57 protein-coding genes and 1 other RNA gene (1 of these 58 cut by a window edge) are annotated in these 56,332 nt (G+C 58.5%); 36 read left to right on the top strand and 22 right to left on the bottom strand.

Annotation, left to right across the window (positions count from 1 at the left end; all coding sequences use genetic code 11):
• The first annotated feature begins 149 nt into the window (after window positions 1–149).
• Window positions 150–596, top strand: a complete 447-nt coding sequence (locus AACZ19_RS02140) for a DUF1465 family protein (protein ID WP_339630682.1) — start codon at window positions 150–152, stop codon at window positions 594–596.
• 77 nt (window positions 597–673) lie between these two features.
• Here AACZ19_RS02140 and rpmE read toward each other — a convergent pair whose 3' ends face one another.
• On the bottom strand, window positions 674–901 hold the full coding sequence (gene rpmE / locus AACZ19_RS02135) for a 50S ribosomal protein L31 (protein ID WP_293962009.1): 228 nt from the start codon (window positions 899–901) through the stop codon (window positions 674–676).
• Window positions 902–1,065: 164 nt separating this feature from the next.
• On the opposite strand from rpmE, the gene AACZ19_RS02130 reads away from it, so the two are divergent.
• A complete protein-coding gene (locus AACZ19_RS02130; protein WP_339630679.1) occupies window positions 1,066–2,874 on the top strand; it encodes an ABC transporter transmembrane domain-containing protein in 1,809 nt (602 codons plus the stop codon).
• On the opposite strand, the gene AACZ19_RS02125 is transcribed toward AACZ19_RS02130, so the two are convergent.
• From AACZ19_RS02125 to AACZ19_RS02105, 5 genes are read right to left on the bottom strand one after another with little or no spacing between them, the layout of a single operon-like run.
• Entirely contained in the window at window positions 2,863–3,924 is a 1,062-nt protein-coding gene (locus AACZ19_RS02125; protein ID WP_339630677.1) for a glycosyltransferase, read from the bottom strand. The two genes, AACZ19_RS02130 and AACZ19_RS02125, sit on opposite strands and share 12 nt — an antisense overlap.
• Window positions 3,921–4,856 (bottom strand): glycosyltransferase family 9 protein, encoded by a 936-nt coding sequence (locus AACZ19_RS02120; protein WP_339630675.1) that lies wholly within the window; start codon window positions 4,854–4,856, stop codon window positions 3,921–3,923. The genes AACZ19_RS02125 and AACZ19_RS02120 overlap by 4 nt, the downstream gene beginning before the upstream one ends.
• On the bottom strand, window positions 4,857–6,239 hold the full coding sequence (locus tag AACZ19_RS02115) for a peptidoglycan -binding protein (protein WP_339630673.1): 1,383 nt from the start codon (window positions 6,237–6,239) through the stop codon (window positions 4,857–4,859).
• Window positions 6,240–6,271: 32 nt separating this feature from the next.
• Window positions 6,272–7,471 (bottom strand): hypothetical protein, encoded by a 1,200-nt coding sequence (locus tag AACZ19_RS02110; protein ID WP_339630671.1) that lies wholly within the window; start codon window positions 7,469–7,471, stop codon window positions 6,272–6,274.
• 2 nt (window positions 7,472–7,473) lie between these two features.
• Window positions 7,474–8,478, bottom strand: a complete 1,005-nt coding sequence (locus AACZ19_RS02105; protein ID WP_339630669.1) for an OmpA family protein — start codon at window positions 8,476–8,478, stop codon at window positions 7,474–7,476.
• A gap of 247 nt (window positions 8,479–8,725) precedes the next feature.
• Between AACZ19_RS02105 and AACZ19_RS02100 the strand changes: the two genes are divergently transcribed.
• Window positions 8,726–8,938, top strand: a complete 213-nt coding sequence (locus AACZ19_RS02100) for a hypothetical protein (protein ID WP_339630667.1) — start codon at window positions 8,726–8,728, stop codon at window positions 8,936–8,938.
• Window positions 8,935–9,270 (top strand): heavy metal-binding domain-containing protein, encoded by a 336-nt coding sequence (locus AACZ19_RS02095; RefSeq protein ID WP_339630666.1) that lies wholly within the window; start codon window positions 8,935–8,937, stop codon window positions 9,268–9,270. The genes AACZ19_RS02100 and AACZ19_RS02095 overlap by 4 nt, the downstream gene beginning before the upstream one ends.
• 10 nt (window positions 9,271–9,280) lie before the next feature.
• On the opposite strand, the gene AACZ19_RS02090 is transcribed toward AACZ19_RS02095, so the two are convergent.
• The 8 genes from AACZ19_RS02090 to tkt all read right to left on the bottom strand — a co-directional run bounded on the left by AACZ19_RS02090 (window position 9,281) and on the right by tkt (window position 17,845).
• Window positions 9,281–10,297, bottom strand: a complete 1,017-nt coding sequence (locus AACZ19_RS02090) for an NADPH:quinone oxidoreductase family protein (protein WP_339630665.1) — start codon at window positions 10,295–10,297, stop codon at window positions 9,281–9,283.
• Window positions 10,298–10,386: 89 nt separating this feature from the next.
• The gene (locus tag AACZ19_RS02085) at window positions 10,387–11,190 is read right to left on the bottom strand and encodes an inositol monophosphatase family protein (protein ID WP_339630664.1); all 804 of its coding nucleotides are present in this window, start codon (window positions 11,188–11,190) and stop codon (window positions 10,387–10,389) included.
• 47 nt (window positions 11,191–11,237) lie between these two features.
• On the bottom strand, window positions 11,238–11,801 hold the full coding sequence (gene efp / locus AACZ19_RS02080) for an elongation factor P (protein WP_339630662.1): 564 nt from the start codon (window positions 11,799–11,801) through the stop codon (window positions 11,238–11,240).
• 42 nt (window positions 11,802–11,843) lie between these two features.
• Window positions 11,844–12,503: a thiamine phosphate synthase gene (thiE, locus tag AACZ19_RS02075; protein ID WP_339630660.1), complete on the bottom strand. Its 660-nt coding sequence runs from the start codon at window positions 12,501–12,503 to the stop codon at window positions 11,844–11,846.
• A 7-nt stretch (window positions 12,504–12,510) separates the two neighbouring features.
• Entirely contained in the window at window positions 12,511–13,521 is a 1,011-nt protein-coding gene (locus AACZ19_RS02070) for a class I fructose-bisphosphate aldolase (RefSeq protein WP_339630658.1), read from the bottom strand.
• Between the two features lie 28 nt (window positions 13,522–13,549).
• Complete coding sequence (locus tag AACZ19_RS02065) at window positions 13,550–14,743, bottom strand: phosphoglycerate kinase (protein ID WP_339630656.1); 1,194 nt, start codon at window positions 14,741–14,743, stop codon at window positions 13,550–13,552.
• A gap of 35 nt (window positions 14,744–14,778) precedes the next feature.
• Complete coding sequence (gene gap / locus AACZ19_RS02060; RefSeq protein ID WP_339630654.1) at window positions 14,779–15,786, bottom strand: type I glyceraldehyde-3-phosphate dehydrogenase; 1,008 nt, start codon at window positions 15,784–15,786, stop codon at window positions 14,779–14,781.
• A 55-nt stretch (window positions 15,787–15,841) separates the two neighbouring features.
• Window positions 15,842–17,845, bottom strand: coding sequence for a transketolase (gene tkt / locus AACZ19_RS02055; RefSeq protein WP_339631407.1), 2,004 nt, complete (start codon window positions 17,843–17,845; stop codon window positions 15,842–15,844).
• 401 nt (window positions 17,846–18,246) lie between these two features.
• On the opposite strand from tkt, the gene AACZ19_RS02050 reads away from it, so the two are divergent.
• From AACZ19_RS02050 to thiD, 21 genes are all read left to right on the top strand, one after another.
• On the top strand, window positions 18,247–18,507 hold the full coding sequence (locus AACZ19_RS02050) for a hypothetical protein (RefSeq protein WP_339630652.1): 261 nt from the start codon (window positions 18,247–18,249) through the stop codon (window positions 18,505–18,507).
• Window positions 18,508–18,509: 2 nt separating this feature from the next.
• The gene (locus tag AACZ19_RS02045; RefSeq protein ID WP_339630650.1) at window positions 18,510–18,821 is read left to right on the top strand and encodes a cell division protein ZapA; all 312 of its coding nucleotides are present in this window, start codon (window positions 18,510–18,512) and stop codon (window positions 18,819–18,821) included.
• Window positions 18,822–18,830: 9 nt separating this feature from the next.
• Window positions 18,831–18,989, top strand: a non-coding RNA gene (gene ssrS, locus AACZ19_RS02040) — 6S RNA.
• Between the two features lie 38 nt (window positions 18,990–19,027).
• Complete coding sequence (locus AACZ19_RS02035) at window positions 19,028–19,600, top strand: 5-formyltetrahydrofolate cyclo-ligase (protein ID WP_339630648.1); 573 nt, start codon at window positions 19,028–19,030, stop codon at window positions 19,598–19,600.
• A complete protein-coding gene (locus AACZ19_RS02030; protein WP_339630646.1) occupies window positions 19,597–20,415 on the top strand; it encodes a TIGR00282 family metallophosphoesterase in 819 nt (272 codons plus the stop codon). Before AACZ19_RS02035 ends, AACZ19_RS02030 begins: the two co-directional genes overlap by 4 nt.
• Window positions 20,416–20,522: 107 nt before the next feature.
• Window positions 20,523–21,275 (top strand): YebC/PmpR family DNA-binding transcriptional regulator, encoded by a 753-nt coding sequence (locus AACZ19_RS02025; protein WP_339630644.1) that lies wholly within the window; start codon window positions 20,523–20,525, stop codon window positions 21,273–21,275.
• A 25-nt stretch (window positions 21,276–21,300) separates the two neighbouring features.
• Complete coding sequence (gene ruvC / locus AACZ19_RS02020; protein WP_339630643.1) at window positions 21,301–21,816, top strand: crossover junction endodeoxyribonuclease RuvC; 516 nt, start codon at window positions 21,301–21,303, stop codon at window positions 21,814–21,816.
• A complete protein-coding gene (gene ruvA / locus AACZ19_RS02015; RefSeq protein WP_339630641.1) occupies window positions 21,813–22,430 on the top strand; it encodes a Holliday junction branch migration protein RuvA in 618 nt (205 codons plus the stop codon). The genes ruvC and ruvA overlap by 4 nt, the downstream gene beginning before the upstream one ends.
• Entirely contained in the window at window positions 22,427–23,473 is a 1,047-nt protein-coding gene (gene ruvB, locus AACZ19_RS02010) for a Holliday junction branch migration DNA helicase RuvB (RefSeq protein ID WP_339630639.1), read from the top strand. The genes ruvA and ruvB overlap by 4 nt, the downstream gene beginning before the upstream one ends.
• Entirely contained in the window at window positions 23,466–23,954 is a 489-nt protein-coding gene (ybgC, locus tag AACZ19_RS02005; RefSeq protein WP_339630637.1) for a tol-pal system-associated acyl-CoA thioesterase, read from the top strand. The genes ruvB and ybgC overlap by 8 nt, the downstream gene beginning before the upstream one ends.
• Window positions 23,955–24,674, top strand: coding sequence for a protein TolQ (tolQ, locus tag AACZ19_RS02000; RefSeq protein ID WP_339630635.1), 720 nt, complete (start codon window positions 23,955–23,957; stop codon window positions 24,672–24,674).
• Window position 24,675: 1 nt separating this feature from the next.
• Complete coding sequence (gene tolR, locus AACZ19_RS01995) at window positions 24,676–25,146, top strand: protein TolR (RefSeq protein WP_339630633.1); 471 nt, start codon at window positions 24,676–24,678, stop codon at window positions 25,144–25,146.
• A gap of 15 nt (window positions 25,147–25,161) precedes the next feature.
• A complete protein-coding gene (locus AACZ19_RS01990) occupies window positions 25,162–26,106 on the top strand; it encodes a cell envelope integrity protein TolA (RefSeq protein WP_339630631.1) in 945 nt (314 codons plus the stop codon).
• Window positions 26,103–27,461 carry a Tol-Pal system beta propeller repeat protein TolB gene (gene tolB, locus AACZ19_RS01985; protein WP_339630629.1) on the top strand — a complete coding sequence of 453 codons (1,359 nt, stop codon included), beginning with the start codon at window positions 26,103–26,105 and terminating at the stop codon, window positions 27,459–27,461. Before AACZ19_RS01990 ends, tolB begins: the two co-directional genes overlap by 4 nt.
• Before the next feature lie 136 nt (window positions 27,462–27,597).
• Window positions 27,598–28,134, top strand: a complete 537-nt coding sequence (pal, locus tag AACZ19_RS01980) for a peptidoglycan-associated lipoprotein Pal (protein ID WP_293960012.1) — start codon at window positions 27,598–27,600, stop codon at window positions 28,132–28,134.
• Window positions 28,135–28,323: 189 nt separating this feature from the next.
• Entirely contained in the window at window positions 28,324–29,493 is a 1,170-nt protein-coding gene (gene ybgF, locus AACZ19_RS01975; RefSeq protein ID WP_339630623.1) for a tol-pal system protein YbgF, read from the top strand.
• A gap of 21 nt (window positions 29,494–29,514) precedes the next feature.
• Entirely contained in the window at window positions 29,515–30,846 is a 1,332-nt protein-coding gene (gene tilS / locus AACZ19_RS01970; protein WP_339630621.1) for a tRNA lysidine(34) synthetase TilS, read from the top strand.
• A gap of 132 nt (window positions 30,847–30,978) precedes the next feature.
• Window positions 30,979–32,907 (top strand): ATP-dependent zinc metalloprotease FtsH, encoded by a 1,929-nt coding sequence (gene ftsH / locus AACZ19_RS01965; protein ID WP_339630619.1) that lies wholly within the window; start codon window positions 30,979–30,981, stop codon window positions 32,905–32,907.
• Window positions 32,846–33,805 carry a dihydropteroate synthase gene (gene folP / locus AACZ19_RS01960; protein WP_339630618.1) on the top strand — a complete coding sequence of 320 codons (960 nt, stop codon included), beginning with the start codon at window positions 32,846–32,848 and terminating at the stop codon, window positions 33,803–33,805. Before ftsH ends, folP begins: the two co-directional genes overlap by 62 nt.
• 60 nt (window positions 33,806–33,865) lie before the next feature.
• Window positions 33,866–35,215, top strand: a complete 1,350-nt coding sequence (glmM, locus tag AACZ19_RS01955; RefSeq protein ID WP_339630617.1) for a phosphoglucosamine mutase — start codon at window positions 33,866–33,868, stop codon at window positions 35,213–35,215.
• Between the two features lie 29 nt (window positions 35,216–35,244).
• Window positions 35,245–36,048, top strand: a complete 804-nt coding sequence (gene thiD, locus AACZ19_RS01950) for a bifunctional hydroxymethylpyrimidine kinase/phosphomethylpyrimidine kinase (RefSeq protein ID WP_339630616.1) — start codon at window positions 35,245–35,247, stop codon at window positions 36,046–36,048.
• Window positions 36,049–36,052: 4 nt separating this feature from the next.
• Here the strand turns inward: thiD and AACZ19_RS01945 are convergent, their stop codons facing one another.
• Genes AACZ19_RS01945 through AACZ19_RS01935 form a run of 3 tightly spaced genes read right to left on the bottom strand, consistent with a single transcriptional unit; the run spans window position 36,053 to window position 39,368 of the window.
• Window positions 36,053–37,225: an aminotransferase class V-fold PLP-dependent enzyme gene (locus tag AACZ19_RS01945; protein WP_339630614.1), complete on the bottom strand. Its 1,173-nt coding sequence runs from the start codon at window positions 37,223–37,225 to the stop codon at window positions 36,053–36,055.
• Between the two features lie 14 nt (window positions 37,226–37,239).
• On the bottom strand, window positions 37,240–38,223 hold the full coding sequence (locus tag AACZ19_RS01940; protein ID WP_339630612.1) for an aldo/keto reductase: 984 nt from the start codon (window positions 38,221–38,223) through the stop codon (window positions 37,240–37,242).
• A gap of 11 nt (window positions 38,224–38,234) precedes the next feature.
• On the bottom strand, window positions 38,235–39,368 hold the full coding sequence (locus AACZ19_RS01935) for an aminotransferase class V-fold PLP-dependent enzyme (RefSeq protein WP_339630610.1): 1,134 nt from the start codon (window positions 39,366–39,368) through the stop codon (window positions 38,235–38,237).
• A 214-nt stretch (window positions 39,369–39,582) separates the two neighbouring features.
• On the opposite strand from AACZ19_RS01935, the gene AACZ19_RS01930 reads away from it, so the two are divergent.
• From AACZ19_RS01930 to AACZ19_RS01900, 7 genes are all read left to right on the top strand, one after another.
• Window positions 39,583–40,752 carry a phosphoserine transaminase gene (locus AACZ19_RS01930; RefSeq protein ID WP_339630609.1) on the top strand — a complete coding sequence of 390 codons (1,170 nt, stop codon included), beginning with the start codon at window positions 39,583–39,585 and terminating at the stop codon, window positions 40,750–40,752.
• Window positions 40,753–40,774: 22 nt separating this feature from the next.
• Window positions 40,775–42,352 carry a phosphoglycerate dehydrogenase gene (gene serA, locus AACZ19_RS01925; RefSeq protein WP_339630608.1) on the top strand — a complete coding sequence of 526 codons (1,578 nt, stop codon included), beginning with the start codon at window positions 40,775–40,777 and terminating at the stop codon, window positions 42,350–42,352.
• 119 nt (window positions 42,353–42,471) lie between these two features.
• Complete coding sequence (locus AACZ19_RS01920; protein WP_339630606.1) at window positions 42,472–43,611, top strand: ATP phosphoribosyltransferase regulatory subunit; 1,140 nt, start codon at window positions 42,472–42,474, stop codon at window positions 43,609–43,611.
• 29 nt (window positions 43,612–43,640) lie between these two features.
• Complete coding sequence (locus AACZ19_RS01915) at window positions 43,641–44,939, top strand: adenylosuccinate synthase (RefSeq protein ID WP_339630604.1); 1,299 nt, start codon at window positions 43,641–43,643, stop codon at window positions 44,937–44,939.
• A gap of 106 nt (window positions 44,940–45,045) precedes the next feature.
• Window positions 45,046–47,094: a hypothetical protein gene (locus AACZ19_RS01910; protein ID WP_339630603.1), complete on the top strand. Its 2,049-nt coding sequence runs from the start codon at window positions 45,046–45,048 to the stop codon at window positions 47,092–47,094.
• Between the two features lie 4 nt (window positions 47,095–47,098).
• Complete coding sequence (locus AACZ19_RS01905) at window positions 47,099–47,596, top strand: hypothetical protein (RefSeq protein ID WP_339630601.1); 498 nt, start codon at window positions 47,099–47,101, stop codon at window positions 47,594–47,596.
• Between the two features lie 101 nt (window positions 47,597–47,697).
• Window positions 47,698–48,057: an antibiotic biosynthesis monooxygenase gene (locus AACZ19_RS01900; protein WP_339630599.1), complete on the top strand. Its 360-nt coding sequence runs from the start codon at window positions 47,698–47,700 to the stop codon at window positions 48,055–48,057.
• Between the two features lie 69 nt (window positions 48,058–48,126).
• On the opposite strand, the gene rpoH is transcribed toward AACZ19_RS01900, so the two are convergent.
• A complete protein-coding gene (rpoH, locus tag AACZ19_RS01895; RefSeq protein ID WP_339630597.1) occupies window positions 48,127–49,005 on the bottom strand; it encodes an RNA polymerase sigma factor RpoH in 879 nt (292 codons plus the stop codon).
• Between the two features lie 117 nt (window positions 49,006–49,122).
• Window positions 49,123–50,094 carry an RluA family pseudouridine synthase gene (locus AACZ19_RS01890; RefSeq protein ID WP_339630595.1) on the bottom strand — a complete coding sequence of 324 codons (972 nt, stop codon included), beginning with the start codon at window positions 50,092–50,094 and terminating at the stop codon, window positions 49,123–49,125.
• Window positions 50,095–50,135: 41 nt separating this feature from the next.
• Between AACZ19_RS01890 and AACZ19_RS01885 the strand changes: the two genes are divergently transcribed.
• The 3 genes from AACZ19_RS01885 (at window position 50,136) to AACZ19_RS01875 (ending at window position 52,930) form a co-directional block, all read left to right on the top strand.
• Complete coding sequence (locus AACZ19_RS01885) at window positions 50,136–50,531, top strand: hypothetical protein (protein WP_339630593.1); 396 nt, start codon at window positions 50,136–50,138, stop codon at window positions 50,529–50,531.
• Between the two features lie 59 nt (window positions 50,532–50,590).
• On the top strand, window positions 50,591–51,631 hold the full coding sequence (locus tag AACZ19_RS01880) for a low specificity L-threonine aldolase (RefSeq protein ID WP_339630591.1): 1,041 nt from the start codon (window positions 50,591–50,593) through the stop codon (window positions 51,629–51,631).
• A 108-nt stretch (window positions 51,632–51,739) separates the two neighbouring features.
• Window positions 51,740–52,930: a mechanosensitive ion channel family protein gene (locus tag AACZ19_RS01875; protein ID WP_339630588.1), complete on the top strand. Its 1,191-nt coding sequence runs from the start codon at window positions 51,740–51,742 to the stop codon at window positions 52,928–52,930.
• Here AACZ19_RS01875 and AACZ19_RS01870 read toward each other — a convergent pair.
• Window positions 52,927–53,172 (bottom strand): sulfurtransferase TusA family protein, encoded by a 246-nt coding sequence (locus tag AACZ19_RS01870; RefSeq protein ID WP_339630586.1) that lies wholly within the window; start codon window positions 53,170–53,172, stop codon window positions 52,927–52,929. The two genes, AACZ19_RS01875 and AACZ19_RS01870, sit on opposite strands and share 4 nt — an antisense overlap.
• A gap of 171 nt (window positions 53,173–53,343) precedes the next feature.
• Between AACZ19_RS01870 and AACZ19_RS01865 the strand changes: the two genes are divergently transcribed.
• On the top strand, window positions 53,344–54,678 hold the full coding sequence (locus tag AACZ19_RS01865; protein WP_339630584.1) for a hypothetical protein: 1,335 nt from the start codon (window positions 53,344–53,346) through the stop codon (window positions 54,676–54,678).
• 5 nt (window positions 54,679–54,683) lie between these two features.
• On the opposite strand, the gene AACZ19_RS01860 is transcribed toward AACZ19_RS01865, so the two are convergent.
• Both AACZ19_RS01860 and AACZ19_RS01855 read right to left on the bottom strand, forming a co-directional pair.
• The gene (locus tag AACZ19_RS01860) at window positions 54,684–55,943 is read right to left on the bottom strand and encodes a hypothetical protein (protein WP_339630582.1); all 1,260 of its coding nucleotides are present in this window, start codon (window positions 55,941–55,943) and stop codon (window positions 54,684–54,686) included.
• On the bottom strand, window positions 55,933–56,332 hold the 3' portion of the coding sequence (locus AACZ19_RS01855) for a TlyA family RNA methyltransferase (RefSeq protein WP_339630580.1). Its footprint extends 347 nt past the window's final position; 400 of the gene's 747 nt are visible here — the last part of the coding sequence; its start codon lies off the right edge, out of view — the gene reads right to left on this strand; its stop codon occupies window positions 55,933–55,935. Before AACZ19_RS01855 ends, AACZ19_RS01860 begins: the two co-directional genes overlap by 11 nt.

Genomic DNA, 56,332 nt, shown 5'->3' with positions numbered 1-56,332 from the left:
GGCCCTAAATCGGCGCCTGACGCTTCATATATGTGGCATATTTAACTGGATTCAAGAGGCGAAAAGATGGAAAATTAACTTTTGAAGACTAATTTTCTTTCCATCGTAAGAGTGATTTCCACTCAGAGCAGGGTGGCGAAGGGTGAGTAATGAGCGTCAGTGGCAATGATCAGGCGGTTTTAAAGTCGGAAACCATCTTTTTCACACGGACTTATGACGAGGCGCTGGACCTCGTCCGGGAGGCACGCACCTATCTTGCCGGTCGCGGTAAGGAGGACGTGCGCAACCTGCCGGTGGAGGCCAATTTCGGCTACGCGGCGGAATCGCTGCGGCTGACGACGCGGCTGACCGAGGGGATGGCCTGGCTGCTCTATCAGCGGGCGCTGCAGGAAGGGGAGATTACTCTGGCCGAAGCGCAGGAAGAGGAATGCCATCTCCAGCATCTGGAGATTTGCCTGCCCGAGGAAGCAACCTGCGACCCGGCGATATTACCCGAAGGGCTGCAATCGCTACTGGAGCGGAGCGAGCGGCTGTATCAGCGGCTTCTCCGCCTTGACCAGCAGGGGCGGGACGCCTTCCGGCGCGCCAATCCATAAATCTGCAATAATTCGGGCGGCAAAGAAAAAGGCGCCCGGTTGAGCGCCTGATCCGTTAAACCGCGAGGGTTCGTCGATTAGCTCGACTTGATACCGAAGTTCGCGAAACGCTTGTTGAACTTGGCAACACGTCCGTCATCACGCATATGCTGCGCGCCACCGGTCCATGCCGGATGGGTTTTCACGTCGATATCCAGCTTCAGGGTGTCCCCTTCCTTGCCGTATGTCGAACGGGTCTCGAACGTGGAACCATCGGTCATTTCGACGGTGATGGTGTGGTAATCGGGATGTATATCTTTTTTCATGTCGGCTCACCCTTTTGGGGACGCTAAAATCTGCTCAGCGCGCCTTATATTAAAGCTTTGGGCCGATGGCAAGCAAAGATATGATTTTTGGCATTTTTTCTTGCATTCCTGGCCGTGACCTTTACACCCTAGAACACGGAATATGACACGATCGGACGAAACGCGTGACTGATTTAGGCGAGATAGACCGCACCGCGGAACAGGCAGAAAAATCAAAAAAGGTGGTGACGCGGCTTTGGCAATTGTCGCGATTCGTCGCGCCTTATCGCTGGCGGGTGGTGGGCGCGCTGATCGCGCTGATTTTCGCCGCCGGGGCGACCCTGATGATCGGCCAGGCGATCCGGCTGCTGCTGGACAAGGGCTTCTCGGCGGGCTCGGCCAGCCTGGAACCCTACTTCATCGGGCTGATGGGTGTTGTCGCCGTGCTCGCCTTCGCGACATTCGGGCGCTACTACCTCGTGTCCTGGATCGGGGAGCGGGTCATCTCCGATATTCGCAAAGCCGTCTTCAATCATGTTCTTACCCTCAACCCTGCTTTTTTCGAAATTACCCGGACGGGGGAGGTGCTCTCGCGCCTGACCACCGATACGACCCTGATCCAGACAGTGATCGGCTCCTCTATCTCGGTTGCGCTTCGCAATTTCCTGCTGTTTCTGGGGGGGCTTGCGCTGCTCATCTATACTAGTCCAGCGCTTGCCGGGATGGTGCTGATCGTTGTGCCCTTCGTGCTGGTGCCGATCATTATCTTCGGCCGTATGGTGCGCAAGCTCAGCCGCACCAATCAGGACAGCATCGCCGCCGTCAGTTCCCGTGCCGACGAGACATTGCGCGCCATCCAGACATCGCAAGCCTATACACATGAGGCCCATGACCGCGTCCAGTTCGGCGAAGCAGTCGAGGTCAGCTTCCGCATTGCCGTCAAGCGAATACAGGCGCGGGCCTGGCTGACCGCGCTGGTAATCCTGCTGATTTTCGGCGCCATTGATTTCGTGCTCTGGAGCGGAGCGACCGCCGTAGTCGATGGTTCCATGTCGGCGGGCACGCTCGCCTCCTTCGTTTTCTATGCCGTCATAGTCGCCGGGTCCATGGGATCGCTGAGCGAGGTCTGGGGCGATTTGCAGCGCGCTGCTGGTGCGTCAGAGCGGCTTCTCGAAATTCTCGCCGAGGTGCCGACGGTGAACATTGCCGAAAACCCGCTGCCCATCGGCGACAGCGTGACGCGCAATATCAAATTCGACAGGGTCAGCTTTCATTACCCCTCCCGCCCCGATACGGCGGCACTCAACGGCATCGACCTGGAAGTCGCCAAGGGGGAGACAATCGCGCTGGTCGGGCCGAGCGGGGCCGGCAAGACCACCATGTTCCAGCTTCTCCTGCGTTTCTATGATCCGCAGTCCGGCAAAATCACCATCGATGGCGTCAATATTGCCGATGTCGATCCGACACGGCTGCGGGCCCTGATGGGGCTGGTGCCGCAGGATGCGGTGATCTTCGCCGATACCGCCATGGAGAATATCCGCTATGGCAGGCCTGAGGCGAGCGATGCGGAAGTGCGTGCCGCCGCCGATGCCGCCGTTGCCACCGAATTCATCGAGGCCATGCCCGAAGGGTTCCACACCGAATTCGGCGAGCGCGGAGTCAAGCTGTCCGGCGGGCAGAAACAGCGCATTGCCATTGCCCGCGCCATCCTGCGTGATCCGGATATCCTGCTGCTGGACGAGGCGACTTCCGCGCTTGATGCGGAGAGCGAGCGGATGGTGCAGATTGCGCTTGAGCATCTGATGGAGAACCGCACGACGCTGGTGATCGCCCATCGGCTGGCGACGGTGCTGAATGCCGACCGGATCATCGTGCTGGAGCATGGCCGGATCGTGACCCAGGGCACCCATGAGGAGCTGATGAAGGAAGGTGGGCTCTACGCCAAGCTGGCGAAGCTCCAGTTCGATACCGGGCGCGATGCCCTATCGGCCTAAGACCTCTGTTAGCGCGTCCGCGAGCTGGGCACGGATCGTGTCCATGCTGAAATTCTCCGCATAATAATTTTCTGCTGCCTGTCCGCGCGCCGCTAGTTTGTGCCGGTTTTTGGCAAGGTCCGCCACCGTCGCCGCGAGGGCCTCTGGATCCCCCTCCGGTATTTGCAGAAGGCCGGTAGTCTCGCCGCCCGGATAGGCGGTCGAGTGGCGGGTGATGACCGGGCGACCACAGGCCAGCGCCTGATAGACTTTGTTGGGGATGACCCGTTCCGCCTTGGCGCTTATCCCGAATACACCCAGCAGGATATCGGCCTGTTGAATGCGGGCCGGGAGTTGGTCATAGGGGAGATACCCCTCGAATTTGATCGCGGGATGACCCGCCGCTGCAGCCTCGCACGCCTCTTTCAACGGGCCATCGCCGAGCATTGTCCAGCGCACTTGCGCCGGGCAGCGCTTCGCCGCCTCGATAATGATCTCCGGTCCCTGCAAGCCGATGAAACTGCCGAAGAATAGCACCTCCAGCGGCGCGTCCGGCGACTTTTCAGCCATGGGCGCAGGGGTAAACAGTCCTTCTTCCGCCCCGAGGGCGACCACCCGGACTTTGTCGGCGGGCCTATTTAGCGTCTCCCGGAAGAAGGCGGCATGTCCCTCCGTATCGGCAAGGACGAGGTCAGCGGCGGCGAAGATTGCCTGCTCCTGCTTCAGGAGTTTTCGGGCGGAGGCGCTCTGCTCCGTGAACTTCTGCCGCTCGAACACCTGCTTGTCATAGGAAGAGATCATCGGATCGAAGATAATCGGTATTCCATGCCGCGCCGCCCATGTTGCGGCGGCCGCCATGTCGCGCTGACGAAAGGCGGGGAGCCAGAGAAGATCCGGCTTTTTGACACCCCTGAGAGTCGCCTCCAGATGGCCAAGCCGACTGATCCGCGGGCGGAAATCCTGCAACTCCCAGCCGAGCCGGACAAGCGCCTGACGCAGAATGCGGTTGCGGGAATAGTCGGGATCGAACCGGCCCCACCAGAGAACGGTGCGCGCCGCCCCAATGCTCATTTTTCCAGCCCCAGACTGTCCAGCACCGCGGAAAGCGGAAGATTGGCGAGGTCATCCTCGCGCAGCACTGTTACATCCTGCCCGCGTGGGCGCGACATGTTCGGATCAGACGCCTTCGAGAACAGGACAACCGTCTTGCAGCCGACGGCAGAGATCAGATGCAGCGGTCCGGTATCATTCCCGACCGCGAGCGTAGCCCCGGCGCCGAGCGTCGCGATATCGCCAAACTCGGTCTTGGAAGAGAGGTCGATGGTCTCCGGGCAGTGGTCAAGGATCGTCTTGATCGCCTCGGCCTCCGCCTTGCCACCGACCAGCACCGGCGTGATGCCCTTGCCTGCAAGAATGGCCGCAAGCTCGGCGAAACGTTTCGCGGGCCAGCGTTTCTCCGGCCGGTGGGCCGATCCACCTGGTACTAGCAGCGCATATTTATCTGGCAGATCGAAGCGCGAAATGTCGGTCATCGCCCAGGAAAAATCGACGGGCGGCACGGTCTCGATCCCGGCGACTTTCAACTGGTCGATATGCCGTTCGATCGTGTGGATCTTGGTGCGCATCGGGCTGTCATGAAGATGGGAGCTGCCTTTGGCGATGCCGCACCATTCAGGCTTTCTGCGGCGCGGAAAAAACCGGAAATAACTGTTCGTCCGGGTCGAGGTCTGCAAATCATAGACCCGGTCGAAACGGCCCCGGCGCAGCTTGCGGATCAGCGGGATAAGCTTGGACAATTGCCACAGCTTCGGGCGCTCGTCGATCCAGACCTCATCGAACAGCCCGGACTTTTCAAGGAAGGCGGCGAAGGGGCGTGTGGTCAGGAGGACGATGCGCGCATCGCCATGATGATCGCGAATGGCCTGAAACGGACCCTGCGCGAGGATCACATCGCCCATGGCGCCATGCTTGATGACAAGAATGTTCCGTCCTGTACCCGCCACTTATCGCTCCGTCAGTTTTAGCTCAATCCGCCGGTTGCGGAGATATCCGATTTCATCATCGCGGGAATCAATGGGCTGGAATTCACCAAAGCCGGTCGCGGCGAGCCGATCCGGCGACACGCCCTGACTGATCAGGAATTTCGTGACCGAGACAGCGCGGGCGGTTGACAGCTCCCAGTTCGAGGGGAAGCGTGCCGTGCTGATCGGCTGTTTGTCCGTATGGCCGTCGACGCGCAGGATCCAGTCTATATCGTCGGGAATGTCTTTCGCGATCTCAAGCAGGGTTTCGGCGAATTTCGCCATGTCCTGCTTTCCTTCCGGGCCAAGCTCCGCGCTGCCCGCATCGAAGAGGACCTCCGACTGGAAGACGAAGCGGTCGCCGACAATGCTGATGCCGGGGCGGTTCCGGAGCACTTCGCGGAGCTTGCCGAAAAACTCGGAGCGGTATTGCTGCAATTCCTGCACCTTCGCGGCCAGGGCCTGGTTGAGGCGTTTGCCGAGATCGGCGATCTGAGCCTCCTGCTCGGCATCCTTGGCCTCGCTCGCGTCCAGAAGCTGGTTCAGCTTGGCGAGCTCGTTTCGAAGCGCATTGATCTGGGTATTGAGCGCGGCGACCTGTGAGCGGGCGGCGGCCGAAAGCTCTTCCTCCTCCTCCAGCTTGTCCTGTGTCTGCAGATAGAGAGTCTGCAACTCGGCAAGGCGGATTTCCCGCGCCTCGATCTCCTCCTGGGCGAGGTTGGTACGCTCCTGCTCATCGGCGATGCGCGCCTCAAGTTCCTTGCTGCGATCCCGGAGATTACCGATTTCACTGTCTTTATCCTCGATGGTCGCGGCGAGCTTGCCGACTTCCTCTTCAAGGTTTTTGCGGGTTTCCTCCAGCGTGGCGATATCGCGCCTCAGGCTTTCAAGCTCGGCAAGGCTGGCTTTCAGGCTGTCCTCGCTGATGCCGAGTTTTTCCTCGCTGGCGCTGAGCTTCTCTTCGACCGCCGTTGTTTTCTCTTTTTCCTCCCGGAGCAGAATTGTCAGCCGGTCGCGATCTTCCTCCGCGGAGAGCGCGCGGCTGGTAAGGGTATCGAGCTGGATGATGACGTTATCGCGTTCTTCCTCAAGCCGCGTCATATCGATGGTGAGCTGGCTGATCTGGTTTTCCAGATTGGCGCTGGTTCGCCGCTCGATCGCGAGGAGATCGGCGAGTTCATTGACCTGCTGGTTCAACTTTTCAAGCGCCGCATCGCGTCCCGAGAGGGCCTGCGACAGGAAGAACTGAGCCAGCACGAACACCACAAGCAGGAAGATGATCACCAGCAGCAGCGTTGTCAGCGCATCGACAAAGCCGGGCCAAATCTCGTATGGGGCGCGTTGTCCGCGGCGTCTACGAGCCATAACTTACTCCGTTCCGGGCACTGGGCATCACCTTACCCACGACGGCTTTCGTCCGCGATTGCGGCGATGGTGCGGGTCAGCAGCTTGATATCGCTGCGGATTTCCTGAACGACATGGTCGCGGCCATCGGCACTTTCCTCCAGCAGGCGGACCATGTGCACATCCAGGTTGCGAAGGTGGTTGCGGCTTGCCTGATCAAGCCCTGCCGTCTCCCCGGATTTCGCGAGTCGTTCCAGAACCGGTTTCAGTTCCGTCTGGTTCTCGGCGAGTTTGACCATCAGTTCCTGTTCGGTCCGCATCTGGTCGGTCAGTGCGGCGAGACGCTCACTCAGGTTGATCAGGGAATTTTCCGCCGATCCGCGTTTGTCCTCATTCCGGGCGAGGGTGCGTTGCAGGTTGTTCAGGCTCTCGCCCGTCTGCTCCAGCAGGGCATGAACATAGGCCGGAACGCTCTGGTCGCCGTCGCTGACGATCGAGGAGCCTGAGCTGGTGAAACGGGTGATGGAGGTCAGCCATTCTTCCAGGTCGGTGTAGAAGCGGTTCTGCGCCTGTCCCGCCTGCATATCCAGAAAGCCGAGGATGAGGGAGCCCGACAGACCGAAGAGGGAGGAGGAAAAGGCCACGGCCATGCCCGACAGAGGTTTTTCAAGGCCGAGCTTGAGTTCATCGAAAATGCGGGCGAAATCCCCGCCGCCCCCGACATTCAGCGTCGAGATGGCACCCCCAACGGAATCGACCGTTTCCAGCAGGCCCCAGAAGGTCCCGAGCAGGCCAAGAAAGACCAGCACATTGATCAGGTAGCGGGAGATGTCCCGCCCTTCGTCAAGCCGCGCGGCGATACTGTCGAGCAGGGTATTCATGGTCATCGCAGAAAGCCGGACGGGCCCCTTGCTGTCATGGATGATGGTCGCCAGCGGCGCCAGCAGGCGAGGCGGCCGGGCGGTCGGCTGAGTCGATTCCAGCCGGCGCAAACTATGTGTCCAATTGATTTCCCCCGACAGAACGAACACCTGACGGAAGATAAAGGCAATACCGAACAGCAAGACAAAGATAATCAGGCCGTTCAACAGCGGATTGGCGAAAAAGGCGGTCTGTATCTGCGGGTAGAGAAAGGCGGTAATGGCAAGCGCGATGCCGATAAAGATCGCCATACGGATCAGGTAGCGGCGCGGTTTCTTGATATTGGGGGTGCCCGCCAGGTTATGGGTTTCGACATGGGAATATGTTGTCATGGTCACCGTGTAATCAAAAGGAGGTCAACGCGATCCGCCGGGCCATCGCCTTCCGGCTCGCCAAGGGCCCGGACTTCAATTTGCTTGTTGTCCACGCCAAGGGTCATCAGTTCCGAGCGCACTGCCAGTGCCCGGCTGAGGGAGAGCCGCCGCGCGGCGCTGACGTTATCGCCGCTGCCATAGGCGAGAAGCTGGACATTCTGCCGATCCCCCGTCATCACCTGATCGGCAATGGATTGCAGGCTGTCCTGCGCTGCGTCCGGGAGTTTCATTTCCCCCTCCGCAAACAGGATGCGGGTGAGGTTGTCTTTTGGCTTCGTCGCATCGGCAAGGGCCTTGCTTGCGGGCGGTCCGGCGTCAGGAGTAATCGCAGCCAGCTGTATTTCCTTTGCCGCCTCTTCCTCTGACTGGACGGCGGGTTCCGTCTCGGCGGTAGCTTCCGATGTTGCTTCAGCCGTGGATTCCGTCACTGTCTCGGCGGAGACCGGCGGCGCTTCGGCGCTTTTCGTCACTTTTTCCGCAGCTTCTTCCGCGGCTTCCGTTTTCATCTCCTCGACAATCTCGGGTGTCGGGATCGGCGCGGTGTCCATCTTGACCACAGGGGTGGAGACATCCTCGAATTTTGCTTCCTCGGTCGCATCCGGAAGCTTTGCCGGATTGATCGGCGGTACCGGAACGGGTGGTGCTTCGGCAACCTCGGTCTGCGGAAGGGTGAGGGAGGGCTTGACCTTCGGAATGACGATTCTTTCAGGCGCTGTCGGGGAATTTTTCGAACGCGGCTTTGGCGGCGTCAGGGTGATAACCGTCTCCCCGTCGATGATCCGGGTCGGCGTGCGCGTCTCCGATCCTGCCGTCTGCAGCGCCTTTAAATTAACCTCAACCAATGGGCGTGCAGCTGTGCCGGTTTCGGCATGGGCGAGAGTGATGGTCATGCCCGTTAGCGGAAGGGCTAGCACAAGCGAGGCGAACAGGGACAGGGGAAAGGCCATTGCCGGTGATTTTTTCATTGGCCTCCTCCCTTACTTGACTGCATTACCATAGTGTTTCCATCATACATGCGCGGTTGCCCGTTTTCCCGAACCTGATCCCGGAAAATGTCAACTTTTGGGCAGACAGGCGATTGCATAGCACAATAACTTAGCGGGCGCACGGCGACAATCGTTTAGTTTTATGAAAGTATTTGGCGATATTGTTCTATTTCCATAAGCTGAAAGCGGGCGGCAATCATGTCCCGGCTGAAGGAGGGTGGTAACGATGAAGCTTGATACAATAGCCCTGTTGCTGGTGATCTTTGGCGGTGGGATCTATCTATTGTTCCTGCTATTCGCAGGGGCGATGGCGCCCTTTCCGTTCGGCCTCGTCCTTCTGATCGTGCTGGGCGCGCTCGGCTTTCTGCTGTTCCGGGTGCTTTGGCAGCACAAGACGAACGCCGAAGACAAATATTACGAGGAGAATGTCGATAAATGAGATCGGACATGCTTATTACCACCACGGACGAGATTAACGGCCACGAGATTGCCGAAGTAATCGGTCTTGTGCGGGGGAATGTCATCCGCGCCAAGCATATCGGCACGGATATCATCGCCGCCCTTCGCAATCTGGTCGGCGGGGAAGTTTCGGAATATACCAAGCTGATGGCGGAGGCGCGTGAGCAGGCGACGGACCGTATGATCTCGGACGCCCGGCTGAAGGGCGCGGATGCGATTGTCGGGATGCGCTTCACCACCTCGATGGTGATGGCGGGCTCCGCCGAGATTCTCGCCTTCGGCACCGCCGTCCGGTTGAAGCCGAAAAGCTAGGGTCGGGACCCTAGTAGTCTTCCTCACTCATTTCGATAACGCATTTGCCGTCCACCTTGCGGTTGATGACCGCGTCCAGCGCATCGACGAACTGAGGAAGCGGAAAGCGGGCGCCGATCTCGGGCTTGATCTGGCCCTTTGAGTAGAGGTCAAGGACACCGGCCGCCATCTCATCGAGGGCATCGATATGCTGCCGCCTGTTGCCGCCCGGCGACCAGCCGAAGAAATGCCCAAGGTTGAACCCCATTGCCGAGGCATTCTTGAGCAGCAACCTGTTGGCCGCGATATCCGGTATTGTGCCGCAGGCATAACCGATGGTCAGCAGCCGTCCTTCCCAGGCGAGGGAGCGGATGGACTGGATCGTCACATCGCCGCCGATGCTGTCATAAACGACATCGACGCCGCGCCCGTCGGTGAATTTCATCACCCGCTCGCGAAAGTCTTCCTGCCGGTGATCGATGACATAGTCGGCCCCGTGACGGCGTGCCGTTTCGCAATGTGTTTCCCCGCCGGCGACGGCAATGACGGTTGCCCCCAGCGCTTTGCCGATCTCGACCGCTGCCATACCGACGGCTCCGGCCGCGCCATGAACCAGCAACGTCTCTCCGCGTTGCAGTTTGGCCCGGCGCACGAGCGCGCCATAAGAGGTGTTGTAGGAAGTGACAACCGCCGAGCCGACGGCGAAATCCATATCTTTTGGTATCTTGAAGCAGGCGACATCCTCAATCTTGCAAAAACCGGCGGCGCCGCCATGATTGACACTGCACATGACATGATCGCCGACGGCAACCCGGGTTACATTCTCACCCACCGCATGAACGATACCGGCTGACTCGGTCGAGGGGATGTAGGGCAGCGGTGCCTTGCGCTGGTATTTTCCGGCAATGTTGAGGGAGGCTGCGAAGCTGACCCCCGCCGCCTTGTTGCGAACGACGACTTCACCGGGGCCGGGTTCCGGAACGGGAAGGGTTTCGAGTTTGGCTACATCCTTGTAGTTGCCGAATTCATGGACGACGATTGCACGCATGTCACGTTGATCCTGACTTGTTATTATTTATTGATCCGGCCTTAGAATAGCCTAGCAAACACTAATTACAAGCCTTTGATTTAAATCATCTATCGCCCGAGGCGAAGCTCGCGGAAAATTTCCATCATGCCGCTGTTGACGCCGGGATTGCTGGCGAGGATATCGCCTTTTTCAAGCATCTTCTCACCGCCGTCGATCTGGGAGACGAGGGCGCCCGCTTCGCGCGCAATGATAATGCCCGCCGCGATATCCCATTCTTCCAGATCGCGTTCCCAATAGCCGTCATAACGGGCGGCAGCAACATAACAAAGATCAAGCGAGGCCGCACCGTAACGTCGTACCCCAGCCGAGATTTCCATGAACCGTTCAAGCTCCTTCAGGAACTTGCCATGATCCTTTTTGCCCATGAAGGGGATGCCGGTGGCGAAGATGCTGTCGGCCATACGGGTCCGGCTGGAAACGCGCAAGCGGCGGGTATTGACGAAAGCTCCGCCCCCTTTTTCGGCCCAGAACATTTCGTCCTTGACCGGGTCGAGCACGAGACCCGCGGTGATCTCCTTGCCCGTCTTGATGGCAATGGAAATGGCGAAATGCGGCAGGCCGTGAAGAAAGTTTGTTGTTCCATCGAGGGGGTCGATGACCCAGTAATGTTCCCCATCCTTCGACGGTATATTCTCACCTTCCTCGGTGATGAAGCCGTATTCGGGACGGAGGCGGGAAAGTTCCTCGCGCAGCGTTGCCTCGCAGGTGAGATCGGCCTGGGTGACGAAATCCGCCGGTCCCTTGCGGGAGACCTGCAAATGCTCAACCTCATTGAAATCGCGCAGGAGCTTGCGCGCCGCCTTGCGGGCGGACAGTTCCATTGCATTGATGTCGGCAGATTTTCGCGCCATGGTGTGCTGCTTTTCTCTCGATCAGGAAACGGGGATTCAGACGGGTTCTAGTCCGCCCGCTTGAGATACTCGGATGTTTCCGTGTTGACAACGATTTTCTCGCCGCTGCCGCAGAAAGGCGGCACCATGACCCGTATCCCGTTTTCCAGGATCGCCGGTTTATAGGAGGAGGCGGCCGTCTGGCCCTTGACGGTCGGTTCGGTGTCGGTAATTTCCAGCACGACTTGCTCGGGCAGGATCACAGTCAGCGGGCTCTCCTCGTGAAACTCGATTTCCACATCCATGCCGTCCTGCAGAAAGGCGGCGCGCTCGCCAACCATATCTTTTGCTAGCGAGACCTGCTCATAATTGCTGGTGTCCATGAAGGTGAGCAGTTCCCCATCCTCATAGAGGAACTGGTGCGGTTTCTGCTCAAGACGGACTTTCTCAACCGATTCAGACGAACGGAAGCGTTCGTTCAGCTTGCTTCCGTCGCGCAGGTTCTTAAGCTCAACCTGAAGATAGGCGCCGCCCTTGCCCGGCTGCGTATGCTGGATCTTGACGGCGACCCAGAGGCCACCCTTATGTTCGACGACGTTGCCGGGCCGAATGGCATTTCCGTTAATTTTCATGGTTCATCTTCGCTTCTGTCAAAAAAATCTCGCCGGAACCTATCAGGTTGTCATGACCTTATCAATCACGCGATTAAAGGCGGCAACGGCCTCTTTCGGACCGTCGCTGTAGCCCCAGACCCCGTTACCGACCGCGAGGAAATCCGCGCCGCTTCGCAGGATCCCTTCCGCATTCTTTACCGTAATGCCACCGATGGCGACGGACGGGACCGTCGTCGTGCTGGCCCACCATTCCAGAATTTCCAGATCGGCCTTGGTTGTATTGGCCTTGGTGGAGGAGGGGAAGAAGGCCCCGAAGGCCACGTAATCCGCACCCATCTCACCGGCCTCGATCGCGAGGTGGCGGGAATTCTTGCAGGTGACACCGATAATCGCGTCGGGACCCAGAAGCTCGCGGGCCTGTTTGTAGGGCATATCCTCGGCGCCGACATGCACGCCGTCCACCTGCAGTTCCCGCGCAAGCCGGACATCATCATTGAGCAGAAAGGCGACGTTCGCTGCCTCGGCAATCGGGAACAGGCGCCGGGTCGCGGCGATGATTTCTTCTTTCGGACGGTCTTTCAGGCGCAGCTGGAAACAGGCGATATCGCCGCCAGAGATCGCGTCACGAAAAGCGGCCTCGAAACCATCAAGGTCGATGACGGCGGGTGATATCAGGTAGAGACGGGGACGCTCCCGTTCTTCTTCAGGCGTTGTCCCCATGTTATGTCTATTCCATATCCGCGTTATATTCACCGTCGCGAGCAGCGCTGGTGAGTTTCGCGCGGTGAAGGAAGGCTTTCTGCGCCGCCTCTATATTTTCCGGCTTGCCCTGCCAGGTGCTGAGTGCGGAGGCCTGCAACGCGCGACCGAAGGAATAGCTGATTTCCCATGGATAGGTGCCCATCTGGTTCATGGCATTGAGATGTTCCGTAGCCTGCTGCTCGCTCTGTCCGCCGGAGAGGAAGACAATGCCGGGCACCGCAGCGGGCACCGTCTGCTCGAAGCAATACAGGGTCTTGGTGGCGACTTCTTCCACGCCGGCCTGCTCGGGACAATGCGTGCCAGAGACAACCATGTTGGGTTTCAGCAGCATCTGCTCCAGCACGACACGCTGTTTATAGAGCTCGTCAAAGACGGTTTTCAGCGTCGTTTCCGTGACCGCGTAGCATTCATCGATATTGTGATCGCCATCCATCAGCACTTCGGGCTCGACAATCGGCACGATGTTGGCTTCCTGACAGAGCGCGGCGTAGCGGGCGAGGGCATGGGCGTTGGTGTCGATGCAATACTGGCTGGGGGAGGCTTCGCCGATGGAGATAACCGCGCGCCATTTGGCGAAGCGGGCGCCGAGCTTGTGATATTCCGCGAGGCGGTCCCGCAGGCCATCGAGCCCTTCCGTTACCAGTTCCCCTTCCGAGAAGGCGAGGGGTTTCGCGCCCATATCGACCTTGATGCCGGGGATGATGCCCTGCGCCTTGATCAGTTCGGTCAGCGGCGTGCCGTTTTTTGCCATCTGGCGGATGGTTTCGTCATAGAGGATGACGCCGCTGATATAATCGCCTGCGCCCTCGCTTGAGAGCAGCAGTTCGCGATAGTCGCGGCGGGTGTCTTCGGTACTCGGGGTGTTGATGGTGTCCAGACGCTTCTTGATCGTGCCAGTACTTTCATCGGCGGCAAGAATGCCCTTGCTCGGGGCGACCAGCGCCTTTGCAACATCTTCAAGGTCCAAGTCATCCATTTTCATCGTCTCCCGTAGTTTGGCCCGATTAGCGGGCAAGTGCGGCGACACCCGGCAATGTCTTGCCTTCCATCCATTCAAGGAAGGCTCCACCAGCCGTTGAGATATAGGTAAATCCGTCGGTGACACCGGCTTTCGCCAGCGCCGAGACCGTGTCGCCGCCACCGGCAACAGAAATCAGCTCGCCCGATTTTGTCAGTTTCTCGGCTTCTTTCGCGACGGCAACCGTGCCCTCGTCGAAAGGTTCGATCTCGAAGGCCCCGAAAGGGCCGTTCCAGATCAGCGTCTTGACCATCCCGAGCCGCGCCTTCAACAGCGTGACAGAATCCGGCCCGATATCGAGGATCATTTCGTCTTCCTCGACGCCGTCGAGTTTTCCCGCGCGGCTTTCCGCGCCCGCCTTGAATTCCTTCGCCAGCACGACATCGGTCGGCAGGAGAACTTCGCAGCCGACTTTCTCCGCTTTTTCCAGGATTTCGGTTGCCGTAACGGCAAGATCATGCTCGCAAAGCGAGGCGCCGACATTGATGCCTTGCGCATTCAGGAAGGTGTTGGCCATGCCGCCGCCAATCACCAGAATATCGACCTTTTCGATCAGGTTGAACAGAAGGTCGAGCTTGCTGGAGATTTTTGCGCCGCCGACAACCGCCATCACGGGCCGTTCCGGCTTTTCCAGCGCCTTGGTCAGCGCCGTCAGCTCTGCTTCCATGTTCCGTCCCGCATAGGCAGGGAGGAGATGGGCAATCGCCTCGGTCGAGGCATGGGCCCGGTGGGAGCAGGAGAAGGCGTCATTCACGTAAACATCGCCCGCAGCGGCAAGGGTTTTGGCAAAATCCGCGTCATTCTTTTCTTCGCCCGCGTGATAGCGGACATTCTCGGCGAGCAGTATATCGCCCGCCTTGGCATCTTTGAGCGCCTTTTTCACAGGCTCCCCGATGCAGTCTTCGATAAAGGTGACGGGCTTACCGATGTGATCCGACAGCCCCTCAGCAATCGGACGGAGAGACATTTCCGGCACGGCCTTGCCTTTGGGCCGGCCGAAATGGCTGAGCAGCAGGACGATCGCCCCCTTGTCGGCAAGTTCGTCCAGGGTGGGCCGGATCCGGTCAATGCGGGTGAAATCGGCAATCTTGCCATTTTCCACCGGCACGTTCAGATCGACCCGCACCAGAACGGTCTTGCCACTGGCATCCAGATCATCAAGGGTCTTGAAATCGACCATACGTCTCGTCTCCGTCCGTTACTTCTTCTTGCTTCTTACTTCGCGTTCGCCATGGCGATAGCCGTGTCGCTCATGCGGTTGGAGAAGCCCCACTCGTTGTCATACCAACTCAGAACCCGCACGAAGGTTCCGTCGATCACCTGGGTCTGGGTCAGGTCGAAGGTGGAGGACGCCGGGCTGTGGTTGAAGTCGATGGACACAACCGGATCGCTGTTGGCGTCAAGAACACCTTTCAGGCGACCGTTGGCAGCTTTGGTGATCGCGTCATTGATCTCTTCCTTGGTGGTCGAACGACCGGCCACGAAGGTAAGGTCGATCATCGAGACATTCGGTGTCGGCACCCGGACCGACGTCCCGTCGAGCTTGCCGACCAGTTCCGGCAGAACCAGACCCACGGCCTTGGCGGCACCTGTTGATGTCGGGATCATGGACATACCGGCTGCGCGGGCGCGACGCAGGTCGGAATGCAGGGTGTCAAGCACCGGCTGATCGCCAGTAAAGGCATGTATAGTCGTCATGAAGCCATGAACGAGGCCGACAGAGTCATTCAGGACCTGCGCGACCGGGGCCAGGCAGTTGGTGGTGCAGGACGCGTTGGATACGACCGTATGGTCCTTCGTCAGCTTGTCATGATTGACGCCGTATACGACCGTCAGGTCAACATCGGTGCCGGGGGCAGAGATGAGAACCTTCTTCGCGCCCGCTTCGAGATGTTTCGCAGCGGCATCGCGCTTGGTGAAGATACCCGTGCATTCAAAGGCGATATCGACATTGAGGTCGCCCCAAGGGAGGTCGGCCGGGTTGCGCTCCGCCGTGACCTTAATCGGTCCGCGTCCGAGATCAATGGTATCGCCGTCAACCGTCACCGTGCCGGGATAGCGGCCATGCACACTATCATATTTCAGAAGATGGGCGTTGGCCTCGACCGAGCCCAGGTCGTTGATGCCGACCACCTCGATATCCGTCCGGCCCGATTCATATATCGCCCGCAGGATATTCCGCCCAATCCGTCCAAATCCGTTAATTGCTACACGAACAGTCATTTTCTTCTACTCCTGATTTCCGGGGTCCCGTGACCGCCGGCCGTTATCATCCAAATTAAAGCCTGTCTTTTGCCGCGGCGACGATCGCCTCGGCGGTAATGCCAAAATGTTCATAGAGTTTGTCCGCAGGGGCGGACGCACCGAAACTGTTGATGCCAATAAAGCCGCCATCCGGGCCGGTGAATTTTTCCCAGCCCATGTCACAGCCCGCCTCGATGGCAATGCGGACAGTATCGGGACAAAGTGTTTCTTTTTTGTAAGTGTCGTCCTGCTTTTCAAACAATTCCCAGGCCGGAACCGATACGACTCGGGTTCCGATGCTTTCGGATTCCAGCATTTTCTGTGCTGCCAGGGCGATGGATACTTCAGAACCGGTGGCGAACAGGCTGACTTTCGTCTCCAGGTTCGACCCGGCAAGCTCATAGGCGCCCCGGGCGCACATGTTTTCGGCTGTATGGGTTTTCCGGACCAGTTCAAGGCCCTGTCGGCTGAGCGACAGGATCGACGGGGTCTCGGCTGCCTGCAGCGCCAGCAGCCAGCATTCCGCTGTTTCCACCGCGTCCGCCGGGCGGAAGACAGTAAGGTTCGGCATCGCCCGGAGGGCCGCAAGATGCTCCACCGGCTGATGGGTCGGGCCATCTTCGCCAAGACCAATGGAATCATGGGTCATCACATAGATCACCCGCTGTTCCATCAGGGCGGAGAGGCGGATCGCCGGTCGGGCGTAATCTGTGAACACCATGAACGTGCCGCCATAAGGGATAAAGCCCCGATGCAGCGCCATGCCGTTCATGATGGCCGCCATGCCGAATTCCCGCACGCCGTAATAAATGTAGCGACCGGAGAAATCTTCAGCCGTGATCGGTTCCATCTGCGACGTCAGGGTAAGGTTGGATCCGGTCAGGTCGGCGGAACCGCCGATTGTGCAAGTGACCTTTTCGTTGATGACCTTGAGCGCCTCTTGACTGGATTTGCGGGTCGCCCAGCCGGGCGCCTCTTCGCTAAGGCGGCGCTTGTAATCGATAATCGCATCCTCAAGCTCCGGCGGCAGGTTCCCGGCGAGTGCGGTGTTGAAGGTTGCCTGCACGTCTTCGGGCTGCGCCTTGAAGCTCTTTTCCCAGTCGGCGGACAGGCGGGCACCCTTGGTGCCGACGCAGCGCCATTTATCCAGGATCGTGTTCGGGATTTCAAAAGGCGCGTGGGGCCAGCCAAGCTCGGTCCGGGCGAGGGCGATCTCATCATCTCCCAGCGGCGCGCCATGGGCGCCGGAGGTGCCCTGCTTGTTGGGGGCACCGAACCCGATGGTGGTGCGGCAGGCAATCATCGACGGCTTGCTGCTTTTTTTGGCGGCGTTAATGGCCGCCTCAATTGCCTCGGCGTCATGACCGTCGACCGCATGCACGTCCCAGCCAGCAGCCTCAAAGCGTTTTTCCTGATCATCGGAAACGGAAAGCTCGGTGGCACCGTCAATGCTGATGGAGTTGTCGTCCCACAGCACGATCAGCTTGCCAAGGCCGAGATGACCGGCGAAGGAGATGGCTTCATGACTGATCCCCTCCATCAGGCAGCCGTCGCCCGCGATCACATAGGTGTGGTGATCAACGATGTCCTTGAAGCGCGCCGCCTGCATCTTTTCCGCAAGCGCCATGCCGACAGCCATGGCCAGTCCCTGGCCGAGCGGACCGGTCGTCGTCTCGATCCCGTCCGCATGACCGAATTCCGGATGACCGGCGGTCTTGGCGCCGAGCTGGCGGAAATTCTTGATCTCCTCCAGTGTCATGTCTTTATATCCGGTGAGATACAGCAGCGAGTACAGCAGCATCGATCCATGACCGGCAGACAGCACGAAGCGGTCGCGATCGGCCCAGTCCGGCTTGGCCGGATCGAACTTCATAAATTTGGAGAACAGGACCGTGGCCACATCGGCCATTCCCATGGGCATGCCCGGGTGGCCCGAATTGGCGGCCTGAACCGCATCCATCGAGAGGGCGCGAATGGCGTTCGCCATATCGTTATGTTCGCTTGAGTTCGTTGACGACTTAAGCCCGATTTCATTCATACTTGGCGCATCTCCATCCACCAGAGAATCCGTTCCTATCGTCAGCGGTGCCATATCCGGCAAGGTGCGGGACGATCACACGGGATGTGCTTTCAGATTACTGGTGCCCGTCTTCGGGTGGTTTTACAATGTCTCCAGTTGCCATGTCATTCCGGTAGTAGAGCCGCCCCAGCCGGGCAGGCGTCGCGGTCTCCGGAATTGCCGGTCAAAAGGCATTCATTACGGAATCGAGGGGAAGATGCCGCCCAATCCGCACCACGTCAACCGCTTAGTTCACGGAAACGGCGGGAATTGCGGAAAAAGTGAGGCAACCAATTAGGTTGACGAGCGTTACGGCATGATCGTATTGTCAAAGGTGAGGGATTTCCGGTAACTGACCATAAACAGTGTGGAATAGACTGATGGGGAACGAGCAGAACAGCGAATCGAGAATTGATGCCGCAATTGCCCGGCTGGAAAAGGCCGCCGCAGACGCCATCCAGGCCCGGAATAGCACGGCGGAAACGGCCGTCGGCTCCGATCTGGCGGCGGAAAATGCGGCGCTGAAGAACGAGTTGGAGGCTTTGCGGGGGAAATATGAGGCCCTGAAACGCAAGACGCAGGCCGTGTCCGGCCGCCTAGATCAATCCATTGACCAGCTCAGCATGATATTGGAGCATTAGAAATGGGATCACTCACAGTCAAGGTAAACGGACGTTCCTATCCCATCGTCTGCGGTGACGGGGAGGAGCAGCATCTGGAATATCTGGCGGAATTCGTCGATAAAAAGGTGCAGGACCTGACAGAATCGATCGGCAACGCGAGCGAGGGGCAGCTCCTGATGATGGCGTCCCTGCTGATCGCCGATGACCTGTCGCAGGCCTATGAGACCATCGAGAAACTTCGCGAGGAAGCGGAAGAGGGCAGCAAGAGCGTATCCCAGGACGATTGGGCCGAGAAAATTGAGGCTATTGCACAAAAGCTAGAAAGTGCTTAAATGAGCAGTGCTGCACTGGCTTGTGCGTTAGACGAATGACATCCTGGGGCCAATAACGAAATCCTGGGAGCTGATCCCTGACTGGACCGTGGTCCTATCATACCGGCGCCCACCTGACTTGTCAGGCCACAGAGATTTCCACGCGTCGACGGCTATGTTGGTGCAGCATTCTTTGTTTATTTCCGACGATTGATGAAAATCCGTTCGTGACCTTATCCCTTTCCCAGCAGAAACAGACCCAGCGCGATGCAGCCTTCACCGCCCGCGCGGCAATGGCGGCAGACGGCGCAAGCGATGCGGCAGCGGCGGTTTTCCTTGGTGAATTCACCGCGTTGGCGGGGGAAATAATTTCGCTTTACTGGCCGCTTGGCACTGAGCTTGATACACGGTCGCTTCTCCATGCGCTGCATGAGCGGGGCGTGACCTGCGCGCTTCCCGTCGTCGAGAAAAAGGATCATCCGCTCGCCTTTCGGAAATGGGAGCCGGACACGGTGCTGGAATCCGGTACCTTCAAGGTGCTTGTTCCGGCAAAGTCCGCACCCTATGTCACACCGACGCTGGTGATCACGCCGATGCTTGCCTTTGACGCCGCGGGCTATAGACTGGGCTATGGCGGCGGTTTTTATGACCGCACCCTTGAGAAGCTGAAACGGGAGGGGGATTGCGTGGCGGTCGGCTATGCCTATGCGGCGCAGGAGGTGGCGGAAGTTGTCACTGACCGCTATGACCATCGGCTCGATTGGGTTGTGACGGAGCAGTATGTTAGGAAAATAGTTTGAAAATCCTGTATTTCGGGGATGTGGTGGGCCGGTCGGGCCGGGAGGTTCTTATCGAGAAACTACCGGAGATCCGAAAGCGGCTGTCAACGGACTTTGTTGTTGTCAATGGCGAGAATGCGGCGGGCGGCTTCGGCATCACCGAGAAAATCGCCAATGAATTTTATGACGCCGGGGCGGATTGCATTGTCCTTGGCAATCACAGCTTCGACCAGAAGGAGATCATGCCGTATCTGGAGAAGGACGCGCGGATGCTGCGCCCGCTCAACTACCCCAAGGATACCCCCGGCCGCGGAGCCAGCGCCTTCAAGACCCGGCGCGGCAAGAGCATTCTGGTCATGCAGGTGATGGGGCGGCTGTTCATGGATCCGCTCGATGATCCGTTTGCGGCAGTGGATAAATTACTTGCCGGAAATCCGTTGGGCAGGAAATATGACGCGATCCTTGTCGATATCCATGGCGAGATTACCTCAGAGAAAATGACCATGGGCCATTATTGCGACGGCCGCGTCTCCATGGTGGTGGGTAGTCACACTCATATCCCGACGGCGGATGCGCAGATTTTTCCGGGCGGCACGGCCTACCAGACGGATGCCGGGATGTGCGGCGATTATAATTCGGTGATCGGCATGGACAAGGATGAGCCGCTGCGTCGCTTTACGCGGAAAATTCCCGCCGGACGCTTTACGCCGGCCTTGGGACCGGGAACGGCCTGCGGTATTTTTGTGGAAACGGATGACAAAACCGGCCTTGCGAAATATATTTCACCGCTCCGGGTGGGTGGCCGCCTGATCGAGCAATGGCCCGCAATCGACTAACTAAAAGGCGCGGTGTAAAAAGGACGTGCCTCTTGGCGGAGGATCGGTTACAAACGGCGGAACATTCAAACATCGTTAACAACCGTATCAAGACCAAGAGATGAGACATGGCGGGACATTCCCAATTCAAGAACATTATGCACCGCAAGGGTGCGCAGGATAAAAAGCGGGCCAAGATCTTCGCCAAGCATATCCGCGAACTGACCGTGGCGGCGAAATCCGGCCTGCCGGACCCGGCCATGAACCCGCGCCTGCGCGGCGCGATCTCCGCCGCCCGAAGCGATAATATGCCAAATGACAATATCGACCGGGCGATCAAGCGCGCCTCCGGCGAAGGAAATGCGGAAACCTACGAGGAAATCCGCTATGAAGGCTATGGTCCCGGCGGCGTCGCCATCATTGTCGAGGCGCTGACCGATAATCGCAACCGAACCGCCGCCGATGTACGTGCGGCCTTCTCCAAGTCCGGCGGCACGATGGGCGAGACAGGCTCTGTCTCTTTCATGTTTGACCGGATTGGCCAGGTTATCTTCCCGGCGGAGAATATCGATGCCGACGAGATGTTCGAGGCGGCGCTGGAAGCGGGTGCCGAGAATGTCGAAAGCGACGGGCAAATCCATGACGTGACCTGCGCGATGGAGGATTTCAACGACGTCCGCGACGCGCTGGAGGAGAAATTCGGCTCTCCGCAGGAGGCGGGTGTCGTCTGGAAGCCGCAGAACACCATTCCGGTAGAGACGGAAGACCTGGCCAATTCCCTCTTCAAGCTGGTGGATGTACTTGAGGATAATGACGATGTGCAGAAGGTGTCGGCCAATTTCGACATTCCCGAAGAAATCATGGAGAAACTGGACGGGTAACTCTTAAAAGGGTAGTAGTTTTATTATGCGTTTACTGGGGCTGGATCCGGGACTTCGCCACACCGGCTGGGGGATCATCGAGGCAGAGGGCAACTCCCTTCGCCATCTGGCCAATGGCGCGATTTCCTCCGATGGCACACTGGGCTTGTCGCAGCGTCTGGTCCAGCTCTATGACGGCATTGAGAAAGTCATTGCTGAGTGGCAGCCGGTTGAGGCCGCCGTCGAGGAGACCTTCGTCAACAAGAACCCGGTCTCGACCCTGAAACTCGGTCAGGCGCGCGGCATTTCCCTGCTGGTACCGTCTCTTCACGGCCTTGCGGTTGAAGAATATGCCCCCAACAAGATCAAGAAATCCGTGGTCGGTGCGGGTCATGCGGGCAAGGACCAGATCCACGCCATGGTCAGCATGCTGCTGCCCGGCTGCGTGATCGCCAATGAACATGCGGCAGATGCGCTCGCCGTTGCCATCTGCCATGCCCATTATGCGGGCAGCCGGCGCAACCTTGGGAAGGCCACCATGATGGCGGGACGGGCGTTATGATCGCGAAGCTGACCGGAAAGCTCGATAGCATCGGCGAAGACTGGATCGTCATCGATGTTGGCGGCGTCGGCTATCTTGTCTTCTGTTCCGGTCGCACGCTTCGAAGCCTGCCGGAAGTAGGCGGCATTGTCTCGCTGCATATCGAAACCCATGTGCGCGAGGATCATATTCATCTCTACGGTTTTGACGGCGTGGCGGAACGGGCATGGTTCCTGCTTCTGCAGACCGTGCAGGGGGTTGGCGCGCGCGTCGCCCTCGGTATCCTCTCCCTCTATGCCGGGGAGGAGCTGACGCAGATCGTCGCCGCCCAGGACAAGACGGCGCTCACCCGCGTGTCCGGCGTCGGGCCCAAGGTCGCGGGCCGGATCACGGCGGAGTTAAAAGACAAGGTCGCGAAAATGGACTTGGGTCCTGTTGCCTTCAATGCAGAAGTGAGTTCATCGGCGCCGAAACCGGCGCAGGCCGCCGCCGGGGATGCGGTCTCGGCGCTGGTCAATCTTGGCTATGGCCGGGCGGACGCCTTCGGTGCTGTGGCCGCCGCTGCGCGCACCCTCGGCCCCGACGCCACCGTTGAAGCCCTGATCACCGCCGGACTGAAGGAGCTTGCCGCATGAGTGAAGAGAGGCTTGTCAGCACTGCCGCAAACGGTCAGGACGATATCGAGACACAGTTCCGCCCGCAGGTCCTTGCTGATTTTATCGGCCAGAAGCAGGTCCGCGAGAATTTGAGCGTCTTTATCCAGGCGGCGAAGTCGCGCGGCGAAGCGCTGGATCATGTGATGTTTTTCGGTCCCCCTGGCCTTGGCAAGACAACGCTGTCGCAGATTGTCGCGCGGGAGCTGGGCGTTAATTTTCGCGCCACTGCCGGTCCGGTTATCACCAAGGCGGGCGACCTTGCGGCGCTGCTCACCAATCTTGAGAAAAACGACGTCCTTTTTATCGACGAAATCCATCGCCTGAGCCCGGCGGTGGAGGAAATTCTCTATCCGGCGATGGAGGATTTCCATCTCGACCTGATCATCGGGGAGGGACCGGCGGCGCGTTCCGTGCGCATCGACTTGCCGCCGTTCACGCTGGTTGGCGCGACAACGCGGTCGGGCCTGATCACGACTCCGTTGCGCGAGCGCTTCGGCATTCCGCTCCGGATGAATTTCTATGAACCGGACGAGTTGCAATTGATCGTCGCTCGCGGCGCGCGGGTGCTGGGAGTGAATTTGAGCGAAGACGGTGCGGTCGAGATTGCCCGCCGCAGCCGGGGCACGCCCCGCGTCGCCGGTCGCTTGCTCCGTCGGGTGCGCGATTTCGCGGCCGTGGCCGGGGCTGACCTCGTCGATGCGGTCAAGGCCGATGCCGCGCTTAACCGTCTTGAAGTGGATAAACGCGGGCTGGACAGCATGGACCGGCGCTATCTCGGGCGGATTGCCCATGACTTCGGCGGCGGGCCGGTCGGGGTGGAGACGCTTTCGGCAGCTCTGTCCGAGCCGCGCGACGCCATCGAGGATATTATCGAGCCCTATCTGATCCAGCAGGGCTTTCTGCAGCGCACGCCGCGCGGACGGTTGCTGACGAAGGCCGCGTTCGATCATCTCGGCCTGGCCTTTCCGAAAACTGTGAGTGAGCAGCTGTCGCTGATCGAGGAAGAGACGCCTGATGACTGACCCCAGAGTGCTCGGCCGGTTCGAGAGCGGCGACAACGGGACACAACATATTTTCCCGCTGTCCGTTTATTGGGAAGATACGGATGCGGGCGGCATTGTATATTATGCGAATTATCTCAAGTTCACCGAGCGGGCACGCACGGACATGCTGCGTGGGCTGGCGATCAACCAGCAGGCGATGATGGAGGAGGAGGGCGCGAATTTTGTGGTTCGCGCCTGCGAGGTCGAGTATCTCCGCCCGGCGCGGATGGAGGATGAACTGGAAGTCGTCACCTCGGTGACGGATTTGCGGGGCGCGTCCCTGCATATGCGGCAGGATATCAACCGCGGCGACGAGCGGCTGGTGGAGACAAAAGTACGGGTCGCCTGCCTTGATAAGGAAGGAAGGCCGCAGCGTCTTTCTTCTGCCATAAATGAAAAGTTTAATGCGTTATTAGGCAATTCGGCTTTGCGAGCGAAGACTTTAGCCAGGGAAGAGTAAATGGAAAACGATGCAATTGTGGTCTCCCAGATGGGGGGCGAGGCTCATGATTTATCGATGATCGGCCTGTTTGTGCAGGCGGATATTGTTGTGCAGATCGTCATGATCGTGCTGATCTTGGCGTCTTTCTGGAGTTGGGCGATCATTATCGACAAGATTATCCGCTTTCGCCGGATCACGGCCGATGCGGACGACTTCGAGAATGAGTTCTGGTCCGGCGGCAATCTGGAAGACCTGCACCGCCGCGTCGGAACGAGCCCGGATAATCCGCTGGCCATGCTGTTTGCCGCGGCAATGAAGGAATGGTCCCGCTCGACCGAGAGGGGCCTCGGCAAGCATACCCATACCGGATTGCAGGCACGCATCCATCAGGTGATGCGGGTGACAATTGATCGCGAGGTGGAACGGCTGGAAAAATATCTCGGCTTCCTTGCGACGGTCGGCTCGACGGCGACATTTCTGGGCCTTTTCGGCACGGTCTGGGGCATCATGAACAGCTTCCAGTCGATTGCCGCCACCAAGGACACCAGCCTCGCCGTTGTCGCGCCGGGTATCGCGGAGGCGCTGTTCGCCACTGCGCTTGGCCTCGTTGCGGCCATTCCGGCGGTTGTCGCCTACAACAAATTCTCCAACGATCTGCAGCGGATCATTACGCGGCTGGAAGGGTTTGCCGGGGAATTCTCCGCCATCCTCTCGCGCCAGCTCGATCAGGACGACTGATATGGATGCCAATAACTACAAAGCCTTTACTGGCAAGGGCCGCCGCCGCCGCCATACCCAGATGTCGGAAATCAACGTGACGCCCTTCGTCGATGTGATGCTGGTGCTGCTGATCGTGTTCATGGTGACGGCGCCGCTGCTCACCGTCGGTGTCCCGCTGGAACTGCCCAATACCAAGGCAGCAACGGTGCAGGGCAATGACGAGCCGCTGGTCATCAGCGTCGATGGCGAGGGGCGGCTGTTCCTTGAGGACGTGGAGGTCATGTTGGAAAATCTGGTGCCAAAACTCCAGGCCGTTACCGGTGCCAAGCAGGATCAGCGCATTTTCGTGCGCGGCGATACCAATGTCAATTACGGGCGCGTTCTTGAGGTCATGGGTGAAATCCATGATGCCGGGTTCAAGCGCGTTGCCATGGTTTCCGCCGGTCCCGGCACAGCGCGATCCGGCACGACACAAGACAGTAACCAGTAAGGGGTCCTCCGACCGATGAGAGTGCCTGCCTTAGCTTCGGCCGTTTTGCATATGCTGATCCTTGTGGTCATGTATACGGGCTTGCCGTTGTTCACGGACCCGAAGCTGTTCGAGCCACCAGTGATTATCGAGGTGGAACTGGTCGATGTGGCGGAGATAACGAACCTGCCAGAACCGGCGCCCGATCCGGTCGAGGAGAAGGAACCGGAGCCCGAGCCGAAACCGGAGCCAAAACCGGAACCCGCGCCGGCGCCCAAGCCCGAACCAAAACCGGAGCCTGAGCCGGAACCCAAACCCGAGCCGGAACCGGAGCCCGCGCCAAAGCCCGAACCTGAGCCGGAGCCGGAACCAGCCCCCGAGCCAACGCCCGAGGCCAAACCCGAGCCCAAGGAAGAGCCCAAGCCCATTCCGAAGCCGCCGGTGAAACCGAAGCCAAAGCCGAAACCGGAACCCAAGCCTGAACCGAAGCCGGAGCCGAAGAAGCCCGAGCCGAAAAAACCGGCATTCGACGTCAATCAGCTGAAGGCGCTGTTGGACAAGAAGAAGCGTGAGCAGGCGGCAAGCTCCCCGGAGACGGCTGACATAAAAAAGCCCAATTCTGCTGAAAAAGTGCCGAATTCTTCAAGCAAGGCGATGGATGCGTCCCTGCCGATGACGATCAGTGAGCTGGATGCGTTGAAACAACAGGTGCAGAAATGCTGGAACGTGCCGACGGGCGCGGTGAATGCGGAAGATCTGGTGGTTTCAATTGAAGTCAGGCTAAATCAGGACGGATCATTGAACGGCAACCCGAGAATTGTTAATGAGGGATCCTATAAGAGCGATTTCCACCGGATCGCTGCGGAAAGCGCAAAGCGTGCTATCATCCTCTGCGGACCCTATAAACTGCCGGCGGATAAGTATGAACGCTGGCGCGAGATTACGATGAACTTCGACCCCAAGGATATGTTCACACAATGAGAAAAGTTGAAATGCGTAAAATCCGGCTTTACAGCGTGATGATGGTCGCCCTTGTTGCCAGCCTCGTTGCGGCGAGCATAGCCCGGGCCGAGCTTGTCATCGATATCACCCAGGGTAATATCGAGCCGATGCCGATCGCGGTCACGGATTTTTATGCCGATAACGAGGCGACGGCGAAAATCGGCAAGCAGATGGCGGAAGTGATCCGCGCCGATCTGGAGCGCTCCGGCCTGTTTGTCAATATCGACCCGCGCGCCTATCTCCAGCCGCCGAAAGACCTGCAGGTGACGCCGGTGTTCGCCAACTGGCGCAAGATTGCCGCGCAGGCGCTCTCCACAGGTCTCGTCCGGGCGCTTGGCGATGGCCAGATCAATGTGCAGTTCCGTCTCTGGGATGTCTTCGCGGAGCAGCATCTGACTGGCATTCAGTATACGACACCACCATCGAACTGGCGGCTGACCGCGCATCTGATCGCGGATCAAATATATAAGCGGCTGACCGGTGAGGAGGGGTATTTCTCCACCCGTATTGTCTATGTTTCGGAAAGTGGCCCGGCGGACCGGCGCGTGAAACGTCTTGCGGTCATGGATCAGGACGGAGAAAACCATCAGTTCCTGACCAGCGGCAACGAACTGGTGCTGACACCGCGTTATTCGCCGACGCAGCAGGTGCTGACCTATCTTTCCTATTTCAACAATAAGCCGCGGGTGTATCTTTACAACCTCGATACCGGACAGCAGGAAATCCTCGGTGAGTTTCCGGGCATGACCTTCGCACCGCGCTTCTCCCCCTCGGGTAACCAGGTGGTGATGAGCATGGCCCAGGACGGCAATTCTGAAATATATTTGATGGACCTCCGGACCCGGGAGATGAAGCGCCTGACCAGCCATCCAGGCATCGATACAGCGCCGTCCTTCTCGCCCGATGGCACGAAAGTCGCCTTTGAATCGGACCGTGGCGGCCGCCAGCAGATCTATGTGATGAACGCAGACGGCTCAAATGTGCAACGAATTAGCTTCGGTAGTGGTAATTATGGCACACCTGTCTGGTCCCCACGCGGGGACCTGATTGCCTTCACAAAGCTGACCGGGGGGCAGTTTTCCATAGGTGTAATGCGCACAGATGGCTCACAAGAGCGGATTTTGACCGAAGGCTTCCATAATGAAGGCCCTACCTGGGCTCCGAACGGACGTGTTTTGATGTTTTTCCGGCAGATTCCGGGAAAAAATGATGGCACTGGCGATAAAGTTCGCTTGTGGTCCATTGACCTAACAGGATATAACGAACGCGAGGTAATCACGCCCGGCGACGGGTCCGATCCGGCGTGGTCGCCACCGTATAACTTGAACAGGTGATAGCAAACTATTATAGTTTACGGGATTTAAAATATTCGGGGGACCATCTTTTACAGTTTCTCATTGATACATCGTATCCTTGTGTAACGTGAGATACCCAAAGTTCAGAGATTTCCAGAGGATGGGAGTTAAGTAAATGCGGCTCAATCTAGGCCTTAAGACTTTAAGTATTTTCACAGCTTTGCTGCTGGTTGCAGCTTGTGAAACAGCACCTACGGAAACCGGCGACAGCTCAGGGGGAGGCGCGGCTACCCAGACGGGCGGATCCGGTTCCACAACAACTGTTGTGACGGAATCCACAACAACCACGGTCCAGCCCGGCAGCCAGGAAGACCTGGTTCTGAATGTTGGCGACCGGGTTTTCTTCGGTTTCGACGAATACAGCCTGAGCAATGAAGCGCAGGCAACATTGCAGCGTCAGGCCGCTTGGCTGAAAGCCAATCCAACGGTTACCCTTCTCATCGAAGGCAACTGTGATGAGCGCGGCACCCGTGAATACAACCTGGCTCTTGGTGAACGCCGGGCAACGGCCGTCAAGAACTACCTCGTAACCTTGGGTATTTCGCCGGACCGTCTGTCCACAATTTCATACGGCAAGGAACGTCCGGTCGCTCTCGGTCATAACGAGGCTGCCTGGGCCCAGAACCGCCGTTCGGTTTCGGTTGTAAACTAATCACAACCTAGACAATCCGACGCCCGCTGCCGTGCTAACTGGTTTAGTGACGACGGCGGGCGTTTTTTTTGAGCAGGGGCCCGTGTCGGGGCCGGTCCGACTTGCGCTGGCCATAAAAATGCCAATATTTCAAACAAGCTTGGTAGGCTGTAACAGGACCAGATGGAGCGAGGAAAGGGCGGACCGCTGATGAATTGGAACGTTTCAACGATGGAAACCGGGAAATCACGACTTCCCGCCGGGATAACGCTTCTCACCGGACTTCTCATGCTGGCGATTGCCCAGTTCGCCGCTCCGGGACTTGCGGTGGCCCAGAGCAACAGCGAAATCAAGGCCCTTGTCGACCGGATCAACCGGCTCGAACAGGACATCACCGATATGCAGCGGCAGGTCTTTACCGGCGCCGCGCCGGCGCCGCGCCCGGCCGCGCCCAGCAGTTCATCCTCCCTGCCGGCCACCTCGGGCGGTGACATCAGCCAGAACGGACTTAACCTCCTGCTGCAGCGGATCAGCGCCCTGGAAGACGAGCAACGCCGCCTGACCGGCGCGCAGGAAGAGGCCTCCTTCAAGATCAACCAGATGACGACTCGCCTCGACAAGCTGGTCAAAGACGTGGATTTCCGCCTGACCGATATCGAGCGTCGCCTCGGGACCTCGGGCGCGCCTGCCGACGCGATGTCTGGCGCGACGGGTGCCCCGGCACCGCTTCCCGGTTCGGGGTCAACACTGGGCTCGAACAGCTCTTCGGCCGGAACCAGCTCATCCAGCGGTGAGCCGGTCGTTGTCGGCGGCGACAGCCTCCCGTCGGGCAATCAGGTCCTCGGCACGCTTCCGGCAAATTCGAATACGACGACCTCCGGCACCTCGGCGTCTGGCGGATCTTCCACGGCGCCTGCGGGCGGGTTGGGAGGATCCAGCGGATCTTCGACAACCGTGGCTTCTGCGCCGACAGGCGGCGGCCTGCCGGATGGCTCAGCCTCCGAGCAATATAACTATGCCATCTCCCTCGTTCGGCAAGATCGCTACGACGAGGCGGAGCGGGCCTTTACCGAGTTCCTCTCGCGCCATAAGGACAGTAATCTCGCGGGGAATGCCCAATACTGGTTGGGCGAGACTTATTATGTCCGAGGCGATTTCCCCAATGCCGCCTCCGCCTTTTTTGATGGATATCAGAATTATCCCGATAGCTCCAAGGCGGCGGACAACCTGCTGAAGCTGGCCATGACCCTCGGTCAGATGGACCAGAAGGAAGAGGCCTGCGCCACCTTCGCGCAGATGGACAAGCAGTTCAGCCAGGTTCCCCCAAGACTGAGACAGACCGCGGATCGGGAAAAGCAGAAGCTCGGTTGCGCCAGCTGATGTAGCGCCATGCCGGATGAGATGACCGCTTCCGGACTTCCGCGCCAATTTGCCCTCATCATGCAGGAGCTGCTGCCGGACGGTGCACCGCCGGCTGGGATCGCGGTTGCCGTCTCCGGCGGATCGGACAGTATGGCACTGGCGCTGTTAAGCGCCCAATGGACAGCGAAATCCGGCATTCCCCTTTTCGCGCTCAGCGTCGATCACGGCTTGCGCCCAACTTCAGGGGCGGAGGCGGATCGGGTGCTGCACTGGCTCACGGCGCGCGGGATAGAGACGCAAATTCTCAAATGGGACGGACCCTATCCGAAAACCGGCATTCAGGAGGCTGCGCGCGACGCACGCTATCGGTTGATGCAGGACTATTGCGCCCGTCACGGGATCGGTGCGCTGCTGCTTGGACATCAGCTTGAAGACCAGCTTGAAACCATGCTGATGCGCCTCTCCAAGGGGAGCGGGCTTGAGGGCCTGACTGCCATGCAGATGAAAAGCCGCTTAGAAGAACTCAGCCTGTTGCGGCCACTATTGTCCCTGCGCCGTGAGGTGTTGCGGAATTTCCTGCGGGCGGAAAAGCAGGACTGGATCGACGATCCCAGCAATGAAAATCCGGTCTTTACCCGAACCCGCGTCGGCGCTGTCCTGACCGAGCTGGCGCAGCTTCCGGGCAGTAATCTGGATAGCATCGCACTCTCCCTCTCGCGGTTGCAGCGAGCGTCGCACAGTCTGGATATCCTTGCCTATCAGAAAATTCGGGAAAGTTGCGAAATCAGCCGGTTCGGTTTTATCCGCCTGCCGCGGGCGGCGCTGGACGGTTGCCCCGATGAGTTGGCGTTGCGCGTCCTCAATGCACTAATCCGCTGTGTCGGCGGGGGCCAGCGGATCCGGCTTCAGGCTCTGGAACAGCTATACAATCGCCTGTTTCAGGAGAAGACGGAAAAAAGCGCCACACTCGCTGGGGCGCAGGTTCAGGCCTCTGGCCCAGACTGGCTTGCCTGTCGGGAGCCGGGCCGCGCAGGCCTGCCAGAAACAGAAGTCGCGCCGGGCGAAGGGGGCTGGATCTGGGATAATCGCTTTCTCATTACCGACAACACGCCGGAACAACTCCTGCCGGAGCCCCTCCGGCTTGCTGCGCTCGGGGAGGATGGGGGGCGACAGATCCGTGACCATGCAGACGAAAGTTTCATGTCGCAGCTTCCCGCAAAGGTCCGCCACAGCCTGCCCGCCCTCTGGTCGGGGGAGGAAGTTGTCGCCGCGCCGCTGTTAATGACGGGAAAATCGGAACATTTTCCCCTAAATCACCGATTTTCCATGGAATTTAGGGCATTTTACTGGATACCCGGCTCAAATTCGTGATAATTATCGTTTATAAACAAATGCCCTATTGGAACTTGATGTTAACGGATTATATCTAGAGTCAATCCAGGTTAGCGGGCGCGTCTAAGGCGATCGGTTCGGCCAGTCTCCGAAGTGGAAGGAAATTTTTTAGTGAATCTTTTTGGCAAGAACATTGTGCTCTGGGTAATCATTGCCCTTCTCGTCGTGGCACTTTTTAATATTTTTAATGATCCTTCCCCGCGCAATGCCGGGACGTCCATGCCCTATTCGACCTTCCTGACGGAAGTTGAAAACGGTCGCGTGAAAAACGTCACCATTCAGGGACCGAACATCAAGGGTGTCACGGACGATGGCCGTTCCTTCACAACTTATGCACCGGAAGATGCCTCTCTCGTTTCCAAGCTGAGCGATCATGGCGTACTGATCAATGCCGCGCCGCAGGAAGAAGGCAGCATGCTGATGGCGACGCTGCTTTCCTGGTTCCCGATGCTGCTGTTGATCGGTGTCTGGATTTTCTTCATGCGCCAGATGCAGGGCGGCGGCGGCAAGGCCATGGGCTTTGGCAAGTCGAAAGCAAAACTGCTGACGGAAAAACATGGCCGCGTGACATTTGAGGATGTCGCCGGTATCGAGGAAGCGAAAGAAGAGCTTGAAGAGGTTGTCGACTTCCTCAAAAATCCCCAGAAATACCAGCGCCTCGGCGGCAAGATCCCGAAGGGTGTGCTGCTGATCGGACCTCCGGGTACCGGTAAGACATTGCTGGCGCGCTCCGTCGCCGGTGAGGCAAATGTGCCGTTCTTCACCATTTCCGGCTCTGACTTCGTTGAGATGTTTGTCGGTGTCGGCGCAAGCCGTGTCCGCGACATGTTTGAACAGGGCAAAAAGAATGCGCCCTGCATCATCTTCATCGACGAAATTGACGCCGTTGGCCGTCATCGTGGCGCCGGTCTTGGCGGCGGTAATGACGAACGCGAGCAGACCCTCAACCAGATGCTGGTGGAGATGGACGGCTTTGAGACCAATGAAGGCGTGATCCTGCTGGCTGCGACCAACCGTCCGGACGTGCTCGATCCGGCGCTGTTGCGCCCTGGCCGTTTCGACCGTCAGGTCGTAGTGCCGAACCCGGACATCATCGGTCGCGAGAAAATCCTGAAAGTGCATATGCGCAAAGTGCCGCTGGCTCAGGACGTGAACCCGCGTACCATTGCCCGCGGTACGCCCGGCTTTTCCGGGGCGGACCTTGCCAACCTTGTGAATGAGGCAGCGCTTCTGGCGGCGCGTAAATCACGGCGTCTGGTCACCCAGCAGGAATTCGAGGAAGCAAAAGACAAGGTCATGATGGGCACCGAGCGTCGCTCCATGGTCATGTCAGAGGATGAGAAGAAACTCACCGCCTATCATGAAGGCGGCCATGCGCTTGTCGGCATGCATATGAAGGCGTCAGACCCGATTCACAAGGCAACGATCATCCCGCGCGGTCGTGCGCTCGGCATGGTCATGCGCCTGCCGGAGAAAGATAGCTATTCGCTGCGCCGCGACCAGTGCCTGGCCCATCTTGCCGTGGCCATGGGTGGCCGCGTGGCGGAAGAAATGATCTTTGGTCACGATGCGGTGACGACTGGCGCGTCCGGCGATATCAAGATGGCGACCGATATGGCCCGCAAGATGGTCACCGAATGGGGCCTGTCCGATAAGCTCGGTCCGTTGCTCTATGGGTCGAACCAGGAGGAGGTTTTCCTCGGTCACTCCGTTTCGCAGCAGAAGAATATGTCTGATGCGACAGCTGATGTTATCGATCAGGAAGTCCGCCGTTTTGTCGAGGAAGGCGAGGCAACTGCCCGCAAGATCCTCAATGAGCATGTGGACCAGCTGCACCGGATTGCCAAGGGTCTTCTTGAATATGAAACACTGAGCGGTGATGAAATCAAGATACTGATGGATGGTGGCGATATTAACCGCCCCGAGGATATCGAGACACCGGTGGACAAGGGCCCAAGCTCAACGGTACCTGAAGCCGATGGCCATAAGAAACCCGACGGTCCCGGCGGCATGGAACCGGAACCTCAGCCGGGCAGTTAAGGAACAGCTCCTCTGTGAGCACAAAAGGCCCCGCGTGATTGCGGGGCCTTTCTTCTATGAGAGAGACCGTATGGAAGAACCTGCGCAGACCGGTCGGAAACGTCCCCGGATCATGGGCATTGTCAATGTCACGCCGGACAGCTTCTCTGACGGAGGCAAGCATTTCAGCGCCGGCGGGGCGATCCGCCATGCGCACAAGCTGGCGGCGGACGGTGCCGACATTCTTGATATCGGCGGCGAGAGCACTCGCCCCGGCGCCGACGCCATCAGTGTGGACGAGGAATGCGGTCGCGTCATTCCGGTGATCGAGGGATGCCGCGATCTCGGCGTGGATATTTCCATCGACAGCCGCAAGAAAGACGTGATGAAGGCGGCGGTAACAGCGGGCGCGACGATCATCAATGATGTAAGTGCGCTGGAATACGATCCGGGCAGTTTGGATTATGTCGCGGTAAGCGGTCTGCCTGTCTGCCTGATGCACAGCCTTGCCGATCCCAAGACAATGCAGGACAACCCGGTCTATGACGATGTGGTGGCGGAGGTGATGGCCTATCTGCAGTCCCGCGTTACCCTCTGCGAGGCAGCGGGGATTGCGCGCGAAAAGATCATTGTCGATCCGGGCATCGGCTTCGGCAAGACCATCGATCATAATCTTGCGCTTATCAAGGCGCTGCCGACATTCCGCGCCCTCGGCTGCGATGTCCTGCTTGGTGCATCGCGCAAAGCCTTTATAGGCCGCTTGACCGGTGAAGCGGAGGCAGAAAACCGGGTTTTCGGTTCGGTCGCCGTGGCGCTCTACGGGGCTCAGGCCGGGGCCGATATCCTGCGGGTTCATGATGTCCTCCAGACCCGTCAGGCCCTGCAAATGTGGCAGGCCATCGACAATGCCTCTTTTTAGACATGTTTTAAGGGTTTTCTGTTAGGGTGCATCCGGCATTTACGATCAATAGAGTATAGTATGACACGGAAATATTTTGGGACGGACGGCATTCGCGGCACCGCGAACAAGGATCCGATGACCGCCGAAATCGCGCTGAAAGTCGGGAAATCCGCAGGCAAGAAGTTTGCGGGGCGCGGCAATTTCCGCCACCGCGTCGTCATCGGTAAGGACACCCGCCTGTCCGGCTATATGGTGGAACCGGCGCTGACAGCGGGCTTTACCTCAGTCGGGATGGACGTGATTCTGGTCGGGCCGCTACCAACCCCGGCAATTGCCATGCTGACCCGGTCGCTGCGCGCGGATATCGGGGTTATGATCTCCGCCTCCCATAACTCGTTCGAGGATAACGGCATCAAGCTGTTCGGCCCGGATGGCTATAAACTCTCCGATGATGTGGAGAAAAGCATCGAGGCGGACCTGATTGATGACAGTAATATCGTTCTTGCGGAACCAAAGCTTCTGGGCCGGGCCCAGCGGCTTGATGACGCGCAAGGCCGCTATATCGAGTTTGCCAAGAGCAGTTTCCCGCGACATCAGCTCCTGAAAGGGCTCAAGATTGTGGTCGATTGCGCCCATGGCGCGGCCTACAAAGTGGCTCCGACGGTTCTGTGGGAGTTGGAGGCGGACGTGATTTCCATGGGGGTTACCCCCAACGGCTTCAATATCAATGACGGCTGCGGTTCGACCGCGACAGAGGCCATGTGCGCCCGCGTCGTGGAGGAGGGCGCGCATCTCGGCATCGCGCTCGACGGCGATGCGGACCGGCTGCTGATCTGCGATGAAAACGGGCGGCTGATCGACGGCGACCAGTTGATGGCGCTGATCGCCCGCACCTGGCAGGAACGCGGGAATCTCCGGGGCGGCGGCATTGTCTCGACGGTCATGTCGAACATGGGCCTCGAAAAATATCTGCAAAGCCATAACATGACCCTTGCGCGCACCAATGTCGGCGATCGTTATGTGGTCGAGCATATGCGCGAGCATGGCTTCAACGTCGGTGGGGAGCAATCAGGGCATATCGTGCTCAATGACTATAGCACCACTGGCGATGGGCTGATTGCCGCATTGCAGGTTCTCTCGGTGATAGTCGAGAAGGGGCGCCCGGTGAGCGAGGTGTGCTACAACTTTGACCCGTTTCCGCAAATCCTGAAAAATGTGCGCTATTCGAATGGTGACCCACTTGCGGGGGATGCGGTGCAAAAGGCCATCCGCGACGGTGAAATCCGCCTCGGAACGGAGGGTCGGCTCCTGATCCGGAAATCCGGGACCGAGCCATTGATCCGCGTCATGGGCGAGGGGACCAACGACGCCCTGGTCAGCGAGATCGTCGATAATATCGTCGGAGAGGTAACCGCCTCAGCCGGCTAGCAGAACAAAAAGACTTTCAAGGGGACAACATGCAGGGGCGTGTATTGATCATTGCCGGATCGGATTCCGGCGGCGGCGCAGGTATTCAGGCGGACATCAAGACGGTGACAGCGCTCGGCGGCTACGGGATGACGGCGATTACCGCGCTCACCGCTCAGAATACCCTCGGCGTCGAGGCGATCGAGGAAATCTCCGCCCCTTTTGTCGTCAAGCAGATCGAGATGGTGCTGAAAGATATCGGCGCTGATGCCATCAAGATCGGCATGCTCCATCGCAAGGAAGTGGTTGAGGCGGTCGCGGCCCTGTTCGACCAGATTGACAACTTGCCACCGGTTGTGCTGGACCCGGTGATGATCGCCAAGGGCGGCGCCAGCCTGATCGCGCAGGATGCGAGCGAGGCCATCAAGGCGCGGCTGATCGGTCCCCATACCCATATCCTGACACCGAATATCCCGGAAGCCGAGCAGCTGACGGGCATGAAGATAAAGAATCTTTCCGATATGGAGAAGGCGGGCCGCGCGCTGCTGAACGAGGGGCCTGTCGCGGTCCTGATGAAAGGTGGCCATGCGGAAGGCGTGGAGATTGTCGATCTCCTTGTCTCGCCGCAGGGAATACAGACTTTCTCCCATCGCCGGATCGACAGCCGGCACACTCACGGGACGGGGTGCACGCTCTCCTCGGCCATCGCGACGGGGATCGCGCAAGGATTGAACGTTCCCAAGGCAGTGGAACGGGCTATCCGCTATGTGGAAAACGCAATCTTCGAGGCGCCGGGCTTCGGCGCCGGGCACGGCCCGCTCAATCATGGGCACACAGTCGGACGATTTGACTGACGCTCTAGATTGCCTCCAGCGCTGTGATCAATTGGTCGATTTCCTCTTCCGTATTATAGTAATGAAATGAAGCCCTTACCATGCTTTCCAATCCTCGTTTCTCAAGATCGTAACGGGTGCTGGAGAGGTTGGTAACGGAGACATTGACGGCTTTCCCGGCGAGCAGGGCTTTAATTTCATTGGCGGATTTTTCTGCATGGGTGAAAGTAACGATCCCGCCCTTCTTCGCGCCGATATCCTGCACCGTGATTGCGGGCAGAGCGGCGAGTTTTTCCCGTGCGGTCGCGGCGAGAGCGCAGAGGCGGGCGGAGGTTTCTTTAATTCCCAGATCCAGCAGGTAATCCACCGCCACCCCGAGGCCGATGACAGCGGCGACATTGAACTCCCAGTTTTCAAAGCGCCGCGCATCGTCGCGCATTTCATATTGGTCTATCGAGATCCATTCCGCTCCGTGCATATCGAGGAACGGTGGCTCCAGCTGGTCCATAAAGCCTTTGCGGACATAGAGAAAGCCGGTGCCGCGCGGGCCGCGAAGATATTTCCGCCCGGTGACCGACAGCATGTCGCAGCCGATTTCTTCGACATCGACCGGGATCTGCCCGACGGCCTGGCAGGCATCCAGCAGATAGGGAATGCCGTGCTTTCGGGCGACCTTGCCGATCTCCGCCGCCGGGTTGATCAGGCCACCGTTGGTCGGGACATGGGTGACGGAGATCAATTTTACTTTGTCGTCGATCATCTTTTCCAGCGCGGCGACATCCATCTGGCCGCTGTCATCGCTCGGCACGAAGTCGATTTTCACCCCGGTCCGTTTCGCGACCTGAAGATAGGCAATGACATTGGCGGCATATTCCGCCTCCACCGTCAGGATACGGTCGCCCGTCTCGAAGCGCATGCCGTAAAAGGCCATCTGCCAGCCGACAGTTGCATTCTCCACCAGTGCGATTTCGCTGCGATCGCAGTTTATCAGTTCCGCAATGGCATCATAGGTTCGCTCAAACGCTGCCTTCGCGCGCGCCTGTGCCTCATAACCGCCGATGGCCAGCTCCAGATCGAGATGGTCCTTCACTGCGTCATAGACGGGGAGCGGCATCAGCGCCGCCCCGGCGTTGTTGAGGTGAATGCGGGTTCCTGTGCCCGGTGTCTCCGCCCGGAGTTTGTCGATATCCAGCGTCATGATTTCCTTCCTGTTTAGCGATGCCCGGCGACGGCGTGGGGGATATAGACCTCCTTGAGGCGGGCAAGCTCGTCCATTTCCAGGGATATATCGAGGGCCGCCACGGCCTCATCCAGCTGGTACATCTTGCTGGCCCCGATGATCGGGCTGGTGACGACGGGGCTGTGATGCACCCAGGCGAGGGCGATCTGCGCCGATGTGACGCCGCGTGCCTTGGCGATGTCCTGCACGACGGCGAGTACGTCATAATCAGAATCCTGACCGATTTTCATGGATTTGATCATCGCGTCGGAGCGTGAGCGGGTCGTCTCCCCCTCTGCATCCTTCTTCTTGTTTCCGGCGAGGAAACCGCGGGCAAGCGGCGACCAGGGAATGACGCCGATGCCCTGATCCTTGCAGAGCGGCAGCATTTCGCGTTCCTCCTCCCGATAGACGAGGTTATAGACATTCTGCATGGAGACAAAGCGTGCCCAACCGTTCCTTTCCGAGATGGCGAGCGCCTTCATAAGCTGCCAGGCAAACATAGAAGAAGCGCCGATGTAGCGGGCCTTGCCAGCGCGCACAACATCGTTGAGCGCTTCCAGCGTTTCCTCGATCGGGGTATCATAGTCCCAGCGGTGAATCTGGTAGAGATCGACATAGTCGGTCCCCAGGCGTTTCAGCGAATCATCGATGGAATGCATGATATGCTTACGCGAGAGGCCGCCGGAGAGCGGGCTTTTCCCCATGCGGTTGAAGACTTTCGTCGCGATGACGATTTCATCACGCTTCGCATAGTCCTTCAGAGCCCGGCCGACAATCTCCTCTGACACCCCCAAAGAATACATATCGGCGGTATCGAAGAAGTTGATGCCATAATCCAATGCCTTTTTGATGAAGGGGCGGCTTTCCTCCTCGGGCAGGACCCAGTCCCGCCAGTTCGGATCGCCATAGGTCATGGTGCCGAGGCACAGCTCGCTCACTTTCAGGCCGGTATTGCCCAGTCGTTTCAAATTCATTTTTATCTCCGCTACAGGATTTTCTTGAGCGCCGCGACCAGTTTATCGACGTCGGCGTCATTGTTAAAGAGGTGAGGTGTCACCCGGAGGGAGGAGCCGCGCACCGAGATATAAATTCCCTCCGCCAGCAGTGTTTCGAGCAGGCCCTTCGGCAGTCCGCCCTCGCGCCTGAGGCCGAGAAAATGCCCGGCCCGAAGGGATTGCGGCAGCGGCATGAGGCCGAGACTTTCGCATTTTCCGGCGATATCCGCCGTGCGGGCGGCAAGCGTCATTTGAATATCCGCAATGCCCCAGTCGAGAAGTTGTTCGAGCGCCGCAATCGCCATCGGCATCAGGGAAAAATTCGCCCGCTCCCCCATGTCATAGCGGCGTGCGCCGGGCTGATAGTCATCGGCATAGTCGACAAGCCCGGAAAAATCCTCCGCTCCGGCGCGGGTGATCCAGTTATATTCGAGCGGCTCGCCCGCCTGAAACTCCGGCGTGACATACAGGAAGCCAAGGCTGTAGGGACCGAGCATCCATTTATAACAGGCGGCCACGAGAAAATCCGGCTTCACCTTGGCAACATCGATAGGCATTGCGCCAATCGATTGTGTGATATCGAGCACCAGCTTCGCCCCGACTGCCCGGAGCGCCGCTCCGATTGCCTCCAGATCAAGAAGCGATCCATCGGTCCAGTGGTTGTGGGGCAGGGCGGCAACGGCGACAGTCTCGTCGATGGCAGCCAGCACGGCGGCGGTCCAGTCATGATCGGCGGGGATGGGGATGGTGACAATCTCCGCGCCGCATTGGGCCGCCCGCTCGCTCCAGCAATAGACGTTGGACGGGAACTGTTCTTCCAGCAGCAGGATTTTCTGACCCTTTTGAAGTGGAATATTCCTCGCCGCGATGGCAAGGCCGTAGGACGCGCTCGAAATAATCGCGACATCATCGGCGCGCCCGCCCACCAATTTTGCGAACAATCCCCGCGCCGTTTCCGATTCGGTGAAAAAATCGGCGGGCGTCAGGGACCAGGGGCTCGTTTTCCGGTCCACCCCCGCATGACCCGCCGCCCGCACCGCCTTTAACTGCGGCGACATATAGGCGCAGTTGAAATAGGCGATGTCGTCCGGAATATCGAAAAGATGGCGTTGGTTGGGAATCATGATTGAACCTCGGGACTGTTGGTTTTCCTGCATATTCGCCTATGGAAAGGGCGGAAGGCCAGCAATTTATTGTCGTTGTGACAATTGGGTCTATTTGGACGTCATTATGCCGCAGTGCAAAAATAGCGGTTGACTTCCCTTTTGAAATTTTGTCTATGAACGGCGGGCCACATCCCCCCACCGGGATGCTCTAGACTGGAAGGTTTAGTTTATTATGACAGAAGTATTGCGTCCGGAGAGACGCCCTAACTCTCCTATGTTTTCATCCGGCCCTTGCGCAAAGCGCCCCGGATGGTCCCTCCAAAATCTTGAAAATGCGTTTCTTGGCCGGTCTCATCGCGCGAGCGAGGGCAAGGCCAGGCTGAAAGCCGTGATCGACCGGCAACGCGCGCTTCTGGGTATTCCCGATGACTATAAGGTCGGTATCGTGCCGGGCTCGGACACCGGCGCCGTCGAGATGGCGCTGTGGTCGATGCTGGGCGCACGCCCCGTCACCATGCTGGCGTGGGAAAGTTTCGGCTCCGGCTGGGCAACCGATGTTGTCAAGCAGCTGAAGCTCAAGGATGCCGAGGTGATCACCGCCGAATATGGCGAAATTCCCGACCTTGCCGCGACCGATTGGTCCCGCGATGTCGTCTTCACCTGGAATGGCACCACCTCCGGCGTGCGTGTGCCGAATGGCGACTGGATTTCGGAAGCCCGCGACGGTCTCGCCATTTGCGATGCGACCTCCGCCGTGTTCGCGATGGAGATGCCGTGGGAAAAACTCGATGTTGTGACCTGGTCCTGGCAGAAAGTGCTGGGCGGGGAGGCGGCCCATGGCATGCTGGTTTTGAGCCCGCGCGCGGTCGAGCGACTGGAAAGCCATACACCTGAATGGCCGCTCCCGAAGGTCTTCCGCATGACCAAGGGCGGCAAGCTCATTGATGGTATCTTCAAGGGGGAGACGATCAATACCCCCTCCATGCTGGCGGTCGAGGATGCGCTGGACGCCCTTTCCTGGGCGGAAAGCATTGGCGGCGGCAAGGGCATGATTGCCCGCACGGAGGCCAATGCGAAGGTAATCTCCGACTGGGTTGCGAAAACCGGCTGGGTCGATTATCTGGCAAGCGATCCGGCGATCCGTTCCACCACGTCGGTCTGTCTCAAGATCACCGATGACTGGTTCACCGCGCTGGCCGCGGACGATCAGCCAAAGGCGGCGAAAGAGCTTGTTGCGATCCTCGAAAAAGAGGGCGCGGCGCTTGATATCGGGCATTACCGTGACGCTCCGGCGGGTCTTCGGATCTGGGCGGGCGCAACGGTGGAGAAAGCCGATCTTGAAGCATTGATGCCCTGGCTCGACTGGGGCTACGCGACACTTAAAAACACATTCCAGAAATAATCCTGAACGAAGGATCGATATAATGGTCAAAGTCCTTATCTCTGACAAGATGAGCCCGCGCGCTGCGGAAATTTTCCGCGATCGTGGCGTGGAAGTAGATGAAAAACCCGGCATGACGCCGGAAGAGCTGAAAGCCTGCATCGGCGAGTATGACGGCCTTGCCGTCCGCTCCGCCACCAAGGCAACCGCCGAGATTATTGCGGCGGCAAGCAACCTGAAAGTCATCGGCCGCGCCGGTATCGGGGTCGATAATGTGGATATCCCATCGGCAACGGCGGCCGGTATCTGCGTGATGAATACGCCGTTCGGCAATGCCATCACCACCGCCGAGCATGCCATCGCCATGATGTTCTCCCTCTCGCGCCATATCCCGGCGGCAAATGCCTCCACCCAGGCCGGAAAATGGGAGAAATCGAAGTTCATGGGGGTCGAGCTCTACGGCAAGACGCTTGGTGTTATCGGTTGCGGTAACATCGGTTCCATCGTCGCGGATCGCGCTGTCGGCCTCAAGATGAAAGTCGCCGCTTACGATCCTTACCTGTCGCCGGAACGGGCAATAGAACTCGGGGTCGAGAAGATGGATCTCGATGATCTCTTTGCCCGCGCTGATTATATCTCGCTTCATACGCCGATAACCGACAGCACCCGCAATATCATCAACGCGACGAATATTGCCAAGATGAAACCGGGTGTGCGGATCATCAACTGCGCACGCGGCGGCCTTGTGGTTGAGGAAGACCTGAAAGCTGCTCTGGAAAGCGGCCATGTGGCGGGCGCGGCACTGGACGTATTTGTCGAGGAACCGGCAAAGGAAAACATCCTTTTCGGTCTGGAAAATGTGGTGACGACGCCGCATCTCGGTGCCTCCACCGATGAGGCGCAGGTCAATGTCGCTATCCAGGTGGCCGAGCAGATGTCCGATTATCTTCTGGTCGGCTCCGTCACCAATGCGCTCAACATGCCGTCCGTCACGGCGGAGGAAGCGCCGAAGCTGAAACCCTATATGGAACTCGCCGCCCAGCTTGGCAGCTTTGCCGGGCAGGTGACGGAAAGCGGCATCAAGTCTGTCCGCATCGAGTATGAAGGGGCGGCGGCAAGCCTGAATACCAAGCCGCTCACCTCGATCATCATACAGGGACTTCTGAGCCCGTTGCTTGATACCATCAATATGGTCAATGCACCGCTGGTCGCGAAGGAACGCGGGATTGATGTCACGGAGAGCTTCAATGACCGGGAGGAGGATTACCAGACCCTGATCCGCCTCTCGATCACGACGGAGCATCAGACGCGCGATATCGCAGGCACCCTGTTCGGAGACAACCGGCCGCGCATCGTCAGCATCAAGGGCATCAATATGGAGGCGGAAATCGGCCCTCATATGCTCTATGTTACGAACCAGGACAAGCCGGGCTTCATCGGGGCGCTGGGGTCGGTTCTGGGCGATGCCGGGGTCAATATCGCGACCTTCCATCTTGGCCGTCACAAGCAGGAAGGCGAGGCGATTGCCCTGATCGAGATAGATTCGGAACTCTCGCTCGCAACGCTTGAAAATGTGTGCAAGTTGCCGCATGTGGCGCAGGTGAAGCCGCTTAAATTCTAGGCGGTAATGGCGAAATAGAACGCCTTCGGGCGACTTCGGAAAAGCGGCGCTCAAAAAGTGCCGCTTTTTTGCTGTTCCTGTTGGCGACGACGGGGAAATATGCTTTATAGGCCCACGTAATGAATGACTATTCCGAAAAAGGCCTGCTGCCCGCCGGTTTGGCAGATATGCTCCCGCCCGCGGCTGCGCGTGAGGCCCGCATCAACCGTACCCTGATGGAGGTTTTTGCGAGCAATGGCTATCAGCAGGTAAAGCCCCCCCTGATTGAATTCGAAGAGCATCTCCTGGAAGGTGCCGGGGCAGCGCTTGCCTCGAAAATGTTCCGGGTGATGGATCCGGCATCGCACCGCATGATGGGCATCCGCACGGATATGACGTTGCAGATCGCCCGCGTTGCCACGACCCGCATGAAGCAGGACCCGCGCCCCTTGCGCCTGTCCTATGCCGGGCAGGTCCTGCGCGTACACGGTACCCAGCTCAGGCCGGAACGGCAGTTCGCGCAGGCCGGGGTGGAACTCATCGGCCCCGCCGAGACCGCTGCGGATGCGGAGCTGATCCTGCTCGCAGCGGAGGCGCTGAAGGCGCTGGAGATCAAAAAATTCTCGATCGACCTGACCTTGCCGACTTTGGTGCCGACCCTGTGCAACGAGCTGAAGATTGATGAGGAGACCGCGCAATCCGCCCGTGCTGCCCTCGACCACAAGGACGCGGCGTTGCTGGCCGACTTTGAAACGCCCCTGTCAACAAACCTGATTGCCCTGCTGAAAGCGTCAGGTCCGGCAAAGCAGGCGATTGCTGCGCTTGACGCTCTCTCCCTGCCGCCCGAGAGCGCGGCGCAGGTGGAAGGGCTGAAACGCGTGGTCGAACAGCTGGAAAATGCCGCGCCGGAGCTTACCCTCACTATTGATCCCGGCGAGTATCGCGGCTTCGAATATCAGACGGGGCTCAGCTTTACAGTCTTTGCCCGCGGTGTACGCGGGGAGCTTGGCCGGGGCGGACGTTATCTGTTGATGGACGGGGAACATGCCTCCGGCTTTACGCTTTTCCTCGACAGTCTGATGCGGGCGGTGCCCCGCAAAGTGACCGACGACCGGCTGTATCTGCCCTTCGGCACCTCCCTTGAGGCGGGATACGGCTTGCGTCAGGAAGGCTGGAAAACCGTGGCGGGGCTGGCCCCGGAACAGGATATCGAGGCGGAGGCCAGGCGCCTCCATTGTGGACATCTCTTCGGCGCCGACGGCGTCAAAAAACTCTCCTGACATAGACAAGCATTCAAGGATACAGGATTATGGCGAACGTAGCGGTGGTTGGCTCCCAATGGGGTGACGAGGGCAAGGGCAAGATTGTTGACTGGCTGTCCCAGCGCGCCGATGTGGTTGTGCGCTTTCAGGGCGGCCATAACGCGGGCCATACTCTCGTTGTCGACGGTAAGGTTTATAAACTCAGCCTGCTGCCCTCCGGTATCGTCCGCGGCGGCAAGGTATCGGTGATCGGTAACGGCGTTGTCGTCGACCCCTGGGCGCTGGTGAAGGAAATCGAGACTGTGCGCGCACAGGGTGTGACCGTCGATCATGAGACGCTTAAGATTGCCGAGAATGCGACGCTGATCCTGCCGCTGCATGGGGAACTGGATGCGCTGCGAGAGGATGCGGTTTCGAATTCCGCCGTCAAGATCGGTACGACCCGCCGCGGTATCGGCCCGGCCTATGAGGACAAGGCCGCCCGCCGCGCCATCCGTGTCTGTGACCTGACCGATGAGGCGCTGCTGAAACGCAAAATCTCGACCCTGCTTGATCACCATAATGCGCTCCGCAAGGGGATGGGCGCGGAGCTGGTGGACGGTGACAAGTTACTCGCACAACTCATTGAAATTGCACCGAAAGTGCTGGAATTTTCAGACATCGTCTGGCGCCGCCTGGATGAGGCGAAGAAGGCGCGCAAGCGTGTCCTGTTCGAAGGCGCGCAAGGGGCGATGCTGGATAATGACCATGGCACTTATCCGTTCGTCACCTCTTCCAATACGCTGGCCGGACAGGCGGCGGTCGGCAGCGGCGTTGGCCCGTCCTCAATCAACTTCGTTCTCGGCATCACCAAGGCCTATACGACACGGGTCGGGGAAGGGCCGTTTCCGACGGAATTATTTGATGAGGTTGGCGAGGGGTTGGGCAAGCGCGGCAAGGAATTCGGCGTTGTCACCGGGCGCAAGCGCCGCTGTGGCTGGTTCGATGCGGTGATGGTCCGCCAGACGGTGAAGACCGGCGGCATTACCGGGATTGCGCTGACCAAGCTGGATGTGCTGGATGGCATGGACGAGCTTAAAATCTGCGTCGGGTATGAGCTGAACGGCAAGGAAATCGATTATTTCCCCTCGAACATGGCCGATCAGGCGGCGGTCAAGCCAATTTACGAGACCATGGAAGGCTGGAGCGACAGCACCTTTGGCGCGCGCAGCTGGGCCGACCTCCCCGCTGAGGCGGTGAAATACATCCGCCATGTCGAGGAACTGATCGAGGCGCCGGTCGCGCTTCTCTCCACCAGCCCGGAACGTGAAGACACCATTCTCGTCCGCGATCCGTTTGAAGACTAGGACGCGGGATGATCGCATTCGCCAAAGGCTGAACTTAACCCCATTTTAACGCGCAATTGCGACAATCGGGTCCTGATTTTAACCAGATGGACCGATGTGACGTGCGATGAGCCTTGCCGAGACAATGGAAAGCGAGACAGAACCGGTGGCCCAAGGCCATAATGCGGTGCTGCGAGATCGTTTCCGGATTGATCTGGCGCGGCGTCTCGATTTTCTCGGAAGCGGCGAGAATCAGGCGGTTCAGGCATTTGACACGCAGAATCCGAGCGCCGAATATTTCGGCGTTATTTCAAATCCTTATAGCATGATCCGGCAACGACTGGCGGAGCGGATGAGCGAAAGCCTTATTCCGGGGATGATAGAGTTTCTGGCACGCGGGACGGTTCCCTTTTCAGAAACGGATATCCGGTATGTCTCGGTTTTCGATATGCCGCGTGGTGGTCTTTTCTTTAACGCGGCCAACGGTCCGGTCACGGAGAAAGAGATATTCGATCAGGTCCTGTCTCCGGTCTCTCAATGCCTTGCGGCGCTCCATAAAGTGAAGATAACCCACCGGGGAATACATGCGGACAATCTTTTTTTCGCGGATGAGGCACGGCAAGAGGTCGTGTTGGGCGAGGCGATCACCTCGGCGCCGGGGTCCGGTCAGCCGGTGGTCTACGAGACGCTGGAAAATGCAATGGCGCATCCTATGGCCCGGGGCGAAGGGGTCGCGGCGGACGATATTTATGCGGTCGGTGTCCTGATCGTCCATCTGCTGGGCGGCGCGCTGCCGGCGGCGGACATGAGCGCAGACGAGATTTTTGCGGGTAAAGTCAAGAACGGCAGTTTCGCCTTCCTGACCGAGGGCCTGACCTTATCACAGCGTATCAGCGACCTACTTGCGGGTTTATTGCAGGATGATGTGCAGGCGCGCTGGACCACGGAAATGCTGGTTGACTGGCGGGACAAGATAAAGGAGACACCGCGTCGCGGGCGTGGCGACCGGCGGGGGTTCAGCAAGCTGGCCTTCGGGGAAGAGGAGTATAACTCGCCCCGTCTTCTGGCACAGGCGATGCGGGCAAAACCGATGGCGGCCCTGGAATTGGTCAAAAACGGCCAGTTGGCGAAATGGGTGAAAAGCGCGCTCAGGGAGGAGGAAACGACAACCAAGATCTCCCGTATCCAAAGCGAATCCAGTGGCGGATCAAATCGCCACAAACGAAATGCCACAACCGCCGTTGCCCAGGCGACCTATCTGCTGGATCCGGAGGGGCCCTTCTGGTTCAACAATGTCTCCTTTTCGTTGGGTGGCCTTGGAAGCCTGGTGCTCTGGGCCTTTCATAAAGACGATATGGAATTGAAGAAGACTCTGGGTGAGCTTTTTGAAAGCGGCCTACTGCTCAATATCGTCTCCGATCAAACCGGCGGCAGCAATGGACGGCGCCTTGATCGGATAAGCGAGGACGAGGTTCTCTCCTGCAAGGAGCATATGAGACGGAAGAAGGACCCCGGTTTTGGATTGGAAAGATGTCTTTACGAGCTGAATCGGCATACCCCGTGCCTCAGCCCGCTCGTGCTCGGACATCATGTGAGGAACGTCCGGGAATTCATTGAGGTTGCGGAGAAAAAAATGGTTTCCGCCAATGGGCAGGCGAACCCGTTTGATCGCCATGCGGCTGGTTTCATTGCGTCAAAAACAAAGGGTATTGACCAGTTTCTGCTACCGATGTCGGGCAGTGCACCCGGGAGCGCGGACCATGCCATCATCGAACTGAAACTCTTTGCGCGATTGCAGTCCGCGACCCATCCGGCGCCGCTGCCGGGGTTCTGTCGATGGGCGGAAGAAACTTTGAAACCGGTATTCGGGAAAATCATGTCACGCCTGCGCCGAGAGGTTGTTAACCAGCGATTCCAGGTCGCAAAAAAGAGCGGATCGCTTCCTGAGTTGTTGAGGGCGACAGATATTGAACGACAACTCGCCGCCGATGCCAAGGAGTATCAGGGGGCGCTCGCTGCAGCGGGCAATGCGGACCGGATGGCGACGTATCTAGCGAACGGGACGGAGCAGCGGCGAAATGCCGCCGACCGGTATGGCGCGTGGATCACATCGGTTCTGGCGATTACGTCCCTGGTGACCAGCATGGTCGTTTCGGCCCTTTACTTTATCGGATAGCGACATGGCAAAAGAGGCAAAACAACCAGCGAAGGCAGTCGATAGTAGTGCGGGGAAAAATATCGCGCTTTTCTGGGTGATGGTTTTTTCCGGTCTGGGACTGGTATTTGCGCCGCCGACGATGCTGATCCTGATCGTAGGGATGATCCCGAGCCTGGTGGCGATCCTGCTGAAAACGGAGCGCACCGGCGCTTTGGCGGCGATGCTGGCCTTCAATCTGGCAGGCATCATTCCGGTAATTGGCATTCTGTGGGAGCGGGGGCAGACCTTCCGGGAGGCGTTCAAGCTTCTGTCCGATGTTTATATGTGGCTTTCCATGTTTGGCGGCGCCGGGATAGCTGTTTTCCTTGCCTGGGCCGTTCCGATTGTCGTGTTCTCTGCGTATGAGCTGCAGGCGAAAGCCAATATTGCCAAGCTGGAAAAGCAGCGCAGCAAGCTTGTCGAGGAATGGGGCGGACAATTCGTTACCGACATGAAAGAATACTCGCAAGCGGGCCGCTAGCGGCGGTCTCTCTCTCTTTATTTCTCTTCTTTTGCACTGGAAATGCGGCGGCAGTTTCGGCATAGTCTCGGCTCGCATAGTCAATAAAGGAAAGAAGAATAATGACAGGGCATGTGTACTGGATATTCCAGCTGGAGATCAAACCCGGGGAATATGAAAATTTCGAAAAGCTGATGACGGAAATGGTGGACGCGACGAAGGCCGACGAGCCCGATGCGCTCAACTATGAATGGTCCGTGAGCGAGGACAAGAAAACCTGCCATATCCTTGAGAGGTTTAAGGATTCCGACGCGGCCCTTATCCATATGGGGAATTTTGGCAGCAAGTTCGCAGGCCGTTTTATGGAGGTGCTCACACCGAAACTGATGACCGTCTATGGCGATCCGTCAGATAATGTCCTGAAGGGGCTATCGCGTCTCGGCGCAGTCCATATGCCGGCTGTCGGCGGTTTTTCTCGCTAAAGCCCGGTTCCGGTCGTGAAAAAGGCGCCGCCGTTGAGGGCAGGCGCCTTTTTCATGTCGTTGGCGGGTTTAGTTCAGCCGCTCTTCCATCACTTTCGATTTCATCGCCCGTTGTAGCTTCTCGAAGGCGCGGACTTCAATCTGGCGAACCCGTTCTCGGCTGATGTCATATTCCTGGCTCAGCTCTTCCAAGGTGAGCGGCTCATCGCGAAGGCGCCGTTCAGTCAGGATATGGCGTTCACGTTCATTGAGAACCTCCATCGCGGTTTCCAGCATGGCGCGGCGGCTTTTCAGCTCCTCGCTTTCGGCGTAAACCGTTTCCTGGTTTGGCGTATCATCCTCAAGCCAGTCCATCCATTCGCCTTCGCTCTCGGCGCGCATCGGGGCGTTGAGGCTATGGTCCGGCGCGGTCAGACGGCGGTTCATGTTGATCACCTCATCCTCGGACACGCCGAGTTTCTTGGAGATGGTCTTGACCTGCTCCGACGTCATGTCGCCTTCATCAATGGCCTCAATCTGTCCCTTGATCTTGCGAAGGTTGAAGAACAGCTTTTTCTGTGCTGCAGTTGTCCCCATTTTCACAAGGGACCATGTGCGCAGGATGTATTCTTGTATCGCTGCCCGGATCCACCACATGGCGTAAGTGGACAGGCGGAAACCTTTTTCCGGCTCAAACCGCTTGACTGCCTGCATCATGCCGACATTGCCCTCCGAGATAAGCTCGGCGATCGGCAGGCCGTAACCGCGGTAGCCCATGGCAATTTTCGCGACCAGCCGGAGGTGGCTCGTCACCATTTTATGCGCGGCCTCCGTATCGTTGTGATCCTTCCACGCCTTTGCGAGCATATATTCCTCTGACTGCTCAAGCATGGGGAATTTGCGGATTTCCTGAAGGTAGCGTGAGAGACCGCCTTCCGGCGTTAATACGGGTAATGTTGATGTAGTCATATTCAGGACCCTCTCTTTTTCATGGCACCCGATTTTCGCCGTACAAGACGCTCAAAAACCGGGCCCGGATTCATTTCCTGCCTACTCAAGGTCTGTTCTTGGTCACAAACTTGGGTTTTACCCCCTCAATGCCGCGACCAGACCCCTCATATCAGATGGTAAATCTATCTCAAATATCAAGCGCTTGTCTGTGACGGGGTGCACAAAACCGAGAATTTCGGCATGCAGGGCCTGACGGGAGAAGGCATGGATGATTTCCTGCCTGTTTTCGGGCAGTTTGCTGATGCGGTTGCGCTTGGCGCGGCTGTAAAGCGGATCGCCGACAAGCGCATGGCCGATATGGGCCATATGCACGCGGATCTGATGGGTCCGTCCGGTTTCAAGCTCACAACTGACCAGTCCCGCGATATCGGCGAAGTTCTCCTCCAGCCGGTATCGGGTTGCGGCCGATTTGCCGCCCTGTGTGACCACGGCCATGCGTTTTCGGTTATGCGGATCGCGGCCGATGCTTTCCCGGATTTCGCCTTGAGCCGGATACAGTCGCCCCCAGACGACGGCGCGGTATCGCCGCTCGATATCATGGGCGGCGAAAAGCGCAGCAAGTCCTTGATGCGCCGCGTCATTCTTCGCCGCGACCATCAGGCCGCTGGTGTCCTTGTCGATCCGGTGGACGATGCCGGGACGCTTCACGCCGCCAATTCCGGACAGGCTGTCGCGGCAGTGATGGAGCAGGGCGTTGACCAGTGTGCCGGACCGGTTCCCCGCCGCCGGATGCACCACCATCCCCGCCGGTTTATTAAGAACGATCAGATGCTCGTCCTCGAAGAGGATGTCCAGCGGGATGTTTTCAGGTTCCGGCTCGCTTTCCACGGCGTCCGGCACCGTCACCATATAAATCTGTCCTGTTCGGACCCGGCGCGAGGGATCAGTTACGGCGGTCCCGTCAAGGGTCACCAGGCCGTCCTTGATCAGCGGCTTGATCCGACTCCGTGAGAGGTCCGCAAGGGCGCCTGCCAGCAACCGGTCAAGCCGGGCGCCGTCGTTGCCTGCCAAAACTTCAACTTGATGTAGGCCCTCAATAAATGGCATAAAATGAACCAGAATTGTTCGTAAACATATAAGGCGTAACCATGTCAGATCAGACAGACCCGGAGCCCGGCCCAAATCTTACCTTGCTGAAATGGATTGTCGGGATTCTCGGATTTCTGATCGTCCTGTTTGCCGGCATCATAGGCGTTACCATATTTATGCGCCTGACAGCAACGGAAACCGATTCCCTGATAGACGAGCCGAAAATGGCGCAAGAGGCGGAAATAAACAGGGGAAAGGGGTCTGATGTCGCGGCCTTTGGCGATATCCGCCTGCCCATTCCCGATGATATGGACGTGATCAGTCTCTCACCGGGTCCGGAGCGGTTGTTCATCACGCTCGGGACAGAGGGGGCCGCCCGGCTCATTCTGGTGATCCGGCTGAATGACGGAAAAGTCCTTGGCAGTTTCAATCTGGAGAAAGACGGTATCCAGTAACCTGCATGTAAGAATATCCTGCCCATGGCGATGAGATAAACCCACGAAGAGGTCGTGTTTTGAAAAATGTCCCGGTTGTTAATTTTGCAAGCGATAACGCGGCCCCGGTTGCGCCACAGATCCTGTCCGCGATTCAGAAGGCAAACACCGGTCCGGTTCTCAGCTATGGGAACGACTTGCTGACAAAGGGGGTCGAGGAGAAACTGAAATGCATATTCGACTGCGACCTTCGGGCTTTTCCGGTCGCCACGGGAACTGCCGCCAATTCACTGGGCCTCAGTGCTCTGGTGCCGCCCTATGGCGCCATCTACTGCCATCAGCTCGCTCATATCGACAAGGACGAATGCGGCGCGCCGGAATTCTTTACCGGCGGCGCGAAACTTGTTCCGCTGGCGGGCGAGGGCGGCAAGCTGAAGGCGGAGGAACTCGAAAAGGTCATCGCGGGCGCTGGTGGCGGCAATGTCCATCATGTGCAGCCCGCTGCCATTTCCCTGACCCAGGCAACGGAATGCGGCACAGTCTACCGGCCCGATGAAATCGCCGAGATTGCCATCGTTGGACACAAGCGTCACCTCTGTGTGCATATGGACGGCGCGCGTTTTGCCAACGCCGTGGAATTCCTGGGATGCGCGCCGGCCGATATCACCTGGCGCGCCGGGGTGGATGTACTCTCTTTCGGAGCGACAAAGAATGGGGCGATGGGCGCCGAGGCCGTTGTTTTCTTCGATATGGACAAGGCGCAGGAGTTTGAATTCCGGCGCAAGCGCGGCGCGCATCTTTTCTCGAAGATGCGCTATCTTTCGGCCCAACTCGATGGCTATCTGACCGATAATCTCTGGCTCAACCTTGCCGGTCATGCCAATAAGATGGCCGTGCGGCTCGCGGAGGGTGTCTCCCGGCAGAATGGTGCCGAAGTTCTCTATCCCGTTGAAGCCAACATTATTTTCGCGAAGCTACCGGAGGTGGCGCTGGAATGCCTGGCCGTTTCCAACATTCTGTATTACCGCAACGGCAGGGATGAAGACGCGGAGGTTCGGTTGGTCACGTCCTGGAATACAAGTGAGCAGGATATCGATCACCTGCTGAAAGTGATCGCCTGATTTCAGCGGTCGGCGGGACAGAAAATGTGTCTCAATGTTTGCTTTCGCGCGCGTCACTCGTTATTCAGGGCAGGGATTTTGATATGCGAATAACAGGATAGGCGGAACGTGAACAACATCCGGGATTTTTGGGAAATCGTTAAAGAGGTCTGGAACTACGGGTATCAGGGCATTGATTTCAGCTCCCTGATCACGGCCCTCGGGATCATTCTGCTGGCGCTGCTGGTGCGCGGGATATTCACCCGGTTCGTGATCAACCGTGTCATCTATTATGCCCAGAAGTCGGACAGCAAGATCAACGATCAGCTTGTCCTTTCGTTGCGCGGCCCCATCCGCTTTATCCCGGTGGTGGTTGGTGTTTATTTCGCGCTGGAACTTCCTGGCTTCGGCGATGACGCGGAATTTACGGCCGCGACGGGCAGAATCATCCGCTCCCTGATCGTTTTCAATCTTTTCTGGGGCCTCTACTGCATCATCAGTCCGCTGACCTTCCTGCTCGGCAAGCTGGAGGAGATATTCTCGACCGAGATGGTCAATTTCCTCGTCAAGATCATGAAGGGGCTTGTCGTCGGCCTTGGCGCGGCGACGGTGTTGCAGCTCTGGGGGATCGAGGTCGGGCCGGTTATCGCCGGTTTTGGCATTGTCGGCGTTGCCGTTGCACTTGGCGCGCAGGATTTGTTCAAGAACCTGATCAGCGGCTTTCTCATCCTGGCGGAGAAGCGCTTCAAGGCAGGAGACTGGGTGCTGGTTGACGGTGTGGTCGAAGGGATTGTCGAGAAAATCGGTTTCCGCTCCACCATGATCAGGCGTTTCGACAAGGCGCTCTCCATCGTGCCGAACGCGACCTTTGCCGACCGTGCCGTCACCAACTTCACCGAGATGACCCATCGCCGGATTTACTGGAAAATTGGTGTCGAATATTCGACGAGTGTTGCGCAACTACAGGAAATTACGGATAAAATCCGGAAATACCTGATCGGCAATAGCGACTTCGCCCAGCCCGAGGAGGCGACCATGTTCGTCGTCACCGACAGTTTTAACGCCAGCAGCATCGATATCATGATCTATTGCTTCACCAAGACAACGAAATGGGGCGACTGGCTCGATATCAAGCAGGATTTCGCCTATGCCATCAAGGGCATTGTCGAGCAGGCGGGGACCGGCTTCGCCTTTCCGTCCATGTCGATTTACCGCGGTGTTGGCGCCGATGAGCCGGATCCCTTTTTGCCGCCGGGTGAGTCTAAGGGCAGTGAGGGGACAGAAGCGTCTGGCGAGGGCTACGGGGATGAGGGACGTTAAGACGCGGTTGCCGCTGTCTTGACGATGACATACTCGAATTCGGTATCGGTTTTCGTTTCTTTTTCAAGGATATAGCCGCTGACATGGCAGAAATGGCGGAAGTCGATGACGGACGCCGGATCGGTCGCGACCACCCTGAGCCGCTCCCCCTCTTTCAGGGATTTGAGCGCCTTTCTGGCCTTCAGCACCGGGAGCGGGCAATTCAGGCCGGACGTGTCTAGAAAATGCGGAGTTTCTGCCATTTTTTCCTTCATTCCGGCCAAAATGAACGCGCGCCGGCTGCTCCGCAAAATAACCGTCCTCTGGCATCGGCGCAACCGGCGATTTTCCGCTCGCTTCGCCCTGTCGCCCGGTCATCGAATTAACCTTTTCTACACTCTATTCTGCCAAAATTTAAGGTTAGGGACTGTCCCATGAATTTCAGGAATTTAGTGGCAACAGTAAAAGACAAGGTGGAGATGCGAAACGAAATCGGGCATCGGTCGGAAATCAACCCCGACTACTTCAATCAGGGCAGACAATCCGAGCCTAAAAAGCCGGGGTCCGAGGCCGCGACCGTGCAGCATTATGAAATTGGCGAAGCAACCGGTTTCTTAAGACCCTTTGGCAAGACTTACCGCGAAGCCCTTGAAAACCTTATCACCGGCAGTATCCAGATAATCGGCCTCGACGAAGTGAAGGCGCAATATGCCGAGCAATGGGGCCAGATCAAACATAATGTGATGGAAATCGCCGACTCGTTCATCAGCCGCAAGCTTGGCCGCCACGACATTTTCGTGCCGCTGGATGAAGGGCATTTCGCGTTGCTGTTCGCCGACGCAACCCGGGAACAGGCGCTGGAAAAATCGAAAACCATCGCGCAGGACCTTGTGAACAAACTATTCGGTGAGTTGCCGGGCGGGGAGTTGATCTCGGTCGAGGCGGCGATGCTGGAGATCGGGGATTTTGACGGCCTCGACAAGATCCGCTCTCTCGAGGGACTGGTCAAATGCTTTCGCGAGGCCATCGGCAAGGCGAAAGAGCGGGAATCGCGCTGCTTTCAGGAGCGGGAAACCGAGCTGAATGTGCGCTTTCGGCCGCTCATCAACCGCCACAAGGGCTTTGTCGGCCTGTATGAAGCGGTCAGCATGACCGATACGGAAGGCGAGAAGGAGGATGTCACCGAGGATGATCCACTGTTTAATGGCTCGCCGCGCCTCCGGGCGGAAATGGACTGCGTGATCCTCCGGGAGGTCGGTACGGTGCTTGAAAAGCTGGGCGGTCCCGGCAACAAGCCGGTCATCTTCCTCACCGTTCATTTCGAGACGCTGGCCAACAGCTATTTCCGCAGCAAATACGCCCGCATTCTCGCCTCCCTTCCGCGCTATACGGAGCGACATCTGATCCTTAATGTGCAGGATATTGCATCCGGCGTACCTAACAGCCGTTATCGCCAGATTTTCACGTCCCTGCGCCAACTCGTTCTCGGCTTCACCTTCGAGGTTGGGCCGCACTGGACGGATTTCGCCGCCATTCGCGATCTGCCAATCATAGCGATGACACTGGCCGGTCATGAAAGCCTGGAAATGTCAGAGATAGAGACCCTGTTTCGGCGGGCGCGGGAAAACGGGAAGAAATGCATCTGGCGATCGCTGGACAACGACGCACTCGCCCGCTCGGCCTTTAAGATGAAGATCGACTATGTAAGCGGACCGATTTTTGGTGCCGTTCAGCCGAACCCGGCGAAACCCTTTACTCTGCCCAATTAATCCGACTATTGCCGCCGGAGGACCGCCGCCATCTCGATATGCGGCGACCAGAGAAACTGATCCACCGGGCGGACCGGTCCGAGGCTGTATCCCCCGTCGATTAGCAGGGCGACATCGCGGGCGAAGGTCACCGGATTACAGGAGATGGCGACAACGGTCGGTATCTCGCTTTTTGCAATTTCCTCCGCCTGCGCCTTCGCTCCGGCGCGCGGCGGATCGAACAGCAGCCCGTCATACTTGTTCAGCTCATCTACGAGCAACGGACGGTGGAAGAGGTCGCGTGTCTCAGTCGTGATCGGGCGAATGGCCCGATTTGCCGCCGCCTGCAGGCCGCCCGCGAGTTCCGCATCGCCTTCCACCGCATGAATGCGCGCGCTATCCGCAAGGGGGAAGGTGAAACTGCCGACCCCGGCAAAGAGATCGACATTATGCCCGGCGCCCACCAAGGCCTCTGTCGCAAAGGCGGCGAGAGTGCGTTCTCCGTCCTCGCTGGCCTGCAGAAAGCCGCCAGGGGGCAGGGTGACATCCACTCCGGCGAGCGATATGTCGGCCGACAGGCGCGCCGAGACGACTTCAGGGGGCCTGTTTGAGCCTTGCCGCCAGGATAGCCGGGCAAGCATATTTTCAGCGGTGAAGGCTGCGAGCACTTCGCGCATCCCGAGATCGAGTTCGGTGTCTGCGGTGATCACCAGATCGGGGCCGTTGTTCGTCATTGTCGCCATGACTTTCGCCGTGCTATTGCGCGGCAGGACGGCAGGCAGCATCGCCCGGAGCGGCTTGATCAGCGCGAGCAGGCCGGGCGCGAGCAGGGGACAGTCGCCGACATCAAAAATCTGGTGGCTGCGGCGCAGGCGAAAACCGATCATCACGCCTTTCTTGCGTTTGGCGGCGATGAACTCGACCCGGCGTCGGCTTCCCGACGGGCTGGTGAGAGTCGGCAGAATCTCCGCCTCTGTAATCCCGGCCATCGAGAGGCTTTCGATAATCTTCTGCCGTTTCCACTCGGCGGTGAACTCCGGTGGCAGATGTTGCAGCGCGCAGCCGCCACAGGTTTCGAAATGGCGGCAGGCGGGTTTGATGCGGTCCGGGCCGGGCGCAATCATTTCTTCCAGCGTCGCGGCCTGACCCTTGCCGCGGGCTTCTGTCGGGGTCGCAATTATCCGATCGCCGGGCGCGGTGAAGGGAACATAAAAGGTTTGGCCGTTCTGGGTGGCGACGCCGTCACCGCTCGCGCCGATATGATCAATAACAAGCTCAACCGCCATAACGCGCTCCCATCAGGAATTCCCGGTTGCCGTCCGATCCCGCAATCGGGCTGTCGATCACACCGAGGGACCGCCAGCCGGGGAGCGCATTGATCCAGCTTTCCATTTCAGTGGGGACACGCTTGACCAGCGCCTCATCGCGGACGATGCCACCCTTGCCCACGTTGCCTTTTCCCACCTCAAACTGCGGTTTGACGAGGGCGAGCAGATGCGCGCCGGGCGCGGCAAGTAGAAGCGCGGCGGGCAGTGCTTTCTTCAGGGAGATGAAGCTGACATCCGCGACGATAAGATCGAGCGGTTCCGGGATCAGCGCCGCCGAGAGGTCTCGCGCATTTGTTTTTTCAAGATTGATAATGCGGCCATCTTCCGCAACTCTTGGATCAAGCTGG

This window comes from uncultured Sneathiella sp., from assembly GCF_963973085.1.
GTDB lineage: Bacteria > Pseudomonadota > Alphaproteobacteria > Sneathiellales > Sneathiellaceae > Sneathiella.
The sequence above is the reverse complement of the archived record's forward strand: the minus strand, read 5'-3'. Positions and strand labels throughout refer to the sequence as shown.

Bases quoted from the DNA above. Each gene is read 5' to 3' on its own strand.
- AACZ19_RS02140 (WP_339630682.1), top strand. From the start codon at position 150: ATGAGCGTCAGTGGCAATGATCAGGCGGTTTTAAAGTCGGAAACCATC.
- rpmE (WP_293962009.1), bottom strand. From the start codon at position 901: ATGAAAAAAGATATACATCCCGATTACCACACCATCACCGTCGAAATG.
- AACZ19_RS02125 (WP_339630677.1), bottom strand. From the start codon at position 3,924: ATGAGCATTGGGGCGGCGCGCACCGTTCTCTGGTGGGGCCGGTTCGAT.
- AACZ19_RS02115 (WP_339630673.1), bottom strand. From the start codon at position 6,239: ATGGCTCGTAGACGCCGCGGACAACGCGCCCCATACGAGATTTGGCCC.
- AACZ19_RS02110 (WP_339630671.1), bottom strand. From the start codon at position 7,471: ATGACAACATATTCCCATGTCGAAACCCATAACCTGGCGGGCACCCCC.
- AACZ19_RS02105 (WP_339630669.1), bottom strand. From the start codon at position 8,478: ATGAAAAAATCACCGGCAATGGCCTTTCCCCTGTCCCTGTTCGCCTCG.
- AACZ19_RS02100 (WP_339630667.1), top strand. From the start codon at position 8,726: ATGAAGCTTGATACAATAGCCCTGTTGCTGGTGATCTTTGGCGGTGGG.
- AACZ19_RS02095 (WP_339630666.1), top strand. From the start codon at position 8,935: ATGAGATCGGACATGCTTATTACCACCACGGACGAGATTAACGGCCAC.
- AACZ19_RS02090 (WP_339630665.1), bottom strand. From the start codon at position 10,297: ATGCGTGCAATCGTCGTCCATGAATTCGGCAACTACAAGGATGTAGCC.
- AACZ19_RS02085 (WP_339630664.1), bottom strand. From the start codon at position 11,190: ATGGCGCGAAAATCTGCCGACATCAATGCAATGGAACTGTCCGCCCGC.
- efp (WP_339630662.1), bottom strand. From the start codon at position 11,801: ATGAAAATTAACGGAAATGCCATTCGGCCCGGCAACGTCGTCGAACAT.
- thiE (WP_339630660.1), bottom strand. From the start codon at position 12,503: ATGGGGACAACGCCTGAAGAAGAACGGGAGCGTCCCCGTCTCTACCTG.
- AACZ19_RS02070 (WP_339630658.1), bottom strand. From the start codon at position 13,521: ATGGATGACTTGGACCTTGAAGATGTTGCAAAGGCGCTGGTCGCCCCG.
- AACZ19_RS02065 (WP_339630656.1), bottom strand. From the start codon at position 14,743: ATGGTCGATTTCAAGACCCTTGATGATCTGGATGCCAGTGGCAAGACC.
- gap (WP_339630654.1), bottom strand. From the start codon at position 15,786: ATGACTGTTCGTGTAGCAATTAACGGATTTGGACGGATTGGGCGGAAT.
- tkt (WP_339631407.1), bottom strand. From the start codon at position 17,845: ATGAATGAAATCGGGCTTAAGTCGTCAACGAACTCAAGCGAACATAAC.
- AACZ19_RS02050 (WP_339630652.1), top strand. From the start codon at position 18,247: ATGGGGAACGAGCAGAACAGCGAATCGAGAATTGATGCCGCAATTGCC.
- AACZ19_RS02045 (WP_339630650.1), top strand. From the start codon at position 18,510: ATGGGATCACTCACAGTCAAGGTAAACGGACGTTCCTATCCCATCGTC.
- AACZ19_RS02025 (WP_339630644.1), top strand. From the start codon at position 20,523: ATGGCGGGACATTCCCAATTCAAGAACATTATGCACCGCAAGGGTGCG.
- ruvC (WP_339630643.1), top strand. From the start codon at position 21,301: ATGCGTTTACTGGGGCTGGATCCGGGACTTCGCCACACCGGCTGGGGG.
- ruvA (WP_339630641.1), top strand. From the start codon at position 21,813: ATGATCGCGAAGCTGACCGGAAAGCTCGATAGCATCGGCGAAGACTGG.
- ruvB (WP_339630639.1), top strand. From the start codon at position 22,427: ATGAGTGAAGAGAGGCTTGTCAGCACTGCCGCAAACGGTCAGGACGAT.
- ybgC (WP_339630637.1), top strand. From the start codon at position 23,466: ATGACTGACCCCAGAGTGCTCGGCCGGTTCGAGAGCGGCGACAACGGG.
- tolQ (WP_339630635.1), top strand. From the start codon at position 23,955: ATGGAAAACGATGCAATTGTGGTCTCCCAGATGGGGGGCGAGGCTCAT.
- tolR (WP_339630633.1), top strand. From the start codon at position 24,676: ATGGATGCCAATAACTACAAAGCCTTTACTGGCAAGGGCCGCCGCCGC.
- AACZ19_RS01990 (WP_339630631.1), top strand. From the start codon at position 25,162: ATGAGAGTGCCTGCCTTAGCTTCGGCCGTTTTGCATATGCTGATCCTT.
- tolB (WP_339630629.1), top strand. From the start codon at position 26,103: ATGAGAAAAGTTGAAATGCGTAAAATCCGGCTTTACAGCGTGATGATG.
- pal (WP_293960012.1), top strand. From the start codon at position 27,598: ATGCGGCTCAATCTAGGCCTTAAGACTTTAAGTATTTTCACAGCTTTG.
- ybgF (WP_339630623.1), top strand. From the start codon at position 28,324: ATGAATTGGAACGTTTCAACGATGGAAACCGGGAAATCACGACTTCCC.
- tilS (WP_339630621.1), top strand. From the start codon at position 29,515: ATGACCGCTTCCGGACTTCCGCGCCAATTTGCCCTCATCATGCAGGAG.
- folP (WP_339630618.1), top strand. From the start codon at position 32,846: ATGGCCATAAGAAACCCGACGGTCCCGGCGGCATGGAACCGGAACCTC.
- glmM (WP_339630617.1), top strand. From the start codon at position 33,866: ATGACACGGAAATATTTTGGGACGGACGGCATTCGCGGCACCGCGAAC.
- thiD (WP_339630616.1), top strand. From the start codon at position 35,245: ATGCAGGGGCGTGTATTGATCATTGCCGGATCGGATTCCGGCGGCGGC.
- AACZ19_RS01945 (WP_339630614.1), bottom strand. From the start codon at position 37,225: ATGACGCTGGATATCGACAAACTCCGGGCGGAGACACCGGGCACAGGA.
- AACZ19_RS01940 (WP_339630612.1), bottom strand. From the start codon at position 38,223: ATGAATTTGAAACGACTGGGCAATACCGGCCTGAAAGTGAGCGAGCTG.
- AACZ19_RS01935 (WP_339630610.1), bottom strand. From the start codon at position 39,368: ATGATTCCCAACCAACGCCATCTTTTCGATATTCCGGACGACATCGCC.
- AACZ19_RS01930 (WP_339630609.1), top strand. From the start codon at position 39,583: ATGACAGAAGTATTGCGTCCGGAGAGACGCCCTAACTCTCCTATGTTT.
- serA (WP_339630608.1), top strand. From the start codon at position 40,775: ATGGTCAAAGTCCTTATCTCTGACAAGATGAGCCCGCGCGCTGCGGAA.
- AACZ19_RS01920 (WP_339630606.1), top strand. From the start codon at position 42,472: ATGAATGACTATTCCGAAAAAGGCCTGCTGCCCGCCGGTTTGGCAGAT.
- AACZ19_RS01915 (WP_339630604.1), top strand. From the start codon at position 43,641: ATGGCGAACGTAGCGGTGGTTGGCTCCCAATGGGGTGACGAGGGCAAG.
- AACZ19_RS01910 (WP_339630603.1), top strand. From the start codon at position 45,046: ATGAGCCTTGCCGAGACAATGGAAAGCGAGACAGAACCGGTGGCCCAA.
- AACZ19_RS01905 (WP_339630601.1), top strand. From the start codon at position 47,099: ATGGCAAAAGAGGCAAAACAACCAGCGAAGGCAGTCGATAGTAGTGCG.
- AACZ19_RS01900 (WP_339630599.1), top strand. From the start codon at position 47,698: ATGACAGGGCATGTGTACTGGATATTCCAGCTGGAGATCAAACCCGGG.
- rpoH (WP_339630597.1), bottom strand. From the start codon at position 49,005: ATGACTACATCAACATTACCCGTATTAACGCCGGAAGGCGGTCTCTCA.
- AACZ19_RS01890 (WP_339630595.1), bottom strand. From the start codon at position 50,094: ATGCCATTTATTGAGGGCCTACATCAAGTTGAAGTTTTGGCAGGCAAC.
- AACZ19_RS01885 (WP_339630593.1), top strand. From the start codon at position 50,136: ATGTCAGATCAGACAGACCCGGAGCCCGGCCCAAATCTTACCTTGCTG.
- AACZ19_RS01870 (WP_339630586.1), bottom strand. From the start codon at position 53,172: ATGGCAGAAACTCCGCATTTTCTAGACACGTCCGGCCTGAATTGCCCG.
- AACZ19_RS01865 (WP_339630584.1), top strand. From the start codon at position 53,344: ATGAATTTCAGGAATTTAGTGGCAACAGTAAAAGACAAGGTGGAGATG.
- AACZ19_RS01860 (WP_339630582.1), bottom strand. From the start codon at position 55,943: ATGGCGGTTGAGCTTGTTATTGATCATATCGGCGCGAGCGGTGACGGC.